This window comes from Flavobacterium limi, from assembly GCF_010645075.1.
GTDB classification, from domain to species: Bacteria; Bacteroidota; Bacteroidia; order Flavobacteriales; family Flavobacteriaceae; genus Flavobacterium; species Flavobacterium limi.
The window spans coordinates 230,685-288,355 of the sequence record NZ_JAADZV010000006.1; the positions used below are offsets into that span (position 1 = coordinate 230,685).

Consider the following 57,671-nt stretch of genomic DNA (forward strand, 5'->3'; position numbering starts at 1 on the left):
ATAAATTGCACAAAGCCCAAAATAAAGCTAAACAGGCTGAGATTGCTCGAAAGGAAAAGCTAAAAGAAATTATTAAAAAGTTTAATCAAAAAGATCAGGAATAGATAAAAGTTCTGTTTTTTGCGTGAGCGGCAGAGGTCATATCCTCGTAATGATAAAGAGATAAAGCCGAAAACGCGACCGCTTTTTTTGCGGGTCACACCCAAATTTTGATAACGAAAATACAAATATTAAGATGAATACTAAATTTGAAAGTTTAAAAGCGAGCGTACAGGAAATCATTGATTTGATTGCTGCAGAAGACAACAGAGAAGCAAATAATAAATTGCTTGAAGTGAGTGATGTATTAGACGAAATGATTGACTTTGCGGAAGAAGATGAAGAAGTGAGAGAAATAAGCCGATATCAGGTTTTATTGAATCAGCTTCATGTAAAAATTAATGGAGAAGAACCGGTTGATGGAGAATAAGAAATGCTTTTGTGATACAGGTCTGCTGTTTGAAAATTGCTGTGGATTGTATCTTCAAAATAATCAAAAGGCTCCAACAGCATTGGCTTTAATGCGTTCCAGATATTCGGCTTATGCAACTCATAATGCCGATTATCTTTTGGAAACAACTTATGTTTCAGAAAGGCAATATTATACAAAAGCTGAAATTCTAAAATGGGCGACGAGTAATAAATGGCGACAACTGGAAATTTTATATTATACAGAAGATAAGGTGGAGTTTAATGCCTATTTTTTTGATGAAAATCAGAAACCGCAAATCCATCATGAATTTTCATCTTTTAAATTCGAAAATGGTGCATGGTATTATGTTGACGGAAGCTTTGAATAATTGTCAGTATTATCGCTAATTTTGATTCGTTTTATTGAAATACTTTAACTAAAAATTAATAAACGTTTCGTTTTTCACAGTTCTAAAAAAGAGTAATTTTAGAACTATGAAAAACGAATTTAAAAAAGGTTTTTATTTTAAGACTTACGAAGCACCTTTTCAGTCTCCGTTTGAAAAACTTTTTGGAATTTTCAAAGAGCTTATTACCCATACTTCGGGTGATTTTGACGAAGCTATTGACTGGCTTCGGGAGTTGGATAAGGAATATAAGCTAACTGACGAAAACTACACAATTGATGATTTTATCGAGGATCTCAAGAAAAAAGGATATATAAAGGACGAAGTTAAAAATGACGGAACTCCCGGTTTTGGAATTACAGCCAAAACAGAAAGGGCGATACGTCAGCAGGCCTTAGATCAGATTTTCGGGAATTTAAAACGTGCCGGAAACGGAAATCACAAAACCAAACATGCCGGAAACGGTGATGAACATACAGGCGAATTCCGTGAGTTTAATTTCGGAGATGGTCTGGAACGTATTTCGTTGACAGAAAGTTTGCGAAACGCCCAAATCAATAATGGTGTTGAAAGTTTCATGCTGACCGAAAATGATTTGGTTGTGGAGGAAACCCAATTCAAAGCCCAAATGAGTACCGTCCTTATGATAGACATCAGCCACAGTATGATTTTGTATGGCGAAGACCGAATTACCCCTGCTAAAAAAGTGGCCATGGCTTTGGCAGAATTAATTACAACGCGTTATCCAAAAGATACTTTAGATATTCTGGTTTTTGGGAACGATGCCTGGACAATTCCTATTAAAGATTTACCGTACTTACAGGTAGGACCGTATCATACCAATACTGTTGCAGGTTTGCAGTTGGCAATGGATATTTTGCGAAGAAAGCGAAATACCAACAAGCAAATTTTTATGATTACAGACGGCAAACCAAGCTGTGTACGTGAGCGAGATGGTTCATATTATATGAACAGCAACGGTCTCGATGAATACATTGTTGATAAATGTTACACACAGGCACAACAGGCCAGAAAACTTCATATTCCAATTACTACCTTTATGATAGCACGAGATCCTTATTTACAACGTTTTGTGAATCAGTTTACAGAAGCAAATCAGGGAAAAGCTTTTTATACCGGATTAAAAGGTTTAGGAGAAATGATTTTTGAGGATTATGAAACGAATAGGAAGAAAAGGGTTAAATAAGTTTCAAAGATTTTCATGTAGAGAGGTATAGCAGTGCGTCTAATACAATTTTAACATAATTCAATAACAAATTGATATTTCAATAAAAAATGGAAATAAACAACATAACATTAGGTCAATTAAAAGCCTCAGGATATAAAACAAAATCTGTCAAAGACGAATTGCGTAATAACCTTCGGGATAAAATTAAATCAGGACAAGCAGTTTTTGAAGGTGTCCACGGATTCGAAAACACCGTAATTCCTGAGCTTGAAAGAGCAATTTTATCTCGTCATAATATTAATTTATTAGGACTTCGCGGGCAGGCAAAAACGCGTTTGGCACGTAAAATGATCGAATTATTAGATGAGTATATTCCGTTTGTGACAGGTTCTGAAATTAATGATGATCCGCTGAATGCAATTTCGCGTTTTGCAAAAGATTTAATCGAAGAAAAAGGAGATGAAACCCCTATTTCATGGTTACACAGAAGTGAACGTTTTTTTGAAAAATTAGCAACTCCGGACGTTACGGTTGCCGATTTGATCGGAGATGTTGACCCTATAAAAGCGGCAAACTTAAAATTGTCATATGCAGACGATCGTGTGATTCATTTCGGAATGATTCCGAGGGCAAATCGCTGTATTTTTGTAATTAACGAATTACCGGATTTACAAGCCAGAATTCAGGTAGCACTTTTTAATATTTTACAGGAAGGAGACATTCAGATAAGAGGTTTTAAATTGCGGATGCCTCTTGATATGCAGTTTGTTTTTACAGCAAATCCGGAAGATTATACGAACAGAGGAAGTATTGTAACTCCTTTGAAAGACAGAATTGGTTCTCAAATCCTGACACATTATCCTGAAAGTGTGGCTATTGCCAGAACAATTACTGAACAGGAGTCTAAATTAGACCAAAATCAAACTGATATTGTTCATGTTCCAAGTCTGGCTAGGGATATTTTAGAGCAAATTAGCTTCGAAGCCCGTGACAGTGAATACATCGATAATAAAAGTGGCGTAAGTGCCAGAATGAGTATTACCGCTTTTGAGAATTTAATAAGCACCGCTGAGCGTCGTGCCTTAAAAGCAGGAACTGATAAAACTGTTTTACGTTTGTCAGATTTTATAGGTATCATTCCCGCAATTACCGGAAAAGTTGAGTTGGTTTACGAAGGTGAGCAGGAGGGAGCTGCTTCTGTAGCGCAGAGTTTAATTGGTTCGGCAATTCGAACTTTATTTTCTGATTTCTTTCCGAAGATCGAAAAATTAGAAAAACCCGGTGAAAAGACACCTTATTCTGATTTGACAGAATGGTTTTTTGCAGAAAACGGTTTCGAATTATTAGATGAAGCTTCGGATGCTGAATATCAAACTATTTTAGATGAAGTTACGCCTTTGGATATTTTGGTTAAAAAATATCAGCCACAATTAGACAAAAAGGATCTTTATTTTATGAAGGAATTTATTTTATGGGCCTTGGTAGAATATAAAAAACTAAGCAAGGACCGTTTTGCTCAAGGGCACCAGTTTAAAGATATGTATGGAAGTTATATTAGTAAATTGTAATTTAAAATAGGCTATCATTAAACCTGACAGTTTTAACTCGTCGGGTTTTTTATTTTTAACCTTTTTTTGTTTTAGGAGAATCATATGCATTTCAATCCTTATTTTTGTAAACGATATAGCAAATAATTATGAAATTACTCATAGTCGAAGACGAACCAAATCTGCTTTCTATTTTACGTAAAGGTTTCGCTGAAAACAATAAAGATGTCAGCGTGGCACTTGACGGTACAACAGCATTGGAAATGATTCATAATTATACTTTTGACGTAGTAGTTCTGGATGTAATGCTGCCGGACATTAACGGGATCGAAATTTGCAGAAGATTACGGGCAGCCAAAAATTTTGTACCAATTTTGCTTTTAACAGCGCTTGGCACTTCAGAAAATATTGTAACCGGACTCAATGCCGGTGCTGATGATTATTTGGTGAAACCTTTCAAATTCGGAGAACTTGATGCAAGGGTGAATGCATTAAATCGCAGGGCTAATCTCGAAACAGAAAAGGCAGATTCTATTATCATTGGCGACTTAGAAATAAACACTAATGCCAAAACAGTAAAACGCGAAGGAGAACCGATCATTTTAACAGCAAAGGAGTTCAAGTTATTATATTATTTGGCTAAAAATACGGGAAGAATTGTTTCCAGAGATCAGATTTTAGATAATGTCTGGGATATTAATTTTGATATGAATACTAATGTGGTAGATGTTTACATCAATTACTTAAGAAAAAAGATAGACAAACCTTTTACAACCAAACTTATTCATACCATGAAAGGTCTGGGGTACGTTATACAGCCATAAAATGGATATAAGAAAAAAAATTACTTTTACTTATGTTGCCCTTTCTACCTTTAGTACGCTGCTATTGTGTGTAATTGTTTTTGTATTGTTTCAGGAAAATAACAGATATCATTTTCTAAAACGATTAGAAGACAGGGCAAAAATTGTGGCTTCAATTCATTTTCAGAATGATCCTGAAAAAAGCAAGTATTACAGCAATCTTAAAAAGAACGGACTGGAAGAACTTATTGAAGAAGAAGAATATGTTCTTAAAATAAATAGTGCAAACAGCTTTGATTATAATACGAAGCTTAATTTACCTAATAAGTTTTATTCTAATATTTTAAGTACCGGAAAAGATTACTTCGAAGTTAACAGCAAATATTATCTGGGTCAGATTTTTACCGAAAACGATCAAAAATACATTGTGATAGTAGGAGCAAGAGACCGAAGAGGGAAAACAACGACAGTTTATATAGCGAAAATATTGATTTTTGGAGGTATTGGCTTCATAATTCTGGCCTTCCTTTTTGGGAGAATATTAGCCATTAGGGTAATTAATCCAGTAGCCAGAATTACAAAAGAGGTAAATAGAATCAGTGCTTCTAATTTGCATAACAGATTACCGGAAGTCAAAAACTCAGATGAGATTTCAGATCTTACGCATACTTTCAATGATATGTTAGATCGTCTGGAAACTTCTTTCGAAATTCAGGCTAACTTTATCAATAATGCTTCACACGAATTAAAAACTCCAATAACCACTATTATTGCTGAGTCCGAAATTATGCTTCTGAAGGAAAGAACTATTTCTGAATATATTCAGTCATTAGAAAATATCTACAGTCAGGCTTCAAAATTAGGAAATTTAACCGAAAGCTTATTAAAGCTTACACAGACAGGTTACGACGGAAAAAAACAGGTACAGGATATTGCCAGAATCGATGAGTTACTAATGGATGTGAAATCCGATCTTGATAAAATTTATCCTGATAACCGTGTGAGCGTTAAACTTAATTTTGCCCCTAAAGATTCAAATTTGTTATTAATTCCATGTAATAAGCCATTGTTAGAGTTAGCTATTAATAATATTATCACAAACGGAGTGAAATACTCAGACAATAATGAGGTTTTTGTAACACTCTCGGCTAATAACGAATGGATTAAAATTGCTATAAATGATATTGGAATCGGGATTCCGCCTGAAGATATCCCGCATTTGTATGAGCCTTTTTTCAGGGGTAAAATTGCAGCTAAATATATAGGTTATGGTTTAGGACTTCCGTTAGCTTCAAAAATTATCAGGATGCATGATGGTGAAATACAAGTACAGTCCGAGCAAAACAAAGGAACAATTGTGACCATTATTTTCAAAAAAGAGAGCTCTAAAAGAGCTAGTATTAAAAATTCTAATATTGAATCTTAGGAAATTCTAATTTTGGATTAAGCAGTATCTAATTTTTGTAATCTTATTTTGTATGTATAAACTAAAACTTATACATATGAAAAATTTCCTTATACCCACTACTTTAGAACTTGATACTATTAACGCTGTAAAATCAGCAATTAATCAGGCGAAAAATACAAATTGTGAAATTATTTTAATGATGGTTTCCGATACTCCGGATGCTTTTTCTTCTGTGCAGTTTTTACGGGAAATGAGAACTGCGCTTACACCAAGCCAGGAAGAAGTTCTTGAAACTTGTCGTTATATTATAGAACATACTGCCAATTGCAAATTAAAAGTTCACAATCAATACGGAATTTCTGCATCTATTCTAAAAGGAATTATTGAAGCCTTTGCTGTTAAGCTGGTTATTCTGACTCCATCTTATAAACAAGAAACCAAGAAGGTTCATCAATATCTGGTAAAACTGGCCGGGAATCAAAAATGTCCAATTTTACATTTGGGTACTGAAGTAAATAAAGAAGATTTTAATAAAGCGCTTTATATAGAAAATGGCAGTGCCAATATGCATGTTAAAGATGTTCAGCAATTTTTAAGCGCTAATTTTTCATTTGAAATTGTAAGCCAAACAGGCAATTTTGATAATGATTATGAACAATTTGCTCCTTATTTGTCTGAGGCTATTTCAAAATATGACATTGATTTATTGGTAGAGACACGCAAAAGCGAAAAAATTAAATTTAAGAAAGTAAAAAAACACAGTATTAATGAAAAATCAGGGCTTCCAGTACTTTCATTATATGAGGAAATTGCTTAGTTAATTCTTAGTGATTAGCCCCAAGTCCTTAGTAATTAGCTCTTTTTTAGCGAAAAACTAAGGACTAATCACTAAGTACTAAGTAACTAGTAAAATTAATTTAAAACCGAAAATATGTTATTAAAGAAAAGAATACCAATGAAGTACGTTCTCGGGAAAATTAAAGTAGAAATTGTTCTCGTATTGGCTTACACGATATTATTTGAAATTTTTCATCATTATTTCATCAATCTTCCTGTAGATATTCCAATTGCGATTCCAACTATGATTGGGACGATTATTTCCTTATTATTGGCCTTTAAATCAAATCAGGCTTATGACAGATGGTGGGAAGCCCGAATTGTCTGGGGAGCAGTTGTAAACGATTCCAGGACATTGATTCGTCAGGTTTTGACATTTTACAAAGACCCGGATTTTTCTGTTGAAGCAAGCGAATTCAAAGAAAATTTTGCCAAACGACAAATTGCATGGTGCTATAGTTTAGGTCAGGCACTTCGAAACAAAGATGCTATAAAACCACTGGCAGGTTTGATGAGTGAAGAGGAAATAAAATACATCAAAAATCATCAAAACGTACCAAATGCTATTTTGATGCTGCATGCGCGTGATCTCAGGAATGCTAAAAATGAGAAGCGCATCAACATGTATCAGCAGGTAGAAATTGACAATACGCTTTCGAGATTATGTGATGAAATGGGAAAATGTGAACGAATTAAAAACACCATTTTTCCAACAACTTACAGCTTGTATATTAGATTGACACTGTGTTTGTTTATTTTACTGCTTCCTTTTGGGCTTACAAGTGTTTTAAGCTGGTTTGCTATTCCTTTGATTACTGCTATTGCCGGAGCTTTCTTTTTGATCGAAAGAATGGCGATTCATTTACAGGACCCTTTTGAAAACAGACCTACAGATACACCTGTTACGACTATTGCAAATACAATCGAAAAAAATATTAAGCAAATGCTGAATGAATATCAAAGCGAATTTGATATTCTTAAAGAGTTTGATTTAGAAAACGATCCCAAAAAAGTGGACAGCAATGCTTATTTTGTTTTGTAAATTAAATTAATTCTTGGTCTTAATTGTTGACCGGACAGTAAGTAGTTGTACTGTCCGGTTTTTTATGTTTAAAATCAATATACTTATAAAATTTGTTGTGTTGCTAATTTTCCTAAAATTTGTATGGATTCACGCAATTCATTTGTCCATGGCAAGCCAAAACTAAGCCGCATGCAATTTGAAAATTGATCCTGAAAAGAAAAAATACGTCCGGGAGCAATGCTGATATTGTGTTTCATAGCCAGATGATAAAATTCGGCAGTGTCTATTTTTTTATCTAGTTCTATCCAAAGAAAAAAACCGCCCTGTGGCTGACTTACTTTGGTCCCTTTTGGAAAAGATTCTAAAATCGTATTGATATAGTTATTACAATTATGATTCAATATCTGGCGAATTTTCCGAAGATGATTTTCATATCTTCCGTTTTTAAGAAAATCACCCACAACTTCATGTGTTATAGTAGGAGAGGAGATCGTATGATAGAGTTTTGTCCGTAAAATTTCTTTTTTAAATTTTCCCGGAATAACCCAGCCCACCCGATATCCCGGAGCCAAAGTTTTAGAAACTGAGCTGCAGCACATCACAATTCCGCTTTCATCATAAGTTTTGCAGTTTGTTGGCCGGCCGGAACCAAAATACAAATCACCGTGGATATCATCTTCAATAAGCGGAATATTATGTAATTCCATTAAGCGAACGGTTTCTTTCTTATGTTCATTAGGCATCATACTTCCTGATGGATTGCTGAAATTACTCATCAGCACACAGGCTTTTATTTTTTTGGTAGTGATGGCTTTTTTTAAAGCTTCCAATTCAATTCCGGTAGTTATATTGGTAGGCAATTCCATAACATATAAGCCTAATGATTTTGCTAATTGTAATACACCAAAATACACCGGACTTTCTGTAATAATTGTATCTCCCGGTTTAGTTACAGCCATCAGGCAATTTGAGATAGCATTTACACAGCCCGGAGTGGTTATGATATCATCTTCAGTTAAAGTTCCTCCCCAGGCAAATGACCAACGGGCAACTTCTTTTCTAAGATTAACATTGCCCTGCATTTCTTCATAACTGGTTCCACTATTTGGCAGTTGCCGCATAGCCTGAACCATTCCTTTATTGAGTTTGGCAATTGGAAGAAGTTCGTTTGAAGGAAAGCCTAATGAAAGCATGGTAACATTTTTATTTGTCATGTTTCCGTAAACCAGGTCAATTAAATCCTCCCTTTCAATATTTGTAGTGGTTAAAATTGGACTGCTGGCAGAGGGTTCAGGAATTGTCCGGGCAGAAATATTGCTTACATAATAACCTGACTGAGGTCTGGACTCGATTAGTGACCGGCTTTCAATTTCGTAATATGCTTTGCTGACAGTGCTCATGCTGTAGCCCGTTTCTGCACAGACTTCCCTAATCGAAGGCAGTTTGTCTCCAACATTTAAAAGGCCTGATTTTATTTGTTTTTCGATAACATCGGCAAACTGTAAATAGAGGTAATTTGAATTTTTCATAAAAAAAAAACTGTTCTGCTGCAATTTACAAAAACTGTATCTGTATTGCTGTTTTATTTTTAAGAAATTTGCTTTATCAAAATATCAAACAAAAAATCCCATGAAAACTACAAAATATTACATAGCAGCCATCACAGCTTATACCGTTTGGGGATTTTTTAGCCTTGTGCTAAAACCAATTCATGAATATGCTTCGATGGATATTTTATTTTATCGGGTTTTTAGCTGTAGTATTTTAATGCTCCTGATTTCTTTTTTGTTTAAACGAAAAAAAATAAATGAAACAATTGAAGTTTTCAGGGCTTTGCCTGTCCCTAAAAAAAGAAATACGATTTTGTTGAATATTGGCGGAAGCTTTTTTCTAATGGCCAATTGGTTTACATTTATTTATGTTATGAACCATGTGACTGTAAAAGCGACTTCGCTGGCCTATTTGGTCTGTCCTATTTTGACAACTTTGCTGGCTTATTTTATCCTTCATGAAAAACTGGCCAAATCACAGTGGCTGGCAGTTGGATTAAGTATTTCAGGCTGTTTATTACTATCGTACGCCGATATTATGGATATGTTTTTTAGTATCATTATCGGATTTACCTATGCGTGTTATTTAGTAAGTCAGCGTATCAATAAAGGTTTTGACAAGTTTATCATTCTGACATTCCATATATCGCTGGCTGCCTTAGTATTATTGCCGTTTTATCCGGCTTATAGTGGTCCGGTACCGACAGAATTTACGTTTTATTTTTGTATCGAAACCATTGCTATATTTTTTACCATTATACCATTATTTTTAAATTTATATGCATTGGGCGGAATCAATTCTTCAACAGTGGGCATGTTACTGAATATTAATCCAATGATTGCTTTTGGATTGGCTTGTTTTGTTTATAAAGAGAAAATTACGCCGCTGCAGATCCTGGCATACAGTATTATTTTTATTGCCGTATTGGTTTTTAACTCGCATCATATTTTTGCTAAGAAACAAAAAGGCATATTAGCAGCCAAAAACTAAATGTATAAATATTAAATATCTGTCCGGAAGATTTTTCAGTCTGTCCGGGCTTTTTTGAATGATTTTAAACCCTATTTTTACACTAAAAATAATAATATGTTGTTTCTGATTTTAAGTATTATCTGCAGTGTAACAGTAGGTGTCATTTTTAAAATTACACGTAATTATAATTGCAATCCGGTTCAGATAATTACTTTTAACTATGTATTTGCCATCCTGTTTTGTTATTTTGTTTTTAATCCAGATTTAGCTGAGGTAAACACAAATGCTCCTTGGACTATTTATTTGGCCGTAGGTATTTTACTGCCTGTCGTTTTCTTGTTTTTAGCTGCTTCTATAAAATATATGGGAATTGTAAAAACAGATGCAGCTCAACGATTATCGCTTTTTATCCCGATACTGGCTGCGTGGTTTATTTTTAAGGAAGAATTTAATCTTTATAAAATAATTGGGCTTGCGATTGGTTTTCTGGCACTTTTATTCATTTTGAGAAAACCATCTCAAAACGAACATAATAAGTGGATTTATCCTGCCATTGTTTTATTAGGTTTTGGAGTAATCGATATTCTTTTTAAGCAGATTGCACTTTATAAAAGTTTACCCTATTCAACTTCTCTATTTATAGTTTTTGATATTGCTTTAGCCGTTTCTTTATTTGTAGTGACTTATAATTCTGTTATTAATAAAGTAAGATTGCAACTTAAAAATATCCTTTTTGGAGCATTGGTTGGACTTTTTAATTTTGGTAACATATTGTTTTATCTTAAGGCGCACAAAGTATTTTCTGAAAATCCTTCTACAGTTTTTGCCGGAATGAATATGGGAGTAATAGTTTTAGGAAGTCTTGTAGGCGTACTTTTCTTTAAAGAGAAATTATCCAAAATAAACTTTTTGGGTATTGTTTTAGCGTTAATTGCGATTATTTTCATTGTTTTCTCTCAAATCAAGTAAAATTTATCTTTTGTTAATGGCTTAATTTACAAGTGATTTATAATTTTTTTTCCTTTTTTTAAAAAATAACTCTACCAATTCTATAGAATTTATAAAATATATTTATAAATTTGCCATAACAATGAAAAACTATAATCGAAATATGATGTCTTTCAGATGCAGCTTAGCGATGTGCTGCATGTTGAATCATGTCTTGAAATGGCGTTAATAGAGAAAGTACTTGTTAGTTATTTTTTTTTTTTTTAGCCTTTCATACCCATGAAAGGCTTTTTTTAGAATTTATTTAAAACCATCAATATGAGATCAAATAAATATACCATTACGCAGATGCAATGCATTCTTACTAAGATTCCATGTTGCAGCTGCAGCAATCACGTCAGGAAAATATGATACACTCTTTTGTAATGTGCAGAAGAATCTAAAATATAAAATTTCAACATCAATTGAATAAAAATCTTAAACCAAAAAATTATGAGCCTAGAAATAATTAAACAGAATCCTTTTCAGTCTATGATTGACCGTTTTAATATCGCAGCCGATATTTTAAACCTTGATGAATCAATCAGACAGAAATTGCAAAAACCGGAAAAGCAAATTGTGGTCAATTTTTCGATTACGCTTGATAACGGAACAACTAAAAACTTTGAAGGATATCGTGTTATTCACAACACAGCCTTAGGACCATCAAAAGGAGGAATTCGCTATGACACAGCCGTAAACCTTGATGAGGTAAAAGCACTGGCTGCCTGGATGACCTGGAAATCTGCCGTAACGGGAATTCCGTTTGGAGGAGCAAAAGGCGGTATTATTTGCGATCCGAGAGAACATTCAAAAACAGAATTGGAGAAAATTACCAGAGCCTATACAAAATCATTATCTGATATTTTTGGTCCTGAAAAAGATGTTCCTGCACCCGACATGGGAACCGGACCTGACGAAATGGGCTGGCTGATGGATGAATTTTCTTTGGTTCACGGGAAAACAATTCACGCTGTAGTAACCGGAAAACACCTGCATTCCGGAGGATCTTTGGGAAGAGTAGAGGCAACAGGAAGAGGGGTAAGCATTATTACACTTCTGGCTCTTCAAAAACTGAAACTGAGACCGGCAAGATCTTCAGTTGCAATTCAGGGATTTGGAAATGTTGGACTGCATTCGGCATTGTTTTTATATGAAAAAGGATTAAAAGTTGTTGCTGTAAGCGATGTTTCAGAAGCATTCTACAATCCTGACGGACTTAACATTCCGGAATTGATTTTGTATTATAATCTTAATAATAAGAGCATTAAAGGTTATCCAAATTCAGTTGCTATTAAACATGAAGAATTACTGCTTTTGGATGTTGATGTATTGATTCCGGCGGCGAAAGAAGATGTGATTACGCAAAATAATGCAGCCGACATCAAAGCAAAAATAATTATTGAAGGTGCAAATGGCCCAATTTCTTCTGATGCTGATGCAATTTTACATGGTAATAATGTTTTGGTTGTTCCGGATATTCTGGCAAACGCCGGGGGGGTTACAGTTTCCTATTTCGAATGGCTTCAGAACTCACTTTTGGAATCCTGGAGAATCCATCAGATAAACAAGAAACTGGAAGATATTTTAGAAAAAGGTTTTGAGACTGTTTTCAGAATTGCTTCAAAACACAATGTGACGCCTCGTATTGCTGCTTATGTTATCGCTTTGCAAAAAGTAGCCGATACACAAGCTGTAAAAGAGGTAGCATTAGAAGCTGAAAAATTCAAACAGAATTAAATATAACTTAACCCATTGGGTGTGATTATTAAAAAACGTCAGCTCGAGTTTTTTTTGTGTAGAAAAACGGAAATTAAAAATGTATAGGGAACAGTTTTTAGTGATATTTTTTCTGTTCCCGATACCATTTTCTATCGAAAATTACTCTAACTGACGAAAATCATCATCAAAACGAATTACACCTAATGTGTTAATATATTAAGTTGTTTATAGTCAAAAAAATGATTTTTAAAAATGGAACATATTAATTTTCTTGCTTTCGCAATGCCTGCGTTTTTCATTTTTTTATTTTTGGAATATAAGCTGATGCAGCGCAGAAATAAACCGGAGATTTTTAATTACGAAAGTTCTGTTTCGAACATTAGTGTTGGTATTGCAGAAAGACTAATCAATCTTTTTATTGCTGCAAGTTTTTATCAGTTGTATTATTTTATTTATAACAACTACAGGCTTTTCGATATTCCCAGCAATGCTTTTATCTGGTTTGCCTTAATACTGGCGACCGATTTTGTCTGGTATTGGTACCACAGGCTTGGGCATGAAGTTAATTTTTTCTGGGCGGCACATATTGTACATCACCATAGCGAAGAATTTAATTTTACCGCTGCAGCCCGAATCACGACATTTCAGGCTATTATACGAACTGGTTTTTGGTGTGTTCTTCCGTTTGTTGGGTTTCATCCTGCAATGGTGATTACGATGCTGATTGTTCATGGTGCTTATTCGTTTTTTACGCACACACAGCTTATAGGAAAAATAAAATGGGTGGAATATATTTTTGTAACGCCATCCATTCATGGAGTACATCACGCATCTGACGAGAAATATTTAGATAAAAATTACGGAGATATGTTTACTTTTTGGGACCGCATTTTTGGCACTTTTCAGGAGGAAGAAGAGAAACCAAAATACGGTTTAACCCATCCGTTAAAAAGCTACAGTTTTATGTGGCAGCATACGCATTATTACTTTGAGATTTATGAATTATGGAAACGTTCTAAAGGTTTTAAAGCCAAATGGAAAGCCGTTTTTGGAAGTCCTGCTGATATGGATCAGGATATCAGGCCAATATTAGAAAAACGATTTTTACAGGATAAAAGCAACCCGCATCAAAGGCTCAGATTCCGAAATTATCTTTATATCCAATTAGGAATCTGTACTTTATTTTTAACTGTTTTTACGTATTATTTCGAGCTTTTAAATCTTTTGGATAAAGTTTTTGTTTTGTCTTTTATCCTGATTACACTGGTAAATTGTGGTGCTTTATTAGAACAGAGAAAATGGATGTATTATCTCGAATATGGCCGAATATTTATCATAACCACCTATTTTTTATACGAAGAAGATTTAATCACATTTTTGTTTGTTCCACTTGCGATTATGATTTTTGCAGAACAAATGTTTTCACTAAGTAAACATTATCAGAATGTGGTGCTTCAGTTGGAAACTTCTGAATAAATAATAAAGAATTAAGAAGCGATCAAATAAAGTGTCGGTGTAAGTACAATTATTCTAAAACTTTTTTTAATTTAAATAACCAAACCCGATATCGCCTGAATATCGGGTTCGCTTATTTTAAGATCTGTGATAAAAGTCTTTTTATACCCGATTATAATCCCCTTTCCAATGTTTAATTTTCTGTTTTATAGCATCACCAGAGAGATTTTCTTTAAGTGCTTGTTCTATTAACGTTAAAAATTCAGAGTCCGGAGCAAATCGCAGTGAAAACAGTTGGTCGTCAGTAAATTTGTATTCAATGGTTTCAAACCTGGTTCCGGTTAATACAAAATAACGATACCGGAGTTCCAGTTTTACAATTCTGTTTTGTAAAATCAGTGCATAATGCTGACGCAGCATAAAAGCGAGGCAAAAAAGAAATATAAAAATTACAGTTATGAAACCCCATAAGAGTTTGTCTGCAGTGGTAAACATAAAGTAAATTGAAGCAGACATAAATGCTATCAAAACCGGATAATATATAAAATGATGTGGCGGATAAAACCGCACATGATTGTTGTAAGATTGTGCTTTCATAATCATTGTTTAATAAAATCTAAAAAAGCTACCCTAAAACAGAGTAGCTTTTTACCTAAATAAAACCTAAGTAACCAATTTTATTTTTTATCTAAACTTTCCTTAAGCTGTTTTGCATGCTGAAGATGAGCCGTTAAAGTACTAACATTTTTCGAAGCCCATGTTTTAATTTCTGCATCATTTGCTGTTTCTGCTGCTTTGGTAAATTTATCTATAGCTTTCTCATGACCATCTACCATCATATCGGCGAATTTTTTATCAAAATCAACACCGCTTTTCTCGTTTAGCTTATCATATTCATCTTTTCCTTCTTCTGTAAGTGCAGTTGGTAATGAAATATTTTTGCTGCCAGCAATGGTTTTTACTTCTGCAGCTGATTTTGTATGTTCATCAACCAGCATTTTACCAAACTTTTTAACTTCGGCATTGGTACTTTTTGTCTGAGCAAGTTTTCCAATTTCAATTTCAGCCAAATCGATTTCCGCTGCATCAACTAAAAATTCAGAATCATCTTCTTTAGTATCAATGCTGTCAAATTTTGCTTCATTTTGATCTTCGGCTACTTCTTTAGGATCTTCCTGTTTTGTTTCATTTTTACAAGAATTTAAACTCAATAACAGAACTCCTGCTCCTAAAACTACTTTGCTTATTAAAAGTATCTTTTTCATGATTTTGTATGTTAAAATTTATAATGATAAAATTATTTAAACATAATGAAGAAGTTTTATACTTTGTTTTGATAATGTTATATCATTCAAACTTTAGAAACTGCCTGATAATTTTCCATTCACTGAGTTTTGATTCCAAGGTCTTACTTGCATTGGCAGGACTTGTTGAAGGCAAAGTAATGAGTTGGTACTTATTATCTATTGTAACGTATTTTTTAAAAAAGGAAGCGGCTTTTTGTCCGTTAAAAAAAATGGTTTTAATATTAGAATGATTTTTTAAAAATAGTTCAAAATCATTTGTGATTTCATTTTTAATGGCGCTGTCAAGACTTCCAACTCTTTCGCAAAATTGCAGTACGTCCCATAAGGCGATATTGTTTTTGATTAAAAGACTTTTTCTCGTTTGATATTCTTTTGAAAAATCTTCATTTAAAATTTCAAACATAAAGCGCCAGAAATTGTTTTGTGGATGCCCGTAATATTGTTGCAGTTCAAGGGACTTTGTGCCTGGCATTGTCCCTAAAATTAAGATAGTTGCATCAGTTGAAGCAATTGGGGCAAAAGAATAACTTTTCATATTTAAGGATTTAAAAAAGAATAATGTAGGAGTAATTATAAAACAATTCTGAAAAATTATATAACACATTTCATGGTGTTTTCGACGAATTTTGGAATTCACATTTGGTAGAAATAATTATACCTGTTCTTAAGATATAAAGATAGTTTTTTAGAATTTAAATCCGAGCAAAATGAAAATAGTAACTATACACAACGATAAAATTAAAAACATATTCGAAGAACTAACTCAAAGTTTAGGAGGGAAAATAATTTTTGACTCAGATGAATATGCTTTAGAAGTCAGCAATAATTTTGCCAAAGGAACCATTGTAGGCTCTTCCTTTAGTGATGCTGTTTCCTGTTTACAATTTGATATGGTTTTTTCTGAAGATGTCAGAATCTGTATTGGAAACCCGAATATTTCACCGGTTTATTTTGCTTATTGTTCAAAAGGAAGCTTATCCCATAGTTTTGGAATGTCAGGTGTTGAAAGAAAATTAAAAAAGTTTCAGACCGCTATAGTTTCATCCACACAAAATGAAGATAATATTTTATTTTTTGAAAAGAATACCAATACAAAAGTTACTTTGATTGTGGTAGGAACTCAAAATGCTCATTCTGTCGAAAATAATTTTTTCAATGATAAAGTAAAAGAAACTTTTTTCGAAAAGAACCTTTCAGGAAATTTTTTCTATGTAGGTTCTTATAATTTAAAAATAGCGGAAAAAATCGAGGAATTAAATGCTGTTACTGAAAGCGGAATTGTTCGTAATTTGTTGAAAGAAGGTATATTGAAAATTATTCTGGCAATGGAAATTCAACAGCATTCTGATGATATGAATAACTGTCTGAAAGAAACAAACTGCCTTACGTTGAAAGAAATGGAAGAAATAAAAAAACTTTCAGACCTTATCAAAGAAACTCCGGAAGAACCGTTTACCATAAAATCGTTAAGTAAACTATCAGGGCTGTCACCTAATAAACTTCAGGAAGGTTTTAAAATGATCCATGACAGAACGGTAAATGACTTTATCACGCATATGCGAATTTTAAAAGCCGAAATTTTAATAAAAAACTCAGATTTAAATATCTCCGAAATAGTGTATTGTATCGGTTTTACCAGCAGAAGCTATTTCTCTAAAATCTTCAAGCAGAAATTCAACTGCAGTCCAAAAGAATATAAATTTAGTCAAAATCAGTTGGCTATTACAGCATAATTTAAGAACTCTGAGATGCTAAGGTTTATTATTGATTATTTAGTACTTTTTTGATAACAGACTATTTTTGGTCTAAAAACCTTAGTTTCTCAGTAGTTTATTTTTGGTTTTTTGAATTTCAGGAAGTTTATATAAAAGGCACACGAGATGATTCGTGCGGAGCAGCTGTGTTGGCTTATGATTAAATATCATTTTTCGTACACTTTAATTAGTTCCTTAATTTCATCAGGAGTTTTGTCCAGCCAGGATATATTTGTCTCATGAGTAGTTTCTTTTGTTTTGATGTTTAAAAAATAGCCTTTCTCGTCAACATAAGTTACTGACAAGCCTTCTATTTCTTTTGTTTTAATTGTAACAGGAAAATTAGTGTTTAAGATTATTGAATCAGTATCAAAGATAATTATAGCTTGATTATTCATTAACTTTCTTACTGGAGAATACATAAAACAGCAAAAAAGTACAACACCAATAAAGAAACTAATTTTTGTAGTAGTATTTTCTTTATATTTTTCTGAGAAGAAAACTCCGAAGCCTGTTACTACTATAATAACTGTTGTAATTAATAAAAAAAGCAGCAAAATTTTTTTTCTTTGCCTGATTTCAATTTTATTCATTTGAAATAATATTTTGCTAATGTTGATGTATAAGAAATTTTATTTTTAGACCACACGATAGGATTCCTATGGGGTTGGTGTTTGTGTCAGTAGTGGTATTTAACCATAATTGAAAAAAATAGTTTTCGAACCATTTTTCAATCCAAAATTAAGAAGACTATAAAGGTTCCTAAGGTCCTGACCTAAATTGTTGTCAATATATCCATCACCAGGATTATTATTAAAATTTGAAAAATATTTTTTAATTCCTAAAGTATCATAATTTGTTTTGTCCAGCTTTTGTTCTAAATTTTCAATCTGTCCAAGTTTTTCGATTAACAATGATAGTTTAAGTTTTACCTCTTCAATATTATTTTCAACTTCTGTATTTTTTTTCAGCATTGATTGTTTTAGACGTTTTTTCTCATCTTCGTCATCTTCAAATTCAAGCATTTCGTCAATTTCCCATTCCTCTGTATATTCTTGCATATTATAAAGAAAAGTGATGTCAGCTCCGGTTAATTCACCAATCTGGTCAAGTTCAGGTCTACAATCTTCAACTACTTCTCTTCTGCACATGAAATTGCAAAATGTCCTGCTTAAATTTACTTCTTCCTGAATTTTTTCAAACTCATCAAGCAAGTAAAGATTTTCCTGATTATCAAAATTTATCGAAATGTCTAAGCCCATGATGTGTATTTATATTTAGTTGTTAGGGGTTTCTGGTTTCAAAAAGCTACACCAAAGGATCGTGCAGGAGCAGGGGTATAGCCTTAAATTTATAAATAAAAATCTTTTTCTATTTCCCAGGTAAAAGGTATAAAAGTTTTAAATGTTTTCAGCTTATCATATTTGAATGGTCTTAATAGTGTTTTCTCTTTACTGCCTGAATTGTCATCAGTTGAGATTTTTACTTTTTTTGTTGAAAAATTATAACTACGATTCTCAGTTTCACCAGAACCTCTATGGAGATAATTGTAATCTGCTCCGATAAGTTTAAATTCATTTTGCTGATATCTAAAAACATATGAATTATTGGACATACTCCAACTTCCTGCATTCATAAATATTTGAAAGTCGATTCTTAAAATTCCTTTTTTTATCTCAATATTTTGAAATGGTTCACTCATATTTGGATCATCATGATTAAGTATAAAAGAGTTGCTCTGTTCTATTACTTCATACTTTTTTTGAATAGGATTAAAAAAAGCTAAAATTAAAATTCTTGGTTGGGTTACAACTGTTTCTTTTTCGTCAAATTCTATTTTTTCTATTGATACACTATCTTTATATTGAATGATAAAGGCTATATCATCATTTTTATCATTATTCAAATCACCTTTAGCGGAAGCTAACAGTTTCCAGTCAATTGGAATAAAATCAGATATAGACTGTCCTTCCATTTTGATTTTTGGATATGAGAATTTTTGTTGCCCAAATGAAAGACAATAGATTAAAAAGCGATAATAATGTAAGAAGTTTTTTCATAAGATCTGCAGTTTGTATTATTATAGATATGGTTGCTTTGTTGCAGGCGGTTTGGTTTAAATTAGTATTTATTTTCGAGTTGAGAAACCATATCAAAAAAAGTAATTTTCATTGCCCTAATCTGTTGTAAGTAGTTGTTAAATGCAGATTTAATAGTCAAGCATTTCATAATATTCTTCCAATTCAACTGCTCTTGCTTTTACAATTTCTTTTTTCTTATCCTCAGCAACTGCATACCACATTGTACCTTCTTTAATTTCATAATAAAACTTTGAGATAAAAGCGTATTCTTTATCACGGTAACTGATCCATTGCTTTTGTGATTCTTTCAGAATTTCAAATGCTTCTTTCGGAATTTTAACTTTTAAAAGACTATAATATTTATTTAATTCCTTATCCCAGGATTCTCTTGCTGTTATTGTACAGTTACACATTTCAGCGTTTGAAATGTCATCCTTATCAAGACATTTAGATTCTAAAATATCTATTGGATTTTCGATTTCCTTTTTTGTTTGCGAAAAACCAATTAAAGAACAAAGAATTATAATAGAAAGAAGTGATTTTTTCATTGATTTGTACTTAAAACCTGTATTTAACTCATTCATATTGTAAGATAAAATAGCTCCAATATACCAAATTCAGGTAAATTGGAGCTGCTCCATACTAAATATGAGTTCCTCAAAGATATTTATTTTTTCTTACAAACAATCAAACGCTATTTGGATTGTCCAATATGAAAGAATTAAGTTTTAAACGAATAGAAAATTTACCTTCCAAACCGGTAATAATCTAAATCAGGATTTTCTTTGTCATTAATAGAATCCATAATCGAATTCATTGCCATAACACTGAAAGTAATTCCGTTACCGCCAAAACCTAAAATATAATGTTCATTAATGTCAGGATTTGGTTTTCCAAAGTAAGGAAGGCCATCTTTGGTTTCACCAAAAGTACCTGCCCAGGAATAATCTATTTTGAAATCGAGTTTCGGAAACTTTTTCCCAAATTTATGCAGAAGTGACTGCTCTTTTCTGGGCAGCATTTTATCCCGTTTTACCGGGTCTTTAAAATCTTCATCACCACCGCCCATAATAATTCGGTTGTCTGGTGTTGTTCTAAAATATAGATAGGGTTTAGAAGTATCCCACAAAATAACTTTTTTAAAAGCCTCTGGTAAATTAGGAATGCTTTCTGACGCAATAACGTAGGTACTTTTAAGATTCACCACTTTTTCCTTCAGTGTTTCGGTACTTTCATACCCACTGCAATGTATAATATGATCTGCAGTAATTTTGAATTTGTTTTCTGTACAGGCAATCATTTTTCCTTTTTGATTTTCTGTCGAAATAATATTGGTACGGTCAAAAATCTGCATTCCTTTTTTTTCACAATGAACGTACAAATCATGTGCAAGCCTGTAAGGGTCCACCACAGCAGCTGTTTTGGACTCTATAGCCGCAATGGCGTTTAATCCAAATTTTTCCAGATCCCATCTTTCCAGCCAGTTTACATCAAAACCATTGACTTTTCGTGCATGATATTCATTTTTTAAGAAGGTAATATCCTTCTTTAATGAGCAGAAGTAAATACTTTTTTTGAATTCAAACCCGCAGTCGCTTTTTATATCGTCAACAATTTTTCGCAAATCAAAAATGGCTTTTTTTCCATTTCTATAACTGTTAACAGCACATTCCGGACCTCTTAACTTTATTAACTCGTGTAAAGAAACATCAATTTCGTATTGCAGCAGGGCAGTACTCGCAGCTGTACTTCCGTTACCAATATCACGCCGGTCAGTCAATACGACTTTTTTCCCTTCATTAATAAGCTGATAGGCTATAAGAGCACCTGTAATTCCGCCTCCAATGATTAAAATTTCGGTATCAATATCAGAATTTATTGATGGGTAACTAGTGTCCATCGCATGTTTTAGGGGCCAGAAACTTTCTGTTGAGCGTAATTTCATTTTTTTAGTGGTTTGGCTACAATTTTTATATTTTTGTTCTATATGATAACTCATTTGACAATAAATATGCTCTTAGCAAGTATTTATTGAATTATTTTGTTTTAACTTTTTCTTTCCTGACTACCTTATTGTTTTTTTCGTTATAAACAGCATCCAGTATTTCTTTTCCTGTTTTACTGAATATTTTTATTTTCGGATCTTCATGTGTGCCTGTAATAGTAATTGGAAAACCAACAATTCCAAACGGAGGAAGTCCTAACCGCATTCTTAAATCCAGTAATCCGTCAAAACTGGTAGTTCCTTTTACAGTCGGTTTAAATGTGGCGACACTGAAGGTAAATGGCTTAATACGAATCAGGTTATTGTCAATTTCAGATTTGATTTCGATACCTTCCATATCAGGATTGTTTAGACCATCCTGACCTGTTTTGGAGCTTATTCCGTCAAATAATTTAAGACCTTTAATTTTTACATCACGCAGATTGAGGGTACCGCCACCTTCAAACGATTCGTAAATCGGACTCATATTGCCATCCAGATCGCCTTTTATTTTGTAATCTACAGAGATAATTCCATGTGCCTTTTCAGCGGCAGTTACCATGTCATGAAACATCGGGATTTCTTTATAGGCTCTTTGTACACTGAAATCTTTTGCACGAAAGTGCGCATCAAAACGAGCCGAAGTAGGAGATTCATCTGTGTACGATGCATCTATAACCAACGCACAATCGATAATATTGAACACGGCATTTTGCAAATAAAAATTACCTTTAGAAATACCCGTTTTACCTTTAAGCTCATTAAAAATAAGACCGTTATATTCTACTTTATCTGCATTTGCAGTAAGGCTTACATCCAGGTTTTTAGGGATAATAACAACTCCGGTCATTTTAGGATTATCTTCTTTGGCGTATTCCACTTCTAATTTACGGTCTGTATTTTCGCCTTTTTCCAAAGCCATAAATTCATCCACATTGATCAGTTTGGATTTTAAATTGAAATTACCGCTTAAGGTTCCGCGTGATTCAAGGAAATAATTGATTGTATTTAGCAGATATCCGTTAATATCAAAATCAGATTTTCCATAAGAAGCATAAAATTTCTCGAACCACATTTTTTCATTTTGAAACCTGAAGTTCCCCTGCTTTATAAAAAAGGCTTTTGGAAAAAGTTCTGATGTCGTTTTGATATTTTTTAATATGATAGTCCCTTTATTATTCAGTTTATCATATTGTCCGGTGGTGGCATAGCTTTGTTTTCCCTGAAGAAAGAGATTTGCTTTGGCATAACCTGAAACATCCATTCCTTTTTTTGAGAATACTTTGTAAATATTTCCAACATTCAGTTCTCCTTTTACTTTTGCGTTGTAAGCCAGATCACTAAAATCTGAAAGTGCTGCATTTACATACACCGGATTTCCTTCAAATACAAAAGAAGCGGGAGCGACACCAATGATTAAATCCTTATAAGTACCGGCTTTGTTAAGTACATTGGCTATAAAAGTTATATTAGTAATTGGGTTGGGATAAGAATCGGTTTTTAGCCAGCCATTGCGTAATGCAATTCCGCCTCTGGTTTTTGGGAACAATTTTTTAGAAGTACTAAAAATCCCTTTTGCCTGGATATCAGTTCTTAGGGTTCCTTTTAAATCAAGGCTGTACAATCCTATAGCGGCATCAAGCGTAGCTAAATCCAGTGCTCCTTTTACGCTTGCATCCACATCCATTTCGGTAAAACCTTTGCTTCGTAAATAAGCGTTGAAATAGTCTTTTTCGCCCACCTTAAATTTGAAAGTTTTTAAATTGATTAAAAGTTTCTCCATATCAAGAGAAGGCATAATAGCGTTTACATTCATTTGAAAATCGGTTAATGGGGCAGGAGCATTCTGATAATCAATAGCGCCTTCATTAACTTTTAAGTTGAAAGCCAGGTCAGGTTTTTGTTTTTTGGAAACATTGTAATTACCTTTAAACGTAAAAAGCAAATCACTTTTACCTGAAATTTCGGTTTCTTCAAGCCATGTTAAATATTCCGGAGGCATTACAGACAATAAATCTTTTACAGTCGTGTTTTCTGATGCTGCCTTAATATTGATTTTGTATCCGTCTCTTAGAATGGTAAACAAACCGGTAAATTTTAAAGGCAGTTTATTAATTTTTAATTCATTTTTCTGAAGTATGAATGAAAGTGCATTTGTATTAATTCTTGTGATTAAATCGGCACGCAGTTCTTTTTTTCTCAGGTAAGCTGTCCGGTCATAATAAAAATCGACATTATCAATTTTGGCGTCGGTATTCAGGTCGAAGATATCGTCACTTAAATTTCCTTTTCCAACATAATTAAAACCTTTTGCATCAACGAGAATTTTAGCTGACCGATCGTTATATTTGATGTGGCAGTCTTCAAAATCAATGCGCTCCAGACGGATTGCGGTTCCTTCTTCAGGGGCATTCTTGTCTTTTTTTACATCTTTCGGGGCTATATAAATATTATAATTAGCTTCTCCTTTTTGGTTAACCATTACGTTTATATCTGCTTTTGAAACATATAATTCATTAATTTTTACTTCGTTGTCAAATAATAATCTTTTAATATTTATACCAAAGGCAACCTGTTCTGCTTTTAACAACGTATCGTTTTTGAATGGCGCAGAACCTGTCAGAGATAAATTATCTAAAGAAACCGTCAGTGAAGGAAAATGTGTAAAGAACGAAAAGCTGGATTTCGAAAATTCCATTTTACTGTCTAATCTTTTATTGGCAATTTTTTTGACTTCAGCAGCAACAGTTCCCGGAAAAAGCAGCGGAATTAAAAAAAGTAAAAGCAAAACAGATACTATGACTATTCCTGAAATTTTAGCAATTTTAAGGCTTATATGTTTGAATTTACTATGCATATAGAATATTTTAATTTCCCTCTTAAATGATTTGTATAACGGAATCAGAAATATTATTTTTTATCTTTTTTAGCCTCTTCTGCTTTTTTAGCTTCCTCTTCCGCTTTTTTCTTTTCCTCTTTTAATTTTTGCTCTTTTTCTTTTTCAGCTTTTTCCCGCTGTTCTTCCTTTTTTTCTTTGGCTTCTTCTAATTTTTCTTCTTTTTCTTTTTCTTTTTTCTTGAAATAACCTCTTAGGAGAAAATTACTTTTGGCGGCTTCCATATTTTCACTAAAGCCTTTTGTTCCTTTTTCAAGATTGCTTAGTGTTTTATCCATAGCGTTTGCCATGCCCGGATCACGCATTAGTTTTGCCAGGGCTCCGTTACCATTATTCATACTATGGCTGAAAATGGCAAGCTCTTCTGAAATGACACTTACATTATCCATGCTTTTTTTGACTGTTTTCATGATGTCACTCATTTCAATACCGCTAATTGAGGCAATCTGTCCATTATTTTCAATTATTGTCTGCGACTTTACGCCAGGGGTTATGGTAAGTACTTTGTCTCCCATCAAACCGTCTGATCCAATACTTGCCCTTGCATCCGTTTTAATAAATTCGCGGACATCATCTTTAATCACCATTCCTACCACCACAGTAGAATCATTAACGAGCTGAATTTCATCAATAGTACCAATGTTGATTCCGGAAAACCGTACATTATTGCCAATTTCTAAGCCGCTGACAGTTTTAAAACTAGATGTAATTCTGAACGTGGATCCAAAAAGGTTTTTTTGTTTCCCGATAAAGTAAACCGCCAGTATAAAAAGCAGTAAACCAATTGTTACAAACATTCCTAATTTCCAGGTATATCCAGATTGCTTCTTCATGATCTTTGTTTTTGATTTATTTTTTATTCAAAGAATGAGCGTACCCATTCGTCTTCACTTTTTTCTAATTCTTCGTAGGTTCCTTCGGCCTGTATCGTTCCTTCTTTTAATACGATAATGCGGTCAGCGGTTAATTTTGCACAAGCCATATCATGTGTAATAATGATTGCAGTGGTTTTTTGTTTTTGCTTGATATCCAATATCAATTCGCTGATTTCTCTAGAAGTTATTGTATCTAATCCTGTGGTCGGCTCATCGTATAAAATAATTTCAGGTTTTAAAATTAAAGTACGTGCCAGACCAATTCTCTTGCGCATTCCTCCTGATAATTCAGATGGCATTTTATCAACTGCTTCTGTCAGCCCTACATTGTCCAGAGCTTCCATAACTTCATTCTCAATTTCATCCGCGCTTAAATCCCGTTTGTGTTTTCTGAGGGTAAAAGCGAGGTTTTCTCTTACTGACATTGAGTCATATAGTGCACCGCTTTGGAAAAGAAACCCAATTCGGACTCTTATTTCATTAAGTTCCTTTTTTGTAAGTTCCAGTACATTTTCATCAAAAACCTTTATTTCGCCTTTATCAGGTGTTATAAGTCCCACAATGCATTTTATGGTTACCGATTTTCCGGAACCTGAGCGCCCTAAAATCACTAAATCTTCGCCTTTATTTACGGTAAAATTCACACCTTTTAAAACCTGATTATTCTTACCAAAAGTTTTATGTAGATTTTTGATTTCAATTATCGGAGCCTTTGTACCCGCATTTGCTGTAGTTTCTGTATTTTCTTTTTCCTTAATCATCTTAAAAAAATAAATCGGTTATCTGAACGGCGAGCATATCAATAATGAAAATCGAAAGAGACGCTGTTACAACAGCAGAATTCGCGGCCTTTCCGACACTTTCGGTTCCATTGGAAGCATTAAATCCTTTGTAACATCCAATCATTCCAATAAAAAATCCAAAGAAAAAAGTCTTTATAGTAGCCGGAATTAAATCCAGAAATTCCAGGGACTGAAAAATTTTGGTTATATATCGGTAAAAACTCACGTCGCCGTGAATATTAATTCCCACATATCCGCCGAAAATTCCAATTGCATCAGCAAAAAACACTAGTATTGGAACCATTAAAGTGGTGGCAAGAATTCGGGTAACAACTAAATAGTTATAAGGATTAATAGCCGAAACCTCCATAGCATCAATTTGTTCGGTTACTTTCATTGAACCTAATTCAGCCCCAATTCCGGAAGATACTTTTCCGGCACAAATTAAAGCGGTAATCACCGGAGCAATTTCACGAATTAAAGAGAGAGCGACCATGCCCGGTAACCAGGATTCGGCTCCAAATTTTACTAAAGTAGGCCTTGATTGCAAAGTAAGTACCAGGCCCATAATAAAACCTGTTATCGCTACCAATGGCAAAGATTTATAACCGATGACATAACATTGTTTCAGGAATTGTCTGGTTTCATAAGGCGGAACAAACAGCTCTTTAAAAAACCGGATTGCAAACACTGTTGCATTTCCTACATCTTCGAACGTATTTTTTAAGGTGAGAATCAAAATGTTTAGTTTTAGAGTTATGTGTTTTGAAAATCAGTTTTTTAACAGTTTTAGGCTGCTTTTTAATTATAGATGAAAGTTACCTCTATACTTGTTAAAATTCTTTACACAACTTTTTTGCAACCTTATATAATTTTCATTCTGTTATACTAATTGTGAAAAAATGACGTTATTAGAACTCCAAATAAAAAAATCCCTTTCGTTAGAAAGGGATTTGGATTTTAAAATATGTAAGCACTTAAGAATTAATAATTAAATCTGCTTTTGTTTTGATGAGGTCGATTACCTTGCACTCAGCTTCTTTAAAGTTTTCCATAATTAATCTGGCTGTCAGATAACAAACCGTTGATTCTGCACCCTGATTGAGGTTTATGTTGTCTTTTTCAAGGCCGTCATATCCGCCTCCACTAACCGGATTGTACATGATCTGATTTAAATGGTTTTTACCTAAGAACCAGTTAAAAGCGGTTTTCATGTACTCTTTGTATAAAGGGTTTTTGAATTCATTGTAAAAACCGTTCAAAGTCTGAATAATGTATGAAACATCAATTGGCTGTTCTCCATATTCTTTAGGTTCTGCACCTTTATGATACCACCCGTTATTTGAAATTACCCTAAAGCCATTTTTCGTGAACATCTTTGAGAGAAGGAAATCAAGGGATTCTAATGCTATTTTTTTGTAAATAGGTTTGTTGGTTACCAGATAAGCATAAAGCATAGATTCCGGAAGAATACCATTTCCGTAAGTCAGATAATTTTCAAACCATTTCCAGTCTTTCGTAGCATGAATTTCATAATTTGATACCAGTTTAGCGTTCAGCTTGTTGATAATTGCCGAAACATATAAGTTTGGTATTACCGAGTTATACAGATAAAGCCCTTTTGTAGCAAAGCCTATTGAACGAGGTGATTGAATCGTTTCGGCCCATGGCAGGCTTTTCAGAAAACATTCTGAAGCTGTATGTACAATATTTTCAGGCAGAATATCTTTCATAGCAATCACGCTTCCTAAAGCCCAGATTCCTCTTGCATTTGAATCTTCCAGATTTACCTCTGCATTTTGTTCTATATGTTCCCTGTTGTGTTCATCTACATAATTAATGAAGCTTCCGTCTGGTTTTTGGCAACGATGAATAAAATCAAGATAAATCAGCATATAAGGCAAATCATTTTTGTCTCCTGTTAATTTGTAATGCATTCCAACAGCTACCAGGGCTCTGGCGTTATCGTCTAAAGTATAACCCGACGATAAATCCGGAATAGAAATGTTACTGAATTGAATCATGCCTAATTCTGTTGTCAGTTTTTTGACATGTGTCAATTGAATTTCAGGATAATCAAAATCAATTATTGTGTCATTTTCAATTAGATCCGTGTATCTGTTCATGTGAATGATGGCCACGTTTTCCCAGGAAGATGCTCTCATTTTACGGAAAGCATTTTTACCCATTTCTTCTCTTAAATTATCATCAGAAAGCAATTTTAGGGTAGCCTCAGCGAACTGATCAACGTTTCCTATATCGACTAAAACGCCGCAATCTGAACTTAGAACCTCTAAAGTATGAGGAATTTTAGACGCCACAAGAGGGCACGCACAACTCATTGCATATGCAAAGGTACCGCTCACAGCCTGATTTGGATCTTTTGAAGTAAACAAATAGATGTCAGTTGCTTTCAGGTAATCCAAAAGTTCATTAGTATCTAAATATTGATTGATGAAACAAACGTTGTTATGTAAATTTAATTCGTCAACAAGCGCTTCTAATTTATCACGGTAAACATCAACACCATCCAAAATCAAATTAGGGTGTGTTCTTCCAATAATCAGATAAAGAACATTTGGCTCTTTTTCTACAATTTTAGACAAAGCCTGTAACCCTGTTTCAATATTTTTTCCTTCACCCAGAAGTCCGAAAGTAGAAAGTACTTTTTTACCTTCCATATTAAATTTTTGTTTTGCCTGTTCAGGGGTTTCATAAACCACAACATGGGTACCGTGTGGTACGCAGGTAATAATCTCTTGGTGAATGTCATAATCTCTCATCAGGATTTCCTGTGATTGATTAGTCATTACAAAAACAGAGTTACTGTAACTTAAAAGTAGTTTGACAAAAGTTTTTAATTCCTTATTTGGATTTTGAATTACACTATGAAAAGTAAAAGTTACAGGTTTTTTTATGGCATTTAAAAACTCTAATAAATAATCTCCATAATTACCGGCAAATAAACCAAATTCATGCTGAATGTGTACCAGTTTTACCAAATCATCGTTATTGATTTCTTCGGCAACTCTTATATAATCTTCCTTGTCATTCGTATTTAGTGTAAAAGCCTGTGTTGGATTTTCTTTGGGAGATTTTACCAGTTCACAAATTTCACAGCTGATTGAATTTCCATATACGTCCATAATCCCTTTGATGGTGTCCTGAGTATAAGTGGCAATACCACATTGAGTTGGCGGATAAGTAGACATGAAAATAATTTTCGATTTAATAGTTTGTAGCGTTTTCATTGGGATCATTTTTATTTCGTTTAATAAATCATTCGGTTTATATCAGAAAGCAAAGGATTTTTAATAGTTTTTGTAACCAATTTCTTTACTTAATTTATTTTGATATAAAATTATTTTAGAAGCAAGCCTATATTTAATCCAATCAGCTAAAAAATTAACTCAAAAGGTTTTAGATGGGAATTATGTAAAACCAGAGAACTTTGAGAAAGTGTTTTAAAGTTAAAAAAAAAATCAATAGGATTAATACTATATTTTTTATTATAGGATATTTATATTTAGTTTAAAAAACTGCAAATCAGTTGTTTGGTTTTTGGATATAACTAAAAAATAAGCCCTAATTATTACACAAATATGAATGCAACTACAAAGTCCAACGATAAATTAATGACCCTTTTAATCACAAAACCCGAAAAGGCTATAGAAAAATTAGATCTGGTGTACGTAAGTGATAAATCAATGCCAATAGAAAGATGTAAAGAAGGAGATACTTTTGTCTATAAAAAAAATGGAAGATATATTAAACAAAAGAGTGAATTAAAACGCATTTACAGTCTGGTACTCCCTCCGGCATGGGAGAATGTAAGAATTTCGGATTTATCTAATGGTCATCTTCAGGCAGTGGGATTAGATCAGAAAAACAGAAAACAATATAGATACCATCCAAAATGGAATTTAATCCGAAATCAGACTAAATTTTATAAAATAGTCGATTTTGGAAGAATGCTCCCTTTGATAAGAAAACAGGTCGATGCTGATTTAGAGGAGAAAGAATGGTCAAAAAATAAGGTGGTAGCACTTGTAATACGTTTAATGGAAGAAACCCATATCCGGATAGGCAATGAAAAATATGCCAAAGACAATAAATCATACGGGCTTTCTACTTTGCGAAAAAGACACATCAATATTAATAAAGATGCTATAAAATTTGAATTCATCGGAAAAAAAGGAAAGCAGCACACGATTACAATCCGAAATAAAAAGCTGATTAAATTAGTCAGCAAATGCGAAGAAATACCGGGCTGGGAGGTTTTTAAATACTACGATGAAAATGGTGAAAAAAGAATTCTTGACAGCCACATGGTCAATGTATATCTGCATGAAATCTCAGGTGAATATTTTAGTGCCAAAGATTTCCGGACATGGTCAGCCTCTGTTATTTTCTTTGAAACATTAATGGAATTAGGGATTGCAGAAAATGAAAAGGAAATCAAGAAAAATATTTTGACTGCTTTTGATGTTACTGCAGAAGCTTTAGGAAATACCCGAAACGTTTGTAAAAATTATTATGTGCATCCTTTATTGATTTCAACATATGAAGACGGATCTATCCAGGAATATTTTGAGAAGTTAAAAAAAAGCCGCAGTAACAGACAATATTTCTCGCGTACAGAAACAGTTTTCTTAGAAATGATACAGCATTATCAGCCGTTATCTGTTTAAAGCTTGCGGATTATTTTTTAATGAAGTATAGATGTTTTTTAATTGATATGTATGTCGTTGTGTGTGAATGAGTGCAAAATTTATCCATTCTAAAATCGTAAATTTTTCAAAACCCGGAAGTTCAAAATCAAAGCAGGTGAGGGTTACATCATGACTTTCGGCAGCTAGTAATAAATCAGATTCAATATTCAGAAGAGTCAGTGTTAAAGAATTTTTACTGTAATTTGTAATTTCAGGTTTTAGAAATTCAGGAGAATCCATTTTGGTATTAAAATCCAGAAAAATTGATTCCAATTCATTAATATTTTTATCTGGTTTTCTGGTAGTCTTTTCGGTTCTCCCCTTAAATAATTTCGGATAACCGGAACAGGCAAGAATAATATGCTGAACAGTTTGTCCGGCTGTCCAGCCGCCTTGAGAAGGTGTAGTATTAAACTCTGTTTCAGAAAACTTATAAAGAATTTCATTTAAATTTTTGAATGTTTCGATAATATTGGCCTGAAGTTCTGCTTTCATCATTTCTAATTTAAGTGTGGATTATTTACAGAGGTGATCCACCAGACATTTCCAAAAGGATCGGTTACACCGCAGGTTCTTCCATAATCCTGATTGCTTAATTCCATTAAGGAAACTGCTCCATTTTGTATTGCTTTTTGATAGGTTTCATCTGCATTATGAACATATACAAATAAGTTTGCTGTTTGTTTTACCCAGTCAGGAGTTTCATCCGTTACCATTATCGTACTGCCATTTAGGGTAATTTCAGCATGCATGACAGTTCCGTCTTCACGAAGGGATTTTGTCGTAGTTTCAGCAGCGCCAAAAACATTTTTTGTAAAATCGATAAATTTTGAGGCGCCCTGCAAAATCAAATAAGGCATTATAGTCTGATGTGCTGCCGGTATATTCATTTGTTCTGTTTTAAAAGTTGTATCTTAAAATTACGATTTTTATTTTATTGTTTTGCTAATCAGTAAATTGCTATTTTATAAAAGCACTTCACAATGAAAACCATGCGAGTTTAGAAGTTCGATTATTTTGTGATTCGAAATTTCAGTGGAATGAATTCGTAGAATTTTATCGCAGTCTTCCAAATCAAAATTGATGACGCTGTCCGGAAAATGCTCAAGAAGCCTCCCGACAATCATTTCTGATTGCGCTGCTTCCTGAACATTTGTTTTAAAAACTTCTATCATCGCAATTTGATTTATATCGAACTGTTTTTAGAACGTTCTATTTTATGGTGATAGATATAAGAAGTTATTAAAATTGCCAGAATGATTAAAGGAAAGAATCCCTGAAAATCAACTCCGTCAACTGCAAAATGACTTATCGATGCAAATATGAAGTCGAAAGCAAAACCCGCATACGCCCATTCTTTAATACGATTGGGTACTTGTGGAATAACTAAAGCGAATACGCCCAGAATTTTGAAAACGACTAAAGCATTCCCAAAATATTCCGGATACCCTAAATGCCTGATTCCTTCTTTTGCCAGTTCAGTCTGCGAAGTCAGGGCTGGCATAACGCCTTCAAATAAAAAAATAAGAATGGTTGTAGTCCAGAAGATAATTTTTGCTTTTTTCATTGGTTTGTTTTAAAATAGTTATTAGTTAATTATGCTATACAAATCTAACTATTACTATTTTTTAATGAAATAGTTATTTCTGACTATTTTAGGGGCATTTAAGACATATTGTGGTTTTTGATTTTTTTAGATTGGAAGATGAAAGATGGAAGATGATAGAGAATAGAGTAAAGAGAATAGAGATCTGTTTAAAACTGAATAATCTATCGGAATTTTTGACAAAGAAATCGCAATCTTGTCATTTCGACCTTTTGGGAGAAATCACACTAGTAACTCGACAGCAGTGCGCTCTCCCTCGGTGATTTCTCCTTTGATCGAAATGTAAAAAAATCCCGTTTTATTCGCGTTTCGCTTAGCGAATCCGTATTATCCGTGTACAATTACTCGTTTTTTAAAACATAATTTCTAATGACAAACAAATCCTCAAAACCCAATCGGGTATAAATGTCTTTTCCCATTACGGATGCCTGCAGCTGTGCATATTCAAGATTAGAGTCTATTGCCAAGTTAATTGCAAATTTCATGATTTCTTCGGCAAAGCCTTTTCTTCGCATTTCAGGAATCACACCAACTCCATGAATTCCGATCGTATTTCCGGTTTGATATAACATGAATGTTCCAATTGGTTCTTGTTGGAAAGAAACTAAATAAAAAGAAGCGTTTTCATAATCCTGAACCAGTATTTCTTTACTGATCACGTAACCAAAAGCTTTCGGATATAATTCTGACCATATTTTAGCCTCTTCTTCGTTTGAAACTTTTTTGTAAGTCAGCTTGTTTTGAAGCTCAAATTTTTGATCGAGTTTTAAAAACATTCCCACTTGTTCGGATTTGATTTCAAATCCGTTTTGTTCCAGAAATTCATTAGAATTACTTTCGAAAATGTTCCAATACGGAATTACTAAATCTGAGTTGCTTTGTACAGTTTCAATAATTTCAACAAGGGTTTCTGCTGTGAAATCTTCTCTAAACCATAATTTATTAGGCCAGCCCGAATGATTGATTTTGCAATATTCGAAAGCATCTTTTTTATGATAGGAGAGGAAAGGAATGCCTGCAGTTTTCCAGAAGCCTGTTAGATTATCGATATTATCTTTGATAAGTTTTACTTTTTCCATGATTATGAATTTAGAGAGACAGCAAAGATAAAATTAGCTTTTCCGGAAAGCCTTTACATATGTTGATTTACAAATCTTTTTCCAGACTTTTTCTGATGCGGCTCAATTGTGTGGGAGTGATTCCTAAATGTGATGCGATATGATGCAGTGCGATTCTGTCTGAAATATCCGGATGTTCGGATAATAACTGAAGGTATCTTTGGGTTGCATTTTCCATTACGATCGAAATTTCCCTTTGTTCTTTTTCAATCACCCAATGTTTTTCCAGATAAGCAATGTAGAAGTTTTTTAAATCTTCATTTTGGAAAATCAGTTCTCTGTATTTTTGATAATTGATACTAATCAGAATCGAATTTTCTAAGGCTTCAATCGAAAATTCGGATGGTATTTGTTGTATTGATGAAGCTGTTGAGCCTGCAAAATCACCTTCCAGAAAAATATTTTTGTTATAGGTATTTCCGGCTACATCAATTATAAAAGCTCTTACAGCCCCTTTGCAGATAAAATAAATCTCCTTAGCAACTTCACCGTTTCTTAAAAGTAATTCTCCTTTTTTTATGGATTGAAATTCAATGATATTCTCAATTATTTTCCATGAAGTTTCTGAAACAGGAGCGTAGCTTTCGAATTTTGATTTTAAGGTTTGGAGAAATTCTTGATTGAGATTCATCTTATTATATAAATTACAGATTTATCAGCGAGTAAATATATACATTATAAAGTCAACAAACTTCTTATAAAAACAGATGTCATACCCTCATAACAGTGAAAATCATTTTATGCCGGGGTTCGACACAAAATATTATAAAGTATAGCAGGAAACAGCCTAACAAAAAACGCTGCAAAACCTAAGTCTCACAGCGCTTTCAGAAATAAATAATTAAAAACGGGTATTATTTCCAGCCTCCCCCCAATGCACGATACAAATCGGTATTGGCAGATAACTGCTGTCTTTTTATGTCGGCAAGTTCCAGTTCACTTTGTAATAAATTAGACTGAGCTGTAATTACTTCGAGATATTCAGCCATACCATTTTTAAATAATAAATTGGCATTTTTGATAGCAGTCTGCAATGTCTTAACACGTTCCTGCAAAAGGGTTTCCTGTTGTTGTAATTTTTCTACTTTAACAATAGCATCAGCCACTTCGCTTACAGCAACCAAAACCTGTTGTCTGAAGCTTAAAACTGCTTTTTCTCTTTCGGCAACTGCAATATTATATTGAGTTCTCACTCTTTTATTGTTTAATAAAGGCTGTGTTAAACCTCCCGCAACAGTTCCGAATAAGGAAGCTGGAATATTAAACCAATTGCTCGTTTCGAAAGAGTTTAAACCGCCCTGAGCTGTAATTTTTAAAGAAGGATATAAATCTGCTTTAGTAATACCGACATTTGCGTTAGCAGCTTTTAAGGCTAATTCGGCACTTTTTACATCCGGTCTTCTGCTTACTAATGAAGACGGAATTCCGATTGCTGTATTGTTTTTAATCGTAATACCTGTCAAAAGTGTGTTTCTTTCTTTTGCACCCGGAAAAGAACCTGTCAATACGCTTAGCGCATTTTCCTGAATGGCAATATTCTGCTCCAATAACGGAATCAATTGTGAAGCCGTTAATTTTTGTGCTTCAGATTGTTGAACAGCCAATGAAGTTACCTGTCCTGCATCATATTTTAATTTGATGATATTGGTTGTACTGTCATTCAACTGCACATTTTTCTTCGCAATTTCAAGTTGTGCATCCAGCATCAGAAGATTGTAATATCCTTTAGAAACATTGGCCACAATAGTAGTCTGCAATGCTTTTTTTACTTCTTCTGATTGAAGATAATTCGCAAAAGCCCCTTTTTTCTGATTTCTGATTTTTCCCCAGATATCAGCCTCCCATGAAAGTGAAGCTCCGGCAGAATAATCGTCAATATGTTTGGCACCAATGGCCTGATTTAAATTCAGTCCCGTAAAACTATTGTCAGAAGGATTGCTGGTGCTGGCGTTTACAAATAAATTCACCTGAGGCACATTTCCCCACTTTGATTGTGTAAATCGGTATTGTGCAATTTCGATGTTTTTAGTGGCAATTTGCAAATCGTTGTTCCTTGCCACCGCACTGTCGATAAGTTCGATAATATCTTGCTCTGCAAAGAAGTTTTTCCACTCCAGATCTCCGATACTAGTTGTATCGCCTGAAACCGATGCACTCCTGAAATTTTCGGGAAATGCATCTTTTGGAGTTTCAATATCCTTCGAAACTTTACAGGATATTAGTGTGGTGATCAAAATAGCGACCATCACGATTTTGGTTATATAATTTTTCATTTTACTTTGGCGTAATTAAATTTCTGGACATTTATCTTTTTTGCTTTCGAGGTCTTTCGAAATTCTATAAGAGATGTATGCTAGGCATCCGATGATTGTCATCAGAATTGTCGTTATATAGTTTTCCATATTTTATTTTTCTTCGTTATGAATTACGGCTATCGGTTTTCCCGAAACCTTTTCTTGTAAATGCTGGAATACGATGAATAAAACCGGGATGATCAGCAACCCGAGAATTACTCCCGAAACCATTCCTCCGGCGGCACCAATACTGATAGAGTGGTTACCCTGAGCCGATGGTCCTTTGGCACTCATCATCGGAATTAATCCTACTACGAAAGCCAGCGACGTCATGATAATTGGACGTAAACGTAATTTGGCAGCATCGAGAGAAGCTTTTACTAATGCCTGTCCGGATTTTCGTTTCTGGACGGCAAACTCTACAATCAGAATTGCGTTTTTGGCGAGCAGTCCAATAAGCATTACCAAGGCAACCTGTACATAAATGTTGTTTTCAATTCCGGTTAAACCAATGGCTGCGAATACTCCAAAAATTCCTGCAGGTATGGATAAGATTACAGCTAAAGGCAAAATATAACTTTCGTACTGTGCAGCAAGTAAGAAATAGACGAATATCAAACACAATAAGAATATCGTTGCCGATTGCCCTCCGGAAGAAATCTCTTCACGGGTTTGTCCTGAGAATTCGTAACTGTAGCCTGCAGGTAATTGTTGCGCTGCTACTTCTTCGATTGCTTTAATGGCATCTCCGGAACTAAATCCTGGTTTCGGAATCGCATTAATTGCAATCGAGTTAAACAAGTTGTATCTCGAAGCGGTTTCAGAACCATAAATACGGCTTAATTTTACAAGGGTATTTATTGGAACCATTTCGCCATTTTTATTTTTTACAAAAACCCTGTCAATTGATGACGGATCAGCTCTGTCTGCAATATCAGCCTGAACAACTACACGGTAATATTTACCAAATCGGTTAAAGTCGGAAGCCTGTGCACTACCAAAATAAGCCTGCATGGTCTGCAGAATATCTTTGACTCTAACGCCTAACTGATCTGCTTTTTCGTCGTTGATATCCAATTGTAATTGCGGATAATCAGCTTTGAAACTTGTAAAAGCTACCGCAATTTCAGGACGTTTCATTAATTCCCCAATGAACTGCTGTGAAATACCACTAAACTTATCCAGTTTACCACCGGTTTTATCCTGTAGCACCATATCTAAAGCTTCAACGTTACTAAATCCGGGAACAGTAGGGAAGCTGAATACGAAGAAACTTCCGCCTGAAATCGCACCTAATTTCCCACGAACCTGATTCATGATTTCTTCGATGTTTTTAACCTCGCCACGCTCTTCATTTGGCTTAAGCAATACAAAAACAACAGCAGATGAAGGACTTGTTGAATTTGTCAGTAAGTTGAATCCTGAAATTGCTGTTACAAATCGGGATGCATCTAAAGCTTTTAATGTATTTTCAGCCTCAGTCATTACTTTTTGAGTTCCGTCAAGAGATGTTCCTGATGGCGTATTTACTGCAATCGCGATAAAACCCTGATCTTCTGTTGGGATAAACCCTGCAGGGGTTGTTTTAACCATTACAACAGTAGCAAAAGTAATTAGCGCTAATCCGCCTAAACTAACCCACTTGTTACGAATTAAGAATTTTAATCCGCCCACATAGCGGCTGGTCAATGCTTCAAAGCTATTGTTGAATCCGATAAAGAATTTCTCTTTAAAGCCTTGTTTCGCATATGGCGTATTTCCATCATGCGCTGCGTGATTATCCTTTAAGAATAAAGCGGCAAGGGCAGGACTTAAAGTCAAAGCGTTAACAGCCGAAATTACAATTGCAATTGCCATCGTAAAGGCAAACTGACGATAGAAAACCCCTGTTGAGCCTTCCATAAAACCAACCGGCAGGAATACAGCAGCCATTACCAGCGTAATCGAGATAATAGCACCCGTTATTTCGTGCATTGCTTCATGTGTGGCTACTTTTGGAGACAGATGTTTGTGCTCCATTTTCGCATGCACGGCCTCGACGACTACAATCGCGTCATCGACTACAATACCAATCGCCAGAATTAATGCGAAAAGCGTAAGCAGGTTTATCGAGAATCCGAATAACTGCATGAAGAAGAACGTTCCTAAAATTGCTACAGGTACAGCAATAGCCGGGATTAATGTTGATCTGAAATCTTGCAGGAAGATAAATACCACAATGAAAACTAATATGAAAGCTTCCAGTAAGGTATGTTCAACCTGTTCGATAGATTGGTCTAAGGATACTTTTGTACTATAGAAAATATTGTGTTTTATGCCTGATGGGAAATCTTTAGAAGCTTTTTCCATCATTTTATTAATCGCAATCTGAATATCATTTGAGTTAGATCCGGCTAACTGAATAACTCCGATTACAATTCCTTTTTTACCATTTAAACGGGTTAAACTGTTATAAGAATACGCACCCAATTCAACTCTGGCAACATCTTTTAAACGCAGAACAGAACCGTCAGCATTAGAACGAATGGCAATATTTTGATAATCTTCAGGTTTGGTTAGTTTTCCTTTGTATTTAATTACATATTCAAAAACCTCTTTACTTCTTTCTCCAAATTTACCCGGAGCAGCTTCTAAACTTTTGTCCTGAATTGCGCCCATAACTTCATTTGGCGTAACATTATGTGTTGCCATTTGTGTCGGGTTTAACCAAACACGCATGGAGTAATCTTTTACACCACCAAAAATACTGGCAGAACCCACACCCGGAATACGTTTTAGTTCCGGAATAATATTAATCTGGGCATAGTTGGCAACAAACGTCTGATCGTATTTTGACTCATCATCAGTATACATACCGATTGCCATAATAAAACTGTTTTGCTGTTTTGCCGTAATTACACCTTGTTGAACAACCTCTGCAGGCAGCTGGCTTGTCGCTTGTGCCACACGGTTCTGAACGTTTACCGCAGCCTGATCGGCATCTGTTCCTAATTTAAAGAAAACTGTAATCGCTAAAGTACCATCGTTACTGGCAGTAGAGCTCATATAAGTCATATTCTCAACACCATTTATAGATTCTTCCAGAGATGGTGCTACCGAACGTAAAACCGTTTCGGCATTCGCTCCCGGATATACCGCCGTTACCAAAACCGATGGTGGCGCAATATCAGGAAACTGTTGTAAAGGCAATTTCGTAAGTCCAAGTACTCCCAGAATCACCAACAAAATGGAGATTACGGTTGCCAGTACAGGTCTTTGTATAAATATTTTGAACATTTTCGTAAAAATTATTTTTTGTTAGTTATTTGAGCAACCTTAGTGGAAGCTTTCTCAGGCTGTATTACCTGTCCTTCCTGAAGTTTGTCAATACCACTTAATACAATCTGGTCACCGGATTTTACACCCTCTTTAATCAAATAGTTAGTACCGCTTTTTCCAACTACAGTAATAGGCATTTTGGTAACTTTGTTGTCTTTGCTTACTGTAAAGACAAATACTTTATCCTGCATTTCAATTGTAGCCGATTGAGGAACCAGTATAGCATCGTCATGCTGTAATCCTAAACGGATTCTTCCTGTATTTCCTGAGCGTAAAGTGCCGTTTGCGTTAGGAAAAGTAGCTCTCAACGTAATCGCACCTGTATTTTTATCAAACTGACCGTCTACCATATCAATTTTTCCTTTTTGCGGATAAGCATTGTTATCCGCTAAAATCAAAGAAACCGGAGGCAATTTTTTGATTTTGTCACCAATGCTGTTTCCTGCATATTGTGATTTAAAGTTGATGAAATCGGTTTCTCCCAAAGAGAAATAAGCAAATACTTCATGAACATCAGAAAGTGTAGTTAACGGTTCGATATCAGTGGCTGAAACCAGACTTCCTTGTTTTTTAGGCAGCCTTCCAATGTAACCACTTACCGGAGCCGTAACATTGGTATATCCTAAATTAATTTTGGCAGAAGCCACCATTGCCTTTGCCTGCTCGATATTAGCAGCAGCAATTTTTTGCGATGCTTTGGCCGTTTTTAACTGATAATCAGAAACTACTTTGTTTTGCACTAAAGGAGTTAATTTATCTACTTCTAACTGCGCGTTGATCAAAGCAGCTTCTGCAGCATGAAGACTGGCTAAAGCATTATTCAACTGCTCACGGAAAGGACGTTCGTTTATTTTGAATAAAGTCTGGCCTTTGCTTACATATGCCCCTTCATCTACTAAAACACGGTCAAGGTTTCCGCTTACCTGAGGACGAATTTCCACATCTACAGTTCCTTGTATCGAAGCCGGATATTCATTGTCGGTAGTAGTATTCTCGCTTGTTATCGCTGCAACTGGTAAAACCGGAGGAGGTGGGGCAGGAGCCTGTGATTTATCTGCACAACTGCTTAGTACAAGTGCCAAAATAAAGCTGGTTATAATTACATTTTTCATTTTCATATTGGTTTTAATTTGTTGGACATTCTCGTTTTTAAAATTTTTATTTCTGATATGCTGTAGATTCATTTTTAAGTCTATTAAATTTTCTAACGTTGTTAAGTAAGTTGATGCAAAAATTCAAATAATAGGGTATTCCAGTTCTGCTTTATAAATCGGTATTAAATTATTTATCGGTGTTAAGTAATAAGCTAAAGAAACCTGTTCTTATGTTAATTAAATTATTTATCACTGTTAAGTAAAAGAGTAAAAAAAAGGATTTGCTAAATTACTATTAAATCATTTACCGCTGTTAAGTTAAAATGAAATTTTTTTATTGTATTGATTTTATGATACCGCCAATTGCATCTTTAAGAATCTGTCCGTTAATAGTGTCCAGCGAAATGCTTTTGTTAATGATATTAATCGCAATCAGACCATGAATGACCGAAAAAAAGGTAAAGTACTTTTGTTTGATGACTTCTTCAGTAGGGTTGCTTTTTTTCATGATTTCTGCAATGACCGAAGTAAATAATTTATAAGGTGTTTTTGCAGCATCACATTGCTCAGAACAACAGTTCATTTGCACCCCAAACATTACCTGATACATTTCGGTATCTGTAAAGGCAAAATCCCAGTACGCCATCCACATAGCTTCAATCTGGTCTTCCGGCTTTTCAAATTTAGCTTTCGCATCTTCCAGCTCTTTGCCTAATTTAAGGAAACCTTTACCTGTTAACTCTCTTAATATGGCATCCTTATTTGAGAAGTACTCATATATAATTGGAGCAGTATATTCGATTCTGTCGGCAATTTTACGCATACTCAAACCAGTCCAGCCTTCTTCTTTCACGATATCATAAGCAGCGCCAAGAATATTATTTCTTGTCTCTTCTTTTTGTCTTAAAATACGATCTTTACTAGCCATTTGAATAAGTATTAAATTGTTTAACACTGTTAGGCAAATGTATGGCTGTTTTTCGAATTACGCCATAATTTTATCATAAAATTTTCTTATCGTACAATAACCAAGTATGAAATAACTCTGTGAACCCTTGATTTATTTACGATTTTATGATTTTTATTTTTTTGAAGCAGAGAGATTTTTATGTTTTTAAGACATTTTGTCCCGCTCTCTACTATATCTTTTATGGCGAACCCCGCCATAAAAGGATACCGTTTCGATCGGGGCTAGACAAGAAAGTATCATTTTTATAATCTTCTAAAATAAACTTCATAAAATCTAAAATAGATAGCGGGTTATTTTATAGGATATTTTTCTGGATTTTGTGATGTATGAAAAACAGCATTTAGAAAAACAGTTTTTGTTAATTCATCAACAACAAAAAACGCGATATATGGAAATTTTTTAAAAGGAAGATAACAATAATTATTATCATGAAATTGATGAAGTGGATTTATCTGTAAAGCTTTGTAAACCTTTTTATAAACATTAAGAAAGTTTAACGCAACTTTCTTACCAGCTTTTAATACAATAGCTTTTTCAATATTTTTTAAAGCAATTGGAGAAACAATAACCTTATAATTCATACTTTTTCTTTAAGTCAGTATAAATGGATTCGGCATCGGTGTAAAGTTTTTTATCTGTAGCTACTTGTTCATTTAAAATATGCTGCTGCTCTTCCGACAATTCGTAAGGTTTCACATTTGCAATTTCAAATTTTATCTTTAATGCTTTCATAAAAGCTTTTACAGCTTCAATTTGAGAATCATCTTCTGTGTACGCTGTGATATTAATTGCTTGCATGATTTTTAAAGTTTACTAAAGTTGGTAAACAAAGTTAAGACAAAAGTATAATTTTCATGTTGATCATTTAATTATTTTTACGAAGCTCAATTTTTCGTAACATTACATAAAAAAATAAAAATGAAAGCATCCATTATAAAGATTGCGATTGTTACCTTAATTATACAGTCCATGCAAGCTCAGGAAACAAAAAAAGAAACTGTTTCAACAGAGCCAAAATATACAATTGAAAACTGCGTAAACCACTTCGAATTAGAAAAAGCCACAAAAACAAAAGTAGGATACCAATATTGGTTTGGCGATAAAAACTTCACTCACGAAAACACCTTAAAAATGAGTATCGTCGAACCCGGAAAATCCACTCACGCTCCGCACCATCACCCGGAAGAAGAATTCTTTTATATCCTGGAAGGCACTGCCCAATTCTTTCTTGACGGAAAAACAGTTGTCGCTGGTCCAAACACCAGTTTTTATTGCCCGCCAAATGCGGAACATGGAATCAGTAATGTTGGGAAAACAGATTTGAAATATTTGGTGATTAAGAAGGATTTGAAGTAAAATTTTTTAATAAAAGTATTTATTGAAAAGACATAATATCTTTTGCAACTTCAGATAAGCCGTTATCAAATTGATGTCCGCCGGTTTTTAATTCATGAAAAATTGAATTTGGTAATTTTTGTTTGTATTGGGTAAGATGAGTAAAAGGAACCTCTTCATCATCTTTTGTATGATAGAAGAAAAGTGGAATATGATCAGGTAATTTATGCTCAAAATTTTCTCTTAGTCTTAAGCCTTGTTTCCAATCTTCATGGCCACTCCAGAATGGTGTGGCAGCCAGGAAAATTGCCTTGATGTTTTATTGACCGTTTTCTCAGTAAGATACTTTAATATCATCGAGGCACCTAAGGAATGACCTGCAAGAAAAAAAGAACCTTTCATTTCGGCAATTTGTTTGCTAATCTGTTCAGTCCATCCAAAATCAGGTAAGGATTCATCTGATTCTAATTCAGGATATTGTATGTTGTAATCTGTACCAATTTCTTTTTTTAATGATGCAACTAAGGATTTATCAGTCTCATAACCATTCTTGCCTCCACCTTGTATAAATAATATTTGTTTTTTCATCTTCATAATTTTTAAGTTAATTATAAAAAGTGTTTTCTTTTTCAGGGCATTTGATGTAAAACTTTCGGATGATAAGGATGATTTACGTCAAACAGCAGATTGCTCTGCTTTATACCGAAATAACGCTAAAGCCCTTTGAATTCTTGGTCGATTGTAACGCTGCAGAAGAATTGGATAGACGTTGAAAATTATATTTAAAATTATTAACCACACAGATTCAACAAAAGTGAATCTTAAGGCAACATAAATCTTGAAACCCAAAACAATAAAAAACACTATTAGGTGTCCTAATTCTGATTGTTTGGTACGATATTCCAAATGAAGTAAACTTTCTAAATCATTTTTAACCGGATTTGCTTTTTTATTTAGTTTTTCCCAACCCACTAAAACCAATAGTTTTCTGAACAGATTTATCCCAAACTTCTCATATAATTTTCCTTTGTTTTCCCAATCTTTGGTTTTATAATAACCTGAATTAAATTTAGATTTTAAAGTTTCGGTAAACGTCAATACGCACATCATCAGTGTAAAATTTAGAATCCATGCGAATAAAAAACCTAAAACTCCTATAAATAGTACAAGTCCGTAAGTTAATATTATGGTAACGAGAATTATGAAACCAAGAAGCATTATTTTTCTCATAATCTTTTAAATTTTGCAATTATGATACAATATAACGTATTTTCTTTTTATTTAAAGTGTTCTAAAATTTGTATTAATTGATTCTCCTGTCAGCAGGTCTGAAATGCCAGGATAAAAAGGTAAGTACTAAAAGCAATGTTGGTCCAAAATATTCCATAGCGCTGTCACCAACCGCAAAATGCGAGAAAATTGCTCCCGTCATCACAAAGAAAAAGCCTGCGTAAGCCCACTCTTTTAGCAAACCCAATTTTGGAAGAAGGACTGCAATTGAACCTAGTAATTTCCAGATTCCAATAATAGTCAAAAAGTAAGCCGGGTAGCCTAAGTGTAAACTCGTTTTATCCACTTCCTCTTTCAGCTTAATAAGCTGTACGATTCCTGTTGAAACCATTCCTAATGCTAACCAAATGGTTGCGATCCAATAAATAATTTTGTTTCTTTTTGTCATTGTAATATTATTTTAGTGATGATACAATTTCCTGAAGTCGGTTATGTGCCATATTGATTCCCTGTGCAAACGGCATTTTAAGCAGCTGGTCCCTAAACTCGATGGATTTAAATACAATTTTCATGGTAAGTTTGCTGGTAGTGTCGGTAAGCTTTTCAAATTCAAGGTATTCCAGCTGAACAGGAAACGGCGTGTTTTCCATTTCAAAGGTTCTTGTGATTTTTTCGTTTTCAACAAATTCATGAATTACGCCATTTGCCCTGAATACCACATTTCCGTCATATGAAGTTTCAAAGGCATAACTGCCGTGTTTTTTACTTTCTAGTTTGAGCACTTTTGTTCCCATCCATTGTTCAAAAAGATGAGTTTCTGAATACGCTTTAAAAACCAATTCAACCGGAAGGTCAAATTTTCTGGTTATGGTTAATTCCTGTTTGCCGTCTTCGGCATGTACTTTTGTTTTTTCTTCCATGTTATTCTTTTTTATAATTTTTCATGACTTCTTCCAGTTTGTTAAACTTGGTATCCCACATTTTGCGGAACGGTTCAATAAACTCGGCTATTTCTTTCATTTTATTTGGATTAAAATGATAATAAATTTCCCTGCCTTGCTGCTCTTGCCTCAATAATTCACATTCAGTTAAAATTTGTAAATGTTTAGAAACAGTGGGTCTTGCAGTATCAAAGTTAGAAGCAATAGCTCCGGCTGTCATGGACTGCGTCGTGAGCAGCAGCAGGATCGACCTTCTTGTCGGGTCGGCAATGGCTTGAAATACGTCTCGTCTTAAATTCATTATGAAGTTATTTGACTACAAATATATGTGTAGTTATTTGACTACGCAAATTTTCACAGCTTTTTTTTTATGTAATTTTTGGGTAAGTTCAATAATTACAGCTGCTTAAAGATAAAATCTATTTGAGGTTTGGAAGTTGAGGAAAGTTGTTTTAAAAACTATATATGCGTCAGGAATGCTTTATTGCCTATTATTTCATTCCTTTAATATTCATCTCTAGTGTATAAATACTTTTACCCGCAGTAATAAATAAGGTTCTAAACTTTTTTCCTCCAAAACATGCATTTGCTGTCCATGGTTCGTTTATATCAATGTGAGCAATTTTTTCTCCCTTTGGATTAAAAACTGAGACGCCTTTTCCGGTTAAGTAAATATTTCCTGATGCATCAATGGTAATTCCGTCTGAACCCGATTCGGTAAAAAGTGTTTTTTTACCTAAAGAACCATCGTTATTGATTTTATAGGAATAGGTTTTGTTTGCTTCAATATCCGCAACGAATAACGTTTTCCCATCCGAAGTGCCAATAATGCCATTCGGTTTTATCAGGTCGCTGGCAACATTTGTAATTTTAGTTTTATCAGGAGATAAATAATAAACACATTCTTTTTCTATCTCTTTGGAAGTATGTTTCCAGTAATCTCGTTTGTAAAAAGGATCAGTAAAGTAAATACCGCCTTTTGGATCAACCCAAAGATCATTAGGACCGTTAAGTCTTTTGCCTTCAAAATCATTTACTAATACCGTAACGTTTTTGTCGGGATCAATTTTCCAGATTTCATTTTTCTCATCGGCGCAGGCCAAAAGGTTTCCTTCGCGATCAAAATACAAACCGTTGGATCTTCCTGCATTTTCCATATAAACAGAAAGCACACCATCAACCGACCATTTTATAATTCGGTTATTAGGCTGATCGGTAAAATAAATATTGCCATTTTTGTCTGCAGCAGGTCCTTCTGTAAAGCTGTATTGATCGGATAGTTTTGTAAGAATAGCACCCTTTGCAATTAAGTTGTGATTTTGATTTTTTGACATTTGCGAATAGATGAAATTTGTATAGGAAAAAACGATGACGAAGAAGAGAAGTGTTGTTATTTTATATTGATTCATATTGAAGTTTTTAAACATTAATTAAATGTGCTTTAATAAATAATAGTTTAAACGTAAATAGCTTTGCCTTTTATCAAAAGTAATTTTTTTATTTCGATTTCAGTTTTTCGGATATAGAAAATCTAAGGTTTATAAAAAACAATACCCTGCTCTTAATTCATAGCAGGGTATCGATTTATAAGTAACTAAGTATTTATTCCCAGGTTACATCTAACTTAACTGTGGTAGTCAGAGTACTTAATGTTGTGCGGGTTACCGTGATAGTTGTAGGGTACGCATTCGGTCCAGACGTATAATCAGAAACCACAAAGTAAACGGGCCCCATTAAATCACTGTATAATCCGTCATTATCCATCAATTCTACGAAAAACATTGATGAAAAAGGCAGTACCAATGGCGTTATATTTTCCCAAACCAAAGGCATTTGAGCAGGACTTACATCATTATGAACTGAAGGTCCTTTTAAAGATTTTAAATCATAAGCATCACGTATACGAATTTCAACGTCCGGACCGTTAGTTTCATCCCACGCTGCTCCGTAAGAATCTTTGAAAGACATTTGAGTAACAGTGACTTTATTAATTTTAATTGAAGTTTTTAATGTAGGAGTTTCTTCATCTGGATTTTTTTCTGAATCTTCAGAAGAACATCCTAAAAACGTCAAAAATAGAAGGGTAATAAAGGATTGTGTAAAAAGTTTTTTCATAGATTTAAATTATTAATTTTCTTACCAAAAATTCATGCTAATTTTCTTCAGGCAAGTTTCTTAAATTAGTTTTATCAAAAATTGTAAATTAGCAATCAAGAGATCAGGATAAAAGGCTTGTTTTACTAGTAATATTCTATTTCCCTCACCCATTTGTAAAGATCTACACCATTAACGGTTTTTATCATTTCAACCCAATTTTTATTATCATCATATTTGTAGGTATATAAAATTTTGTGATGAATAATCGTTTGACTATTGAAGGATTGTTCCGTATAATTTAATTTGACGATTTTATCATTGTTGTAAAAGTATTTCTTAATTAATTTCGCTTTGGATATATCTTCATCACAACAGTATTCTTCAATTAATTTACTGTTTTTTTCATATTTGTAATTGACATAACTTAAAGCTTTAAAGTTTTTGGAACTTTCTATTTTAGTTATTAAATTATCGCCTTGATACTTAAAGATCGTTTGTCTGGTTTCTACAGGATTTTTATAATTTTCATCAGAAAATAAATCAAATGATTGTGTTTTAATAAGTTTGTTGTTACTGTCATATTCATTAATCAAACTTTTGTAAGTTACACCTACAGAATCCTTTATTCCGTATGTCCAGCCATTTCCTGATTTTTCCCAATTATTAGGGTTTTTATATATTACATATGATAATTTTCCTTTATCATTATAATGGTTTACATATTCATCTGCTGATCCATTATAATGAAACTTTTTTGTAATTGTGATTTTTCCGTTTTTATATTTTTTGTAATTGTGAATAAATAAATTTAATCTTAAATTCTCATAAATAATATTTTCATCGACATTGTCCCCATATTCATCAAAGTAATGATTTTCATTAGTCACAGAATGTTTTAAAGAATCAATTTTACTTATTAACCGCCCTTTTTTGTCATATAAATACCTATATGATTCAATAAAATTATTTTTTTTTCCAAACCAAATATCCTTAATAATCTTCCTTTTAATATCGAAATGACGTTCGTGATTTAAATAATAGCAAAAGTTTGTAGAGTACCAGGTGCTATAGAACCTGGCGATTGTTGGTTCAGGTCCTCTAAATCCAGAATGGCCATAATCATCATCATTATGAAATAATTTTGGATTTTCTTGTTGGGTTAAAAAAAGTACTTTTTCTTTTATTTTTTTAATATTCCCATAAATAGAATCTTTAGGTAAATTTTGTGAGAGAGCAAAAGACCAAATGGAGAATACTAGTAGTATTAAAAATGTATTTTTATTTTTCATTTGCTTATATCAAATTATCAAATTCTGTTACTTTTTTAGCATTACGCTAACTTATTTTGATATCCTTACAGCACTCAAAATAATGCCGACTTATGGCATAAATGTTTTTTTTATGCTGTGCTAAAATAAACTTTTTTAATTCATGGGATGCTTTTATTTGCCTGATTTCTGCATTATTTGTCAAAATGTAGTTTGCTGTTTAAAATGAAAAATGAAGAAAATCTTGTTTGGCTAAAGGATCTTCAAATCTATACTATTTAACATATTCCACTCAAATCCAAAAAATTAAAATTCAAAATAGCAACCCATAATTAATTGAAAGTAATATTTTTACGAAACAAATACAAAAACCACACACATGCAAGTAGGAATAATAGGACTTGGAAAAATGGGATTCAATCTCGCATTAAATTTAAAGCGTAATCACTATCAGGTTGTAGCACAGGATGTCAACACCGATTTTGTTTCAAAAATAGGGCAGGAGGGAATTGAAACTGCTTACAATGTTGAAGAACTTTGCCAAAAACTAACAGGCAGAAGAGTCATCTGGCTTATGGTTCCGGCTGGCGAAATCGTAGATGCTGTTATTGTTTCCCTACTGCCGTATTTGTCCAAAAGCGATATTATCATTGATGGTGGAAATTCGAATTACAACGATTCAAAACGCCGTTATGCCCAGCTAAAAGAACATGGAATTGATTTTCTTGACTGCGGGACTTCAGGCGGAACTTCGGGGGCTTTAAATGGAGCTTGCACCATGATTGGCGGAGATGCTGATGTATTCGATTATGTTGCCCAGGTTTTCAAAGATATTTCGGTTGAAAACGGATTTCTCTACACCGGAGCTGCCGGAAGCGGGCATTTTACCAAAATGGTCCATAACGGAATCGAATACGGAATGATGCAGTCTATTGCTGAAGGATTTGAAGTTTTTGAGCATTCTGAATTTGATATCGATTTTCAAAAAACCGCCAAACTGTTCAATCACGGTTCTGTGGTACGCAGCTGGCTGATGGAACTCACAGAAAATGCGTTTTCAAAAGATGCGAGACTGGACGGAATAAAAGGAATAATGCATTCTTCGGGCGAAGGAAAATGGACACTCGAAACCGCTTTGGATTTAGGCGTTCCAACTCCGGTAATTGCGCTTTCGATCATGATGCGTTACCGTTCTCAAATGTCGGATACGTTTTCAGGAAAAGTGGTGGCGGCTCTTCGCAACGAGTTTGGAGGGCATGCCGTTGAAAAAAACGAATGATAGTTTGCTTTCAAGGTTATCGTTTGATTTTCTTAGTTTAATTATCATCCTAATTTGAAACTATGTCATTACTGATTCTGATTGCCAGTATTATTTTACTACTAATCCTGATTTCCGGGGTGAAACTCAATGCTTTTATAGCCTTGGTTATTTCCGCATTTTTTGTGGGAATCGCAAAAGAAATGCCTTTTACGGATTTGATTAATTCCATCCAGCAGGGAGTCGGAAGCACGTTGGGTTCTTTGATTTTGATAATTGCTTTTGGTGTTGTATTAGGAAATCTGCTTTCAGACAGTGGGGCTGCTCAGCGAATAAGTGCTGTTATGATTCGCTCTTTTGGGGTCAGACATATCAAATGGGCGATGGTGATTACCGGTTTCTCTGTTGGAATCTCGATGTTTTACAATGCCGGTTTCATCATTTTGATTCCGATGGTTTTTGCTGTTGCGAAAAGTACTAAACAGCCGATTATTTATCTCGGTATTGCGATGGCTTCGGCACTTTCGATCACCCATGGCTTTTTACCTCCGCATCCGGGACCGACAGCCATTGCAGTTATTTTTAAAGCAAATATTGGCAAAACTCTTTTATACGGACTTTTGGTTGCACTGCCTGCGCTTTTTGCTGCCGGAATTGTGTTTCCGGAGTTCATTAAAAAGATCAATGCTTTTCCGCCAAAAGGTTTATTCGAAAGCAAAACGTTCACAGAAGCTGAGATGCCTTCGTTCGGAATTAGTATTGTAACAGCATTGGTTCCGGTGTTTTTAATGGGAATGGCAACCTTCAGCGAGTTGGCTTTGCCGGAAGAGAATGCATTGCGTTCTGTTTTGCTTTTTATAGGAAACCCAACGACTTCGATGCTTATTGCGGTACTTTTTGCGGTATTTTCATTAGGTATTTTTCGCGGAAGAAAAATGCAGGATATCATGGACAAGTCGGGTAGTGCCATGAGTTCAGCCACGATGATCATTTTGATTATTGGAGCAGGAGGCGCTTTTAAACAAGTCCTGATCGACAGCGGAATGGGAACAGATTTGAGTCAGTTTTTCGAAAAGTCATCGCTTTCTCCACTGGTCTTAGGCTGGCTGATTGCAACAATAATCAGGATTGCCTTAGGATCTGCCACGGTTGCCGGGTTAACAGCAGCAGGAATTGTACAGCCTTTGGTAGTCACTTCGGGTGTAAGTCCGGAATTGATGGTGCTTTCCATTGGAGCCGGAAGTTTGATGTGCTCGCATGTCAACGATACCGGATTCTGGATGTTCAAGGAATATTTCGGGATTAGTGTTTCAGATACTTTTAAAACCTGGACCGTAATGGAAACAATTATAGGCGTGATTGGACTAATAGGCGTATTGCTGCTGAATTTATGGATTAAATAAAAGAAATGAAAGCACTTTATATAGGAATCGACATTGGTACCACGGCCACAAAAGCAATCTGTTTTGACGTACACGGAAATGTAATCAGACAGGTTTCAGAATCTTATGAAATGTACCATCCAAAACCGAATTGGAGTGTACAGCATCCACAGGAGATTTTGGAAACGGTTTTAAATTGTATCAGCGAAATTACAAAAGGAATTCAGCCTGAGTTTATCAGTTTCAGTTCGGCGATGCAGAGTATTATTGCAGTTGATGAAACCGGAAAACCCTTGACTGAAGCTATTTTATGGGCAGATAACAGAGCTATTGAAATTGCTGAGGAGTTGAAAAATTCAGAAAGAGGTAAGCGATTTTACCAGAAAACCGGAATTCCAATTCATCCTTTTTCACCCATGACTAAAATAGCCTGGTTGAAGGAATTTGATGCGGAAGTTTTTTCCAAAGCCTATAAATTCATTAGCATTAAAGAATATGTCTGGCATCATCTGACAGGGGAATATTGTACAGATACTTCCATGGCTTCGGGAACCGGATTATTAAATATTCATACTTTACAATGGGATGATGAAGTGCTTGATTTTTTAAACATAAAAACCGAACAATTATCTGCCGTTTGTGAGGTAACGCATCAATGCAAAGGTATCTCAGATGATTTTTTGTATATCATTGGAGGAGGAGACGGCGCTTTGGCCAATTTGGGAACCGGAGCTATGAATAAGAATTGTATGGCGCTAACCATTGGTACAAGCGGAGCAGTGCGGTTGCCAATTGAAAAACCGTATCTGGATGAACTGATGCGTACGCAGTGTTATCATTTGATGGACGATCAATACCTTACTTTAGGTGCAGTAAACAACGGTGCTGTCATTTTGCAATGGCTGAGAGAATCGTTGTTAAAAACTGACCAGTCTTTTGAAGTTCTTTTTGAAAAAGCAGAAAAAATTCCTGCCGGCTCCGGAGGCTTGCTTTTTGTACCGTATTTGTTAGGTGAAAGAGCACCCATCTGGGATGCTTCTGCTCAAGGGGCAATTTTAGGAATGCAGATTACACATACCCAAGCACATTTGGTAAAGGCAACTCTGGAAGGTATTTTGTTTGGATTGTTCCAGATTACAGAAATTCTGCTTCCCGATCACGAAAAAAGAAAGCAAACGAAAGTCATGGCAAGCGGCGGATTCGGAAAGAGCGAACTGTGGCTTCAAATGGTCGCTGATATTTTTCAAATGACAGTTGAAACCTCACAAACTATTGAAGGATCTGCCTGGGGTGCAGTTTTGATAGGTATTAAATCTTTAGGAATTGAGATAAGTAACGAAAACAAAATAGGAAAAACTTTTTTCCCTAATACTGCAAATAAAAAGGTGTATGAAGAGTCTTTTAGTAAATTTAAGAGGGTTTATTCTTTATTGAAGGATTTGTAGTTTCTATTTTAGGTTGTTTGTCATGCTGACGAAGGAAGCATGTCCACAAGAAACTCAGATTTAGATTGTGGAGTTAATAACCCGAGATCACCCTCTGTCTGGATTGACAAATAAAAAGCAGAAGATTTTTAGAGAAAAATAATCTTCTAAGTTTAATAAGTATCAATCACAGTTACCAATAAATCAGAATCTACCAGATTAGATGGAGAAACTGCTTCTTCGTCCAGTGGAATATTATCGCCATATCTTTCTTTCAATATTTTTTGAACTCTTTGATCGGTAAGATTAAAGTCTTTCAAATGCTGGAGTTTCGATAATTCAATGTTAGCCCCGTTTTTATAGATTTTCCAGATTAATTCTGAACAGTAAACTCGGGTATCGGTCCATTCAAAAAAAGCATCATACTCTTTACCCATGAATTGCTGGCTGTAATCTTTCATTTTCTGAAGCGTATTTTCATTCAATACCTCAGAAGCATTTTTCAATCTTTTTACAACATAACTTTTATCTCTCCCATGCGCAATCCAATCATTCAAAGCAGTGAGTTTTACAGGCTGAACGGCTTCAAAAACAAATAGGTCTCCATTAATTTTATAAATGATCCCGCAATGCGAAAACTTAGAATTGGTTGCAATTCGTACCGCCTCACACTGAGGAGATTCCGAAGTTTGAAAGATAATGTCACCATCCAGAAATTTTTCCGTCAAAACTGTTTTTCCTTTTGCTGAGGATGCCACAAACGGATTCTGATTCTTTGGAAAAACCTGCATCGTTACATACAGGGCACAACAAAAACTAAGCACAAAGGTAATTCCGGGTATGAGGTATTTTGTCTTTTTCATCTTCAATTTTAAAGCCTTAAAAGTATTATTTATTTTTTATAGACTAAAATCTGTTGGATGCAATTATTAAAGAGTAAGTTCGAATGTTTTTTATGTAGAAAAGCACATTTCCTATCGAAAGTTACCCGAACTGAAGAAAAATAAGATTTTATAACACAAAGAAGCCAACCTTTTTGGGTTGGCTTTTAAATTTCAGGAATTTTCTGCTTAGTAACTTTTATGCCTTAGTAGGCTGTACTTTTTCTGTTTTTTCTTCTTCTTCTTCCTCATCTTTCCCAGGAATAATACCGTAAATGATAAGTCCAATCACTAAAAGCAAAATTACTTTGCCACCATACCTCGTGTAAAGTCCTAATTGCAGGAGACTTTCTTTATCTAGTTTATTCTCTTTTATAATTTCGGCAAGCTCTTGATCTGTAAGTTCATAGTATTCATCAGAATCTTTTTTGGATAATACTAATTTTGGTTCTTTTGTAACCCACGCCGGAATTATCCAGGCTATATTATATTCCTGATGTAGGGTTGCTAAATCAAGATATTCTTTTGAGCCTTCGGAAACAGCATATTTGTCTGTATTGGGTAAATCTGCTACGATTTCAATTTTATCAACTTTACCAAACGGAATCCTCACTTTTGCAGATACCATAATCGAAGCGCAGAACGTAAACATTGTAATTAAGAATGCTTTCTTTGTCATATTTGTCATTTTTTGTGTTCTTAAATATTTTAAAAATTTATATTAAGATTTGTTTTACAAATATAAAATTAAAAATGTTTAAGATTTGTCATCATATTTAGTGATTTTTTACAATCAGTTTTTAAAAAATATAATGATTAAAAATGAATTCAGTTGAAAATGAATACAATAAAAAGTTGCTGTAAAAATATAAGTTCTACACCGTTTTAAATCAATGAAATAAAGATTGAAACCTCTTACAGGAATATTTGATTTTATATTACTGCATACTCTGTCCAAAAGTAAGCAGGTTATTGTCAGGATCAAGCAATGCAAACTCTTTTTGTCCCCATGGCTTAATTTGTAAATGCCCGTTTGGATGAATATCTGTTTTATTGTCTAAAAGGGATTGATAAAACGTATCAATGTCATCAGTTCTGATATAAACCTGCCCATAATTCTCTTTTGGGTCAAGTTCGCGAAACTCAAAAAAATGTATTTGAATGTGATCCTTTTGCAGCATTAGATAATGATCAAAATCAGTATTTCCAAATTCCTGAAACCCCAGCTTATTGATGTAATATTCCCTGGTGGCACTTTTATCACGCATGGGTAATTTTGGACTAATATCTGTAAGCATAGCTAATTATTTTTTATTTGTTTAATAATTTATTTTTGCCAACTGGGCCATTGCTTTACCTGAAATGTACCGACACCTTTAATTTTTGGCGAAATTGCACTAAAAGTAAAATTGTCCTCCGGCAGTAAAAAGTCGAAAATCCAGGCCTATTGTGCTCCATACGTTAGTAAAATACAGCTCAAATCAAATTTTACTCTTTTTTCCATGTATAGAAATTAATCTGTTCCTTGCCCGAAGCGCTTAGTATTGAAGTTATTTTATTCTGTTACTTTTAGGGTATAAGCGAACTTTGGCGTCTGCGCTGAAGAGTTGGTAAAAATTCAAAAGGTTCTATATAATAAGGATTTTTGTAGATTTTTCCATTCATAATAACATGCGAATGGGTAGCGAGTACATCTGTAAGTACGCGACCACTAAAGCGATTAATATCATACATGCATATTAACGAGCAGGAATGCTTTGGAACTAATAAGTTTAACCTTGCTTCATATTCAATCAGTTCATCTGTTCCTTGCACATTCTTTAATGCCCATTCCATTTCGCCACATGCCCTTACATGATGATATCCTTCATTATTTGCTTCGATCAATGCATCTTCAAGAAGCTGTAACATTTTTTCAGCTTCAAAAAAACCGCCTTTAAGATAGGTGTCCTCTGAAGCCAGAACATTTAACTGTTTTGTTCTTGATTTTTCCTCAACCGGAATTCCTGAATCCGATAAACGTTTACAATGTTCATGATGGCAAGAACTTTCAAGGATATTGATAACTTTATCGTTTTTATCTAATCCTTCCTGTATGTACGGCAAGATTACATTATATCGTTCTTCATGTGAATCAAAGAATGCACAAATGTGGATTGGTGTCTCAAGAGTTTCGCCACACAAATTATGAATTTGTTGTTGTTTTTTCATTTCATAAATTTATTGAAATAAATGGATTCTAACTAATCATAAACTATGTTTCTTCTCTTGTTACGAAATGTTTTTTTAATGTTTGGATATATTTTAATAATTTGTTGATTTGTAGACTTAATATGGTGTTTTCAGAATTTATGTTTGTGATAAATGTATTTCTAAAGCTGTCTCATTTTCTGAAACATTTCTTCATACTTTTCTTTAAACATTCCTTCTGCTTTTTCAGGAAACGCGAATCCGTCAGGACCAACATAAATCTGAATGGTATTTTTATCCTCATTGACTTTTCTTATAGTATGGTATTTAATCAGCCAGGCATCGTAATGCTCAATCAGTTTTGATGCTTCTCCCAAGAGTTCCGGAGGCAAATGATGTCCGTTTTCTAAAAGGAAGTCACGAATTTTTTTATTGGAAACATACATTATTTCATCTTCAAAGTTCGAGTCATATTTTTTTAGCTTCGAATAAGTATTTTCAAATGCAAGTCTGGTTCTGTTTAAATGTGTGTAAACTTGACCCAGTAATTCTGTAGTTTGTTTTCTCCATTCAAAGTCGGTATTGTGTATCTGTGCAATTCTATTAAATTCATGCCTAATCACAGCATTGTTTCTTTCTGTTTTTTTATGAAAATAATAGACAATAGCACTGGTTAAAAGTGTTGTTACTATTGAGCTTCCAAATATTGTTTTTACTAAGTCTTCCATTGTTATACCTAATTTTATTATCGTACATTCAAGCAACTTCTCATAATAAAGCATATATAAAAGCATGCTCAAAAAAGAAACTAAGTTATGAAATAGAAGTGTTAATTTTCAGATATACAGTGATTTAGCGTCAGACATTTTTCATCGAAGCCTCAATTCTGTCAATTTGGTTTAAATGCCTGATCATATGATTGACGTAAAACTGAAAAGTATCACCCAGTTTTAATTTAATCAATCTTGAAATTGAAATTTGAATTTTTACCTTGTTCAGACTCACTTTTCCGGATTGGTTAAGTAAGTCTAATAATTTAATTTGCTGATTAATGAATTTGCTGATAACTGCTTTATCAAGGTTGGTATTTAAAGGATTTTTGTCTTTAAATGTTTTCATTTTATTCAGCTTTTCTTTTGGAAGCATTGTTTTCGCAAAATAATTTCCTAATAGTCCGCTTTTAAACTCAAAATCGGCTTTAGTGTCTGAATTTTGTATTTTATTTTCTATTTGCGGAAGATAAAAGTCTCCATATAGATTCAAATGTTCGAGGCATTCCAAAATGTTCCAGGATGTTTCATTTTCTCTCCAAGTCAGTATTGGCAAATCATACGTTTTTAGCTTTTCAGTCTGATTTATAATTTGCTTTGTCTGCTCTGAAAGCGTTTGAATTAAGATTTTTGATTGCATAATTTTAAATTTTACTGCAAAATTCAGGAAAGCATTTTTTATAAACCTTGATTAAAATCAATACTTTTTTAATCTTGATAGAGTTTCTGGACTCATCCGTAAATAATTGGCAATATGCCGGTTTGGAATTTGCTGAAAAAGCTGTGGACTCCTTTTTAAAACCCTTTCGTATCTTTCTTTAGCTGAGCTTGTCAGGATGTCAATTTCACGTTCCATTTGTTGAATTACAAGGTTTTCTAAAATTTTTGTCCACAAATTTCGGTTAGCTTCAGTTTGTAAAAATTTTTCAATTTGGGGTTTGGTGATTACTCTTAAAACTGTTTTTTTAATGGCCTGAATAAACAAATCGGATGGTTTTTCTGTTAAAAAAGAATCCAGTGAAACAATTAGATTCTCTTTATAACCAAACCGAAGCGTCTGTTCTTCATCATTATCTAAAACAAAAATCCTCAAACTTCCGCTCTCTACATAATATAGATTGGTATCAATACTGCCTTTTACTTTCAGAAATTCGTTTCTGTCGATAGTGATGGTTTGGCTAGAGAGTTCAACAATTTCTGTCATTGTCTGGTAGGTCTGTGATTTACAATTTTTGCAAAAATATTTTGATGCTTAGGTTACGCTGTAATAGCAATATCATACTCCATTCTTTTTGCTGTGGCTTCGGCAATTTCAAGTCCGTGTAGCTTTTTAATAATATGAAAAGACATATTGATGCCAGATGAAATTCCTCCTGAAGTGATGATTTTATCTTCATCAACAAACTTCGTATCTTTGACTATACTAACATTAGGATATTCTTTTTCCAGTCTTGGAATGTCCATCCAGTGCGTGGTAGCTTTTTTGTGGTCAAGTAATCCAGACTCGGCTAGGAGAAAAGCGCCGGTACAGACAGAAGCCAGAATTTGAACTTTCTGATTCTGAGTTTTAATCCAGTCAATAACTTTTTTGTTTTTAATTTCAATTTCTTCCGCACCATATCCTCCTGGTATAATCAAAATATCCAAATCAGGAGTCTGATCAAAACTTGCATCAGGCAGTATTTTTAATCCGTTTCTCGCAGCAGTCATTTCTCCGTTTTCACTTATTATGATGACTTTAAATAATTTTTC

61 protein-coding genes (2 of these 61 cut by a window edge) are annotated in these 57,671 nt (G+C 34.0%); 19 read left to right on the forward strand and 42 right to left on the reverse strand.

Translation table 11 applies throughout. From position 1 onward, the window contains the following. The 9 genes from GXM16_RS22675 to GXM16_RS14110 all read left to right on the forward strand — a co-directional run. A protein-coding gene (locus GXM16_RS22675) for a hypothetical protein (protein ID WP_167519870.1) crosses the window boundary here: on the forward strand, window positions 1-104 show its 3' portion. It extends 40 nt beyond the left edge of the window; only the last 104 of its 144 coding nucleotides appear in the window; the start codon falls outside the window, past its left edge; its stop codon occupies window positions 102-104. A gap of 131 nt (window positions 105-235) precedes the next feature. Beyond that, on the forward strand, window positions 236-469 hold the full coding sequence (locus GXM16_RS14075; RefSeq protein WP_163395123.1) for a hypothetical protein: 234 nt from the start codon (window positions 236-238) through the stop codon (window positions 467-469). Further along, window positions 441-839 carry a YchJ family protein gene (locus GXM16_RS14080; RefSeq protein ID WP_229684350.1) on the forward strand — a complete coding sequence of 133 codons (399 nt, stop codon included), beginning with the start codon at window positions 441-443 and terminating at the stop codon, window positions 837-839. The genes GXM16_RS14075 and GXM16_RS14080 overlap by 29 nt, the downstream gene beginning before the upstream one ends. A 106-nt stretch (window positions 840-945) precedes the next feature. Then, window positions 946-2,064, forward strand: coding sequence for a vWA domain-containing protein (locus tag GXM16_RS14085; RefSeq protein ID WP_163395124.1), 1,119 nt, complete (start codon window positions 946-948; stop codon window positions 2,062-2,064). Window positions 2,065-2,153: 89 nt separating this feature from the next. Beyond that, complete coding sequence (locus tag GXM16_RS14090; RefSeq protein ID WP_163395125.1) at window positions 2,154-3,614, forward strand: magnesium chelatase; 1,461 nt, start codon at window positions 2,154-2,156, stop codon at window positions 3,612-3,614. Window positions 3,615-3,742: 128 nt separating this feature from the next. Beyond that, the gene (locus GXM16_RS14095) at window positions 3,743-4,417 is read left to right on the forward strand and encodes a response regulator transcription factor (protein ID WP_163395126.1); all 675 of its coding nucleotides are present in this window, start codon (window positions 3,743-3,745) and stop codon (window positions 4,415-4,417) included. Between the two features lies 1 nt (window position 4,418). Further along, window positions 4,419-5,822 (forward strand): sensor histidine kinase, encoded by a 1,404-nt coding sequence (locus tag GXM16_RS14100; RefSeq protein WP_163395127.1) that lies wholly within the window; start codon window positions 4,419-4,421, stop codon window positions 5,820-5,822. 76 nt (window positions 5,823-5,898) lie between these two features. Then, window positions 5,899-6,621, forward strand: coding sequence for an adenine nucleotide alpha hydrolase family protein (locus GXM16_RS14105; RefSeq protein WP_163395128.1), 723 nt, complete (start codon window positions 5,899-5,901; stop codon window positions 6,619-6,621). A gap of 114 nt (window positions 6,622-6,735) precedes the next feature. Beyond that, window positions 6,736-7,683, forward strand: a complete 948-nt coding sequence (locus GXM16_RS14110) for a bestrophin family protein (RefSeq protein ID WP_163395129.1) — start codon at window positions 6,736-6,738, stop codon at window positions 7,681-7,683. Between the two features lie 83 nt (window positions 7,684-7,766). Here GXM16_RS14110 and GXM16_RS14115 read toward each other — a convergent pair whose 3' ends face one another. Further along, entirely contained in the window at window positions 7,767-9,194 is a 1,428-nt protein-coding gene (locus GXM16_RS14115) for an aminotransferase-like domain-containing protein (RefSeq protein ID WP_163395130.1), read from the reverse strand. 100 nt (window positions 9,195-9,294) lie between these two features. Between GXM16_RS14115 and GXM16_RS14120 the strand changes: the two genes are divergently transcribed. The 4 genes from GXM16_RS14120 (at window position 9,295) to GXM16_RS14135 (ending at window position 14,373) form a co-directional block, all read left to right on the forward strand. After that, on the forward strand, window positions 9,295-10,206 hold the full coding sequence (locus tag GXM16_RS14120) for an EamA family transporter (RefSeq protein WP_163395131.1): 912 nt from the start codon (window positions 9,295-9,297) through the stop codon (window positions 10,204-10,206). Window positions 10,207-10,302: 96 nt separating this feature from the next. Beyond that, window positions 10,303-11,157 (forward strand): DMT family transporter, encoded by an 855-nt coding sequence (locus GXM16_RS14125; protein ID WP_163395132.1) that lies wholly within the window; start codon window positions 10,303-10,305, stop codon window positions 11,155-11,157. Window positions 11,158-11,628: 471 nt separating this feature from the next. Continuing rightward, window positions 11,629-12,915, forward strand: a complete 1,287-nt coding sequence (locus GXM16_RS14130) for a Glu/Leu/Phe/Val family dehydrogenase (protein WP_188726547.1) — start codon at window positions 11,629-11,631, stop codon at window positions 12,913-12,915. Between the two features lie 234 nt (window positions 12,916-13,149). Next, a complete protein-coding gene (locus GXM16_RS14135) occupies window positions 13,150-14,373 on the forward strand; it encodes a sterol desaturase family protein (protein ID WP_163395133.1) in 1,224 nt (407 codons plus the stop codon). 141 nt (window positions 14,374-14,514) lie between these two features. Here GXM16_RS14135 and GXM16_RS14140 read toward each other — a convergent pair whose 3' ends face one another. The 3 genes from GXM16_RS14140 to GXM16_RS14150 form a co-directional block, all read right to left on the reverse strand. Continuing rightward, on the reverse strand, window positions 14,515-14,949 hold the full coding sequence (locus GXM16_RS14140) for a DUF6526 family protein (RefSeq protein ID WP_163395134.1): 435 nt from the start codon (window positions 14,947-14,949) through the stop codon (window positions 14,515-14,517). An 80-nt stretch (window positions 14,950-15,029) separates the two neighbouring features. Then, window positions 15,030-15,617 carry a DUF4142 domain-containing protein gene (locus GXM16_RS14145; RefSeq protein WP_163395135.1) on the reverse strand — a complete coding sequence of 196 codons (588 nt, stop codon included), beginning with the start codon at window positions 15,615-15,617 and terminating at the stop codon, window positions 15,030-15,032. Window positions 15,618-15,699: 82 nt separating this feature from the next. Further along, the gene (locus GXM16_RS14150) at window positions 15,700-16,194 is read right to left on the reverse strand and encodes a DNA-deoxyinosine glycosylase (protein ID WP_163395136.1); all 495 of its coding nucleotides are present in this window, start codon (window positions 16,192-16,194) and stop codon (window positions 15,700-15,702) included. A 172-nt stretch (window positions 16,195-16,366) separates the two neighbouring features. On the opposite strand from GXM16_RS14150, the gene GXM16_RS14155 reads away from it, so the two are divergent. Next, entirely contained in the window at window positions 16,367-17,392 is a 1,026-nt protein-coding gene (locus GXM16_RS14155) for a helix-turn-helix domain-containing protein (RefSeq protein ID WP_163395137.1), read from the forward strand. Window positions 17,393-17,580: 188 nt separating this feature from the next. Here the strand turns inward: GXM16_RS14155 and GXM16_RS14160 are convergent, their stop codons facing one another. From GXM16_RS14160 to GXM16_RS14205, 10 genes are all read right to left on the reverse strand, one after another. Next, on the reverse strand, window positions 17,581-18,006 hold the full coding sequence (locus tag GXM16_RS14160) for a hypothetical protein (protein WP_163395138.1): 426 nt from the start codon (window positions 18,004-18,006) through the stop codon (window positions 17,581-17,583). A gap of 99 nt (window positions 18,007-18,105) precedes the next feature. After that, entirely contained in the window at window positions 18,106-18,675 is a 570-nt protein-coding gene (locus GXM16_RS14165; protein ID WP_163395139.1) for a hypothetical protein, read from the reverse strand. 89 nt (window positions 18,676-18,764) lie between these two features. After that, entirely contained in the window at window positions 18,765-19,388 is a 624-nt protein-coding gene (locus GXM16_RS14170; RefSeq protein ID WP_163395140.1) for a hypothetical protein, read from the reverse strand. Window positions 19,389-19,622: 234 nt separating this feature from the next. Further along, window positions 19,623-20,042, reverse strand: a complete 420-nt coding sequence (locus tag GXM16_RS14175; protein WP_163395141.1) for a lysozyme inhibitor LprI family protein — start codon at window positions 20,040-20,042, stop codon at window positions 19,623-19,625. 197 nt (window positions 20,043-20,239) lie between these two features. Then, the gene (locus GXM16_RS14180) at window positions 20,240-21,439 is read right to left on the reverse strand and encodes an NAD(P)/FAD-dependent oxidoreductase (protein ID WP_163395142.1); all 1,200 of its coding nucleotides are present in this window, start codon (window positions 21,437-21,439) and stop codon (window positions 20,240-20,242) included. A 91-nt stretch (window positions 21,440-21,530) separates the two neighbouring features. Beyond that, entirely contained in the window at window positions 21,531-24,335 is a 2,805-nt protein-coding gene (locus GXM16_RS14185; RefSeq protein ID WP_163395143.1) for an AsmA family protein, read from the reverse strand. A gap of 53 nt (window positions 24,336-24,388) precedes the next feature. Continuing rightward, window positions 24,389-25,207: an MlaD family protein gene (locus GXM16_RS14190; protein ID WP_163395144.1), complete on the reverse strand. Its 819-nt coding sequence runs from the start codon at window positions 25,205-25,207 to the stop codon at window positions 24,389-24,391. 23 nt (window positions 25,208-25,230) lie between these two features. Further along, on the reverse strand, window positions 25,231-26,010 hold the full coding sequence (locus tag GXM16_RS14195) for an ABC transporter ATP-binding protein (RefSeq protein ID WP_163395145.1): 780 nt from the start codon (window positions 26,008-26,010) through the stop codon (window positions 25,231-25,233). A 1-nt stretch (window position 26,011) separates the two neighbouring features. Continuing rightward, window positions 26,012-26,770: an MlaE family ABC transporter permease gene (locus GXM16_RS14200; protein WP_163395146.1), complete on the reverse strand. Its 759-nt coding sequence runs from the start codon at window positions 26,768-26,770 to the stop codon at window positions 26,012-26,014. Window positions 26,771-27,008: 238 nt separating this feature from the next. Next, the gene (locus GXM16_RS14205; RefSeq protein ID WP_163395147.1) at window positions 27,009-29,282 is read right to left on the reverse strand and encodes a glycosyltransferase; all 2,274 of its coding nucleotides are present in this window, start codon (window positions 29,280-29,282) and stop codon (window positions 27,009-27,011) included. Window positions 29,283-29,633: 351 nt separating this feature from the next. Between GXM16_RS14205 and GXM16_RS14210 the strand changes: the two genes are divergently transcribed. Further along, entirely contained in the window at window positions 29,634-30,722 is a 1,089-nt protein-coding gene (locus GXM16_RS14210; protein ID WP_163395148.1) for a DNA topoisomerase IB, read from the forward strand. Here the strand turns inward: GXM16_RS14210 and GXM16_RS14215 are convergent. The 12 genes from GXM16_RS14215 to GXM16_RS14270 form a co-directional block, all read right to left on the reverse strand. Then, window positions 30,711-31,241 (reverse strand): DinB family protein, encoded by a 531-nt coding sequence (locus GXM16_RS14215; protein ID WP_229684349.1) that lies wholly within the window; start codon window positions 31,239-31,241, stop codon window positions 30,711-30,713. The genes GXM16_RS14210 and GXM16_RS14215 overlap by 12 nt on opposite strands. Window positions 31,242-31,243: 2 nt before the next feature. After that, complete coding sequence (locus GXM16_RS14220; protein WP_163395149.1) at window positions 31,244-31,633, reverse strand: VOC family protein; 390 nt, start codon at window positions 31,631-31,633, stop codon at window positions 31,244-31,246. Window positions 31,634-31,708: 75 nt separating this feature from the next. Further along, window positions 31,709-31,918 carry a hypothetical protein gene (locus tag GXM16_RS14225; protein WP_163395150.1) on the reverse strand — a complete coding sequence of 70 codons (210 nt, stop codon included), beginning with the start codon at window positions 31,916-31,918 and terminating at the stop codon, window positions 31,709-31,711. Window positions 31,919-31,929: 11 nt separating this feature from the next. Further along, window positions 31,930-32,310, reverse strand: coding sequence for a DoxX family protein (locus tag GXM16_RS14230; protein WP_163395151.1), 381 nt, complete (start codon window positions 32,308-32,310; stop codon window positions 31,930-31,932). 380 nt (window positions 32,311-32,690) lie between these two features. Then, window positions 32,691-33,428, reverse strand: coding sequence for a GNAT family N-acetyltransferase (locus GXM16_RS14235; RefSeq protein ID WP_163395152.1), 738 nt, complete (start codon window positions 33,426-33,428; stop codon window positions 32,691-32,693). A 67-nt stretch (window positions 33,429-33,495) separates the two neighbouring features. Beyond that, on the reverse strand, window positions 33,496-34,098 hold the full coding sequence (locus GXM16_RS14240; RefSeq protein ID WP_163395153.1) for a Crp/Fnr family transcriptional regulator: 603 nt from the start codon (window positions 34,096-34,098) through the stop codon (window positions 33,496-33,498). A 223-nt stretch (window positions 34,099-34,321) separates the two neighbouring features. Continuing rightward, a complete protein-coding gene (locus GXM16_RS14245) occupies window positions 34,322-35,740 on the reverse strand; it encodes a TolC family protein (RefSeq protein ID WP_163395154.1) in 1,419 nt (472 codons plus the stop codon). A 132-nt stretch (window positions 35,741-35,872) separates the two neighbouring features. Further along, complete coding sequence (locus GXM16_RS14250) at window positions 35,873-39,037, reverse strand: efflux RND transporter permease subunit (RefSeq protein ID WP_163395155.1); 3,165 nt, start codon at window positions 39,035-39,037, stop codon at window positions 35,873-35,875. Window positions 39,038-39,048: 11 nt separating this feature from the next. Continuing rightward, window positions 39,049-40,191, reverse strand: a complete 1,143-nt coding sequence (locus GXM16_RS14255) for an efflux RND transporter periplasmic adaptor subunit (protein WP_373285422.1) — start codon at window positions 40,189-40,191, stop codon at window positions 39,049-39,051. Window positions 40,192-40,507: 316 nt separating this feature from the next. Further along, the gene (locus tag GXM16_RS14260) at window positions 40,508-41,101 is read right to left on the reverse strand and encodes a TetR/AcrR family transcriptional regulator (protein ID WP_163395157.1); all 594 of its coding nucleotides are present in this window, start codon (window positions 41,099-41,101) and stop codon (window positions 40,508-40,510) included. A 332-nt stretch (window positions 41,102-41,433) separates the two neighbouring features. Next, window positions 41,434-41,724 carry a type II toxin-antitoxin system RelE/ParE family toxin gene (locus tag GXM16_RS14265; RefSeq protein ID WP_163395158.1) on the reverse strand — a complete coding sequence of 97 codons (291 nt, stop codon included), beginning with the start codon at window positions 41,722-41,724 and terminating at the stop codon, window positions 41,434-41,436. Next, window positions 41,714-41,941: a DUF2683 family protein gene (locus tag GXM16_RS14270; RefSeq protein ID WP_163395159.1), complete on the reverse strand. Its 228-nt coding sequence runs from the start codon at window positions 41,939-41,941 to the stop codon at window positions 41,714-41,716. Before GXM16_RS14270 ends, GXM16_RS14265 begins: the two co-directional genes overlap by 11 nt. Before the next feature lie 120 nt (window positions 41,942-42,061). Between GXM16_RS14270 and GXM16_RS14275 the strand changes: the two genes are divergently transcribed. Further along, the gene (locus GXM16_RS14275; RefSeq protein ID WP_163395160.1) at window positions 42,062-42,499 is read left to right on the forward strand and encodes a cupin domain-containing protein; all 438 of its coding nucleotides are present in this window, start codon (window positions 42,062-42,064) and stop codon (window positions 42,497-42,499) included. A 228-nt stretch (window positions 42,500-42,727) separates the two neighbouring features. Here the strand turns inward: GXM16_RS14275 and GXM16_RS22720 are convergent, their stop codons facing one another. The 8 genes from GXM16_RS22720 to GXM16_RS14315 all read right to left on the reverse strand — a co-directional run bounded on the left by GXM16_RS22720 (window position 42,728) and on the right by GXM16_RS14315 (window position 48,035). Next, a complete protein-coding gene (locus GXM16_RS22720; RefSeq protein WP_208797383.1) occupies window positions 42,728-43,066 on the reverse strand; it encodes a hypothetical protein in 339 nt (112 codons plus the stop codon). Window positions 43,067-43,153: 87 nt separating this feature from the next. Next, window positions 43,154-43,708, reverse strand: a complete 555-nt coding sequence (locus tag GXM16_RS14285) for a glycosyl-4,4'-diaponeurosporenoate acyltransferase CrtO family protein (protein ID WP_163395161.1) — start codon at window positions 43,706-43,708, stop codon at window positions 43,154-43,156. A gap of 73 nt (window positions 43,709-43,781) precedes the next feature. Beyond that, on the reverse strand, window positions 43,782-44,156 hold the full coding sequence (locus tag GXM16_RS14290; RefSeq protein WP_163395162.1) for a DoxX family protein: 375 nt from the start codon (window positions 44,154-44,156) through the stop codon (window positions 43,782-43,784). Window positions 44,157-44,163: 7 nt separating this feature from the next. Beyond that, the gene (locus GXM16_RS14295; protein ID WP_163395163.1) at window positions 44,164-44,628 is read right to left on the reverse strand and encodes an SRPBCC family protein; all 465 of its coding nucleotides are present in this window, start codon (window positions 44,626-44,628) and stop codon (window positions 44,164-44,166) included. 1 nt (window position 44,629) lies between these two features. Continuing rightward, window positions 44,630-44,950 carry an ArsR/SmtB family transcription factor gene (locus tag GXM16_RS14300; RefSeq protein WP_163395164.1) on the reverse strand — a complete coding sequence of 107 codons (321 nt, stop codon included), beginning with the start codon at window positions 44,948-44,950 and terminating at the stop codon, window positions 44,630-44,632. A gap of 190 nt (window positions 44,951-45,140) precedes the next feature. Then, a complete protein-coding gene (locus GXM16_RS14305; protein WP_163395165.1) occupies window positions 45,141-46,058 on the reverse strand; it encodes an SMP-30/gluconolactonase/LRE family protein in 918 nt (305 codons plus the stop codon). A gap of 193 nt (window positions 46,059-46,251) precedes the next feature. Further along, window positions 46,252-46,764, reverse strand: a complete 513-nt coding sequence (locus tag GXM16_RS14310; protein ID WP_163395166.1) for a hypothetical protein — start codon at window positions 46,762-46,764, stop codon at window positions 46,252-46,254. Window positions 46,765-46,889: 125 nt separating this feature from the next. Further along, entirely contained in the window at window positions 46,890-48,035 is a 1,146-nt protein-coding gene (locus GXM16_RS14315) for a hypothetical protein (RefSeq protein WP_163395167.1), read from the reverse strand. Between the two features lie 358 nt (window positions 48,036-48,393). Between GXM16_RS14315 and gnd the strand changes: the two genes are divergently transcribed. From gnd to GXM16_RS14330, 3 genes are all read left to right on the forward strand, one after another. Beyond that, window positions 48,394-49,293 carry a phosphogluconate dehydrogenase (NAD(+)-dependent, decarboxylating) gene (gnd, locus tag GXM16_RS14320; protein WP_163395168.1) on the forward strand — a complete coding sequence of 300 codons (900 nt, stop codon included), beginning with the start codon at window positions 48,394-48,396 and terminating at the stop codon, window positions 49,291-49,293. 62 nt (window positions 49,294-49,355) lie between these two features. Beyond that, the gene (locus tag GXM16_RS14325; RefSeq protein ID WP_163395169.1) at window positions 49,356-50,675 is read left to right on the forward strand and encodes a gluconate:H+ symporter; all 1,320 of its coding nucleotides are present in this window, start codon (window positions 49,356-49,358) and stop codon (window positions 50,673-50,675) included. Between the two features lie 5 nt (window positions 50,676-50,680). Then, the gene (locus tag GXM16_RS14330) at window positions 50,681-52,099 is read left to right on the forward strand and encodes a gluconokinase (RefSeq protein WP_163395170.1); all 1,419 of its coding nucleotides are present in this window, start codon (window positions 50,681-50,683) and stop codon (window positions 52,097-52,099) included. A 152-nt stretch (window positions 52,100-52,251) separates the two neighbouring features. Here GXM16_RS14330 and GXM16_RS14335 read toward each other — a convergent pair whose 3' ends face one another. The 8 genes from GXM16_RS14335 to GXM16_RS14370 all read right to left on the reverse strand — a co-directional run. After that, window positions 52,252-52,941: a YiiX family permuted papain-like enzyme gene (locus tag GXM16_RS14335; protein WP_163395171.1), complete on the reverse strand. Its 690-nt coding sequence runs from the start codon at window positions 52,939-52,941 to the stop codon at window positions 52,252-52,254. 217 nt (window positions 52,942-53,158) lie between these two features. Next, entirely contained in the window at window positions 53,159-53,638 is a 480-nt protein-coding gene (locus GXM16_RS14340; protein WP_163395172.1) for a hypothetical protein, read from the reverse strand. A 259-nt stretch (window positions 53,639-53,897) separates the two neighbouring features. Continuing rightward, entirely contained in the window at window positions 53,898-54,257 is a 360-nt protein-coding gene (locus GXM16_RS14345; RefSeq protein WP_163395173.1) for a bleomycin resistance protein, read from the reverse strand. Between the two features lie 271 nt (window positions 54,258-54,528). After that, the gene (locus GXM16_RS14350) at window positions 54,529-55,143 is read right to left on the reverse strand and encodes an MEDS domain-containing protein (protein WP_244307521.1); all 615 of its coding nucleotides are present in this window, start codon (window positions 55,141-55,143) and stop codon (window positions 54,529-54,531) included. A 188-nt stretch (window positions 55,144-55,331) separates the two neighbouring features. Next, window positions 55,332-55,877 (reverse strand): hypothetical protein, encoded by a 546-nt coding sequence (locus GXM16_RS14355; protein WP_163395175.1) that lies wholly within the window; start codon window positions 55,875-55,877, stop codon window positions 55,332-55,334. Window positions 55,878-56,007: 130 nt separating this feature from the next. After that, the gene (locus GXM16_RS14360) at window positions 56,008-56,559 is read right to left on the reverse strand and encodes a DinB family protein (RefSeq protein WP_163395176.1); all 552 of its coding nucleotides are present in this window, start codon (window positions 56,557-56,559) and stop codon (window positions 56,008-56,010) included. 57 nt (window positions 56,560-56,616) lie between these two features. Continuing rightward, a complete protein-coding gene (locus GXM16_RS14365; protein WP_163395177.1) occupies window positions 56,617-57,123 on the reverse strand; it encodes a Crp/Fnr family transcriptional regulator in 507 nt (168 codons plus the stop codon). Window positions 57,124-57,176: 53 nt separating this feature from the next. Beyond that, window positions 57,177-57,671 carry the 3' portion of a DJ-1/PfpI family protein gene (locus GXM16_RS14370; RefSeq protein ID WP_163395178.1) on the reverse strand. 102 nt of this gene lie beyond the right edge of the window, so 495 of the gene's 597 nt are visible here — the last part of the coding sequence; its start codon lies off the right edge, out of view; the stop codon is at window positions 57,177-57,179.

What these genes read in the sequence shown, in the direction of transcription:
- GXM16_RS14075 (WP_163395123.1), top strand. Translation starts at nt 236, where the DNA reads ATGAATACTAAATTTGAAAGTTTAAAAGCGAGCGTACAGGAAATCATT.
- GXM16_RS14080 (WP_229684350.1), top strand. Translation starts at nt 441, where the DNA reads ATGGAGAAGAACCGGTTGATGGAGAATAAGAAATGCTTTTGTGATACA.
- GXM16_RS14085 (WP_163395124.1), top strand. Translation starts at nt 946, where the DNA reads ATGAAAAACGAATTTAAAAAAGGTTTTTATTTTAAGACTTACGAAGCA.
- GXM16_RS14090 (WP_163395125.1), top strand. Translation starts at nt 2,154, where the DNA reads ATGGAAATAAACAACATAACATTAGGTCAATTAAAAGCCTCAGGATAT.
- GXM16_RS14095 (WP_163395126.1), top strand. Translation starts at nt 3,743, where the DNA reads ATGAAATTACTCATAGTCGAAGACGAACCAAATCTGCTTTCTATTTTA.
- GXM16_RS14100 (WP_163395127.1), top strand. Translation starts at nt 4,419, where the DNA reads ATGGATATAAGAAAAAAAATTACTTTTACTTATGTTGCCCTTTCTACC.
- GXM16_RS14105 (WP_163395128.1), top strand. Translation starts at nt 5,899, where the DNA reads ATGAAAAATTTCCTTATACCCACTACTTTAGAACTTGATACTATTAAC.
- GXM16_RS14110 (WP_163395129.1), top strand. Translation starts at nt 6,736, where the DNA reads ATGTTATTAAAGAAAAGAATACCAATGAAGTACGTTCTCGGGAAAATT.
- GXM16_RS14115 (WP_163395130.1), bottom strand. Translation starts at nt 9,194, where the DNA reads ATGAAAAATTCAAATTACCTCTATTTACAGTTTGCCGATGTTATCGAA.
- GXM16_RS14120 (WP_163395131.1), top strand. Translation starts at nt 9,295, where the DNA reads ATGAAAACTACAAAATATTACATAGCAGCCATCACAGCTTATACCGTT.
- GXM16_RS14125 (WP_163395132.1), top strand. Translation starts at nt 10,303, where the DNA reads ATGTTGTTTCTGATTTTAAGTATTATCTGCAGTGTAACAGTAGGTGTC.
- GXM16_RS14130 (WP_188726547.1), top strand. Translation starts at nt 11,629, where the DNA reads ATGAGCCTAGAAATAATTAAACAGAATCCTTTTCAGTCTATGATTGAC.
- GXM16_RS14135 (WP_163395133.1), top strand. Translation starts at nt 13,150, where the DNA reads ATGGAACATATTAATTTTCTTGCTTTCGCAATGCCTGCGTTTTTCATT.
- GXM16_RS14140 (WP_163395134.1), bottom strand. Translation starts at nt 14,949, where the DNA reads ATGAAAGCACAATCTTACAACAATCATGTGCGGTTTTATCCGCCACAT.
- GXM16_RS14145 (WP_163395135.1), bottom strand. Translation starts at nt 15,617, where the DNA reads ATGAAAAAGATACTTTTAATAAGCAAAGTAGTTTTAGGAGCAGGAGTT.
- GXM16_RS14150 (WP_163395136.1), bottom strand. Translation starts at nt 16,194, where the DNA reads ATGAAAAGTTATTCTTTTGCCCCAATTGCTTCAACTGATGCAACTATC.
- GXM16_RS14155 (WP_163395137.1), top strand. Translation starts at nt 16,367, where the DNA reads ATGAAAATAGTAACTATACACAACGATAAAATTAAAAACATATTCGAA.
- GXM16_RS14160 (WP_163395138.1), bottom strand. Translation starts at nt 18,006, where the DNA reads ATGAATAAAATTGAAATCAGGCAAAGAAAAAAAATTTTGCTGCTTTTT.
- GXM16_RS14165 (WP_163395139.1), bottom strand. Translation starts at nt 18,675, where the DNA reads ATGGGCTTAGACATTTCGATAAATTTTGATAATCAGGAAAATCTTTAC.
- GXM16_RS14170 (WP_163395140.1), bottom strand. Translation starts at nt 19,388, where the DNA reads ATGGAAGGACAGTCTATATCTGATTTTATTCCAATTGACTGGAAACTG.
- GXM16_RS14175 (WP_163395141.1), bottom strand. Translation starts at nt 20,042, where the DNA reads ATGAAAAAATCACTTCTTTCTATTATAATTCTTTGTTCTTTAATTGGT.
- GXM16_RS14180 (WP_163395142.1), bottom strand. Translation starts at nt 21,439, where the DNA reads ATGAAATTACGCTCAACAGAAAGTTTCTGGCCCCTAAAACATGCGATG.
- GXM16_RS14185 (WP_163395143.1), bottom strand. Translation starts at nt 24,335, where the DNA reads ATGCATAGTAAATTCAAACATATAAGCCTTAAAATTGCTAAAATTTCA.
- GXM16_RS14190 (WP_163395144.1), bottom strand. Translation starts at nt 25,207, where the DNA reads ATGAAGAAGCAATCTGGATATACCTGGAAATTAGGAATGTTTGTAACA.
- GXM16_RS14195 (WP_163395145.1), bottom strand. Translation starts at nt 26,010, where the DNA reads ATGATTAAGGAAAAAGAAAATACAGAAACTACAGCAAATGCGGGTACA.
- GXM16_RS14205 (WP_163395147.1), bottom strand. Translation starts at nt 29,282, where the DNA reads ATGAAAACGCTACAAACTATTAAATCGAAAATTATTTTCATGTCTACT.
- GXM16_RS14210 (WP_163395148.1), top strand. Translation starts at nt 29,634, where the DNA reads ATGAATGCAACTACAAAGTCCAACGATAAATTAATGACCCTTTTAATC.
- GXM16_RS14215 (WP_229684349.1), bottom strand. Translation starts at nt 31,241, where the DNA reads ATGATGAAAGCAGAACTTCAGGCCAATATTATCGAAACATTCAAAAAT.
- GXM16_RS14220 (WP_163395149.1), bottom strand. Translation starts at nt 31,633, where the DNA reads ATGAATATACCGGCAGCACATCAGACTATAATGCCTTATTTGATTTTG.
- GXM16_RS14225 (WP_163395150.1), bottom strand. Translation starts at nt 31,918, where the DNA reads ATGATAGAAGTTTTTAAAACAAATGTTCAGGAAGCAGCGCAATCAGAA.
- GXM16_RS14230 (WP_163395151.1), bottom strand. Translation starts at nt 32,310, where the DNA reads ATGAAAAAAGCAAAAATTATCTTCTGGACTACAACCATTCTTATTTTT.
- GXM16_RS14235 (WP_163395152.1), bottom strand. Translation starts at nt 33,428, where the DNA reads ATGGAAAAAGTAAAACTTATCAAAGATAATATCGATAATCTAACAGGC.
- GXM16_RS14240 (WP_163395153.1), bottom strand. Translation starts at nt 34,098, where the DNA reads ATGAATCTCAATCAAGAATTTCTCCAAACCTTAAAATCAAAATTCGAA.
- GXM16_RS14245 (WP_163395154.1), bottom strand. Translation starts at nt 35,740, where the DNA reads ATGAAAAATTATATAACCAAAATCGTGATGGTCGCTATTTTGATCACC.
- GXM16_RS14250 (WP_163395155.1), bottom strand. Translation starts at nt 39,037, where the DNA reads ATGTTCAAAATATTTATACAAAGACCTGTACTGGCAACCGTAATCTCC.
- GXM16_RS14255 (WP_373285422.1), bottom strand. Translation starts at nt 40,191, where the DNA reads ATGAAAAATGTAATTATAACCAGCTTTATTTTGGCACTTGTACTAAGC.
- GXM16_RS14260 (WP_163395157.1), bottom strand. Translation starts at nt 41,101, where the DNA reads ATGGCTAGTAAAGATCGTATTTTAAGACAAAAAGAAGAGACAAGAAAT.
- GXM16_RS14265 (WP_163395158.1), bottom strand. Translation starts at nt 41,724, where the DNA reads ATGAATTATAAGGTTATTGTTTCTCCAATTGCTTTAAAAAATATTGAA.
- GXM16_RS14270 (WP_163395159.1), bottom strand. Translation starts at nt 41,941, where the DNA reads ATGCAAGCAATTAATATCACAGCGTACACAGAAGATGATTCTCAAATT.
- GXM16_RS14275 (WP_163395160.1), top strand. Translation starts at nt 42,062, where the DNA reads ATGAAAGCATCCATTATAAAGATTGCGATTGTTACCTTAATTATACAG.
- GXM16_RS22720 (WP_208797383.1), bottom strand. Translation starts at nt 43,066, where the DNA reads ATGAAAAAACAAATATTATTTATACAAGGTGGAGGCAAGAATGGTTAT.
- GXM16_RS14285 (WP_163395161.1), bottom strand. Translation starts at nt 43,708, where the DNA reads ATGAGAAAAATAATGCTTCTTGGTTTCATAATTCTCGTTACCATAATA.
- GXM16_RS14290 (WP_163395162.1), bottom strand. Translation starts at nt 44,156, where the DNA reads ATGACAAAAAGAAACAAAATTATTTATTGGATCGCAACCATTTGGTTA.
- GXM16_RS14295 (WP_163395163.1), bottom strand. Translation starts at nt 44,628, where the DNA reads ATGGAAGAAAAAACAAAAGTACATGCCGAAGACGGCAAACAGGAATTA.
- GXM16_RS14300 (WP_163395164.1), bottom strand. Translation starts at nt 44,950, where the DNA reads ATGAATTTAAGACGAGACGTATTTCAAGCCATTGCCGACCCGACAAGA.
- GXM16_RS14305 (WP_163395165.1), bottom strand. Translation starts at nt 46,058, where the DNA reads ATGAATCAATATAAAATAACAACACTTCTCTTCTTCGTCATCGTTTTT.
- GXM16_RS14310 (WP_163395166.1), bottom strand. Translation starts at nt 46,764, where the DNA reads ATGAAAAAACTTTTTACACAATCCTTTATTACCCTTCTATTTTTGACG.
- GXM16_RS14315 (WP_163395167.1), bottom strand. Translation starts at nt 48,035, where the DNA reads ATGAAAAATAAAAATACATTTTTAATACTACTAGTATTCTCCATTTGG.
- gnd (WP_163395168.1), top strand. Translation starts at nt 48,394, where the DNA reads ATGCAAGTAGGAATAATAGGACTTGGAAAAATGGGATTCAATCTCGCA.
- GXM16_RS14325 (WP_163395169.1), top strand. Translation starts at nt 49,356, where the DNA reads ATGTCATTACTGATTCTGATTGCCAGTATTATTTTACTACTAATCCTG.
- GXM16_RS14330 (WP_163395170.1), top strand. Translation starts at nt 50,681, where the DNA reads ATGAAAGCACTTTATATAGGAATCGACATTGGTACCACGGCCACAAAA.
- GXM16_RS14335 (WP_163395171.1), bottom strand. Translation starts at nt 52,941, where the DNA reads ATGAAAAAGACAAAATACCTCATACCCGGAATTACCTTTGTGCTTAGT.
- GXM16_RS14340 (WP_163395172.1), bottom strand. Translation starts at nt 53,638, where the DNA reads ATGACAAAGAAAGCATTCTTAATTACAATGTTTACGTTCTGCGCTTCG.
- GXM16_RS14345 (WP_163395173.1), bottom strand. Translation starts at nt 54,257, where the DNA reads ATGCTTACAGATATTAGTCCAAAATTACCCATGCGTGATAAAAGTGCC.
- GXM16_RS14355 (WP_163395175.1), bottom strand. Translation starts at nt 55,877, where the DNA reads ATGGAAGACTTAGTAAAAACAATATTTGGAAGCTCAATAGTAACAACA.
- GXM16_RS14360 (WP_163395176.1), bottom strand. Translation starts at nt 56,559, where the DNA reads ATGCAATCAAAAATCTTAATTCAAACGCTTTCAGAGCAGACAAAGCAA.
- GXM16_RS14365 (WP_163395177.1), bottom strand. Translation starts at nt 57,123, where the DNA reads ATGACAGAAATTGTTGAACTCTCTAGCCAAACCATCACTATCGACAGA.